At 69.1% G+C, this 57,671-nt stretch carries 48 protein-coding genes and 1 pseudogene (1 of these 49 running past the window's edge); 26 read left to right on the forward strand and 23 right to left on the reverse strand.

The features are described 5' to 3' along the window. Positions 1-230: 230 nt before the first annotated feature. Genes AB0B96_RS15830 through AB0B96_RS15840 form a run of 3 tightly spaced genes read right to left on the reverse strand, consistent with a single transcriptional unit; the run spans position 231 to position 1,996 of the window. Complete coding sequence (locus AB0B96_RS15830) at positions 231-1,316, reverse strand: Zn-dependent alcohol dehydrogenase (RefSeq protein ID WP_350950258.1); 1,086 nt, start codon at positions 1,314-1,316, stop codon at positions 231-233. Positions 1,317-1,327: 11 nt separating this feature from the next. Further along, positions 1,328-1,522, reverse strand: a complete 195-nt coding sequence (locus AB0B96_RS15835; protein WP_350950257.1) for a ferredoxin — start codon at positions 1,520-1,522, stop codon at positions 1,328-1,330. Between the two features lie 9 nt (positions 1,523-1,531). Further along, positions 1,532-1,996: a pyridoxamine 5'-phosphate oxidase family protein gene (locus tag AB0B96_RS15840; RefSeq protein ID WP_350950256.1), complete on the reverse strand. Its 465-nt coding sequence runs from the start codon at positions 1,994-1,996 to the stop codon at positions 1,532-1,534. A gap of 76 nt (positions 1,997-2,072) precedes the next feature. On the opposite strand from AB0B96_RS15840, the gene AB0B96_RS15845 reads away from it, so the two are divergent. Beyond that, on the forward strand, positions 2,073-2,720 hold the full coding sequence (locus AB0B96_RS15845; RefSeq protein ID WP_350950255.1) for a class I SAM-dependent methyltransferase: 648 nt from the start codon (positions 2,073-2,075) through the stop codon (positions 2,718-2,720). On the opposite strand, the gene AB0B96_RS15850 is transcribed toward AB0B96_RS15845, so the two are convergent. From AB0B96_RS15850 to AB0B96_RS15870, 5 genes are all read right to left on the reverse strand, one after another. Beyond that, positions 2,656-3,648: an enediyne biosynthesis protein UnbU gene (locus tag AB0B96_RS15850; RefSeq protein WP_362899214.1), complete on the reverse strand. Its 993-nt coding sequence runs from the start codon at positions 3,646-3,648 to the stop codon at positions 2,656-2,658. The genes AB0B96_RS15845 and AB0B96_RS15850 overlap by 65 nt on opposite strands. After that, entirely contained in the window at positions 3,645-5,660 is a 2,016-nt protein-coding gene (locus AB0B96_RS15855; RefSeq protein WP_362899216.1) for a CRTAC1 family protein, read from the reverse strand. Before AB0B96_RS15855 ends, AB0B96_RS15850 begins: the two co-directional genes overlap by 4 nt. 77 nt (positions 5,661-5,737) lie before the next feature. Further along, complete coding sequence (locus AB0B96_RS15860; RefSeq protein ID WP_362899659.1) at positions 5,738-6,778, reverse strand: prenyltransferase; 1,041 nt, start codon at positions 6,776-6,778, stop codon at positions 5,738-5,740. Between the two features lie 29 nt (positions 6,779-6,807). Then, complete coding sequence (locus AB0B96_RS15865) at positions 6,808-7,521, reverse strand: methyltransferase domain-containing protein (protein ID WP_350950251.1); 714 nt, start codon at positions 7,519-7,521, stop codon at positions 6,808-6,810. A gap of 66 nt (positions 7,522-7,587) precedes the next feature. Next, entirely contained in the window at positions 7,588-8,832 is a 1,245-nt protein-coding gene (locus tag AB0B96_RS15870) for a glycosyltransferase family 4 protein (RefSeq protein ID WP_362899219.1), read from the reverse strand. A gap of 296 nt (positions 8,833-9,128) precedes the next feature. On the opposite strand from AB0B96_RS15870, the gene AB0B96_RS15875 reads away from it, so the two are divergent. Both AB0B96_RS15875 and AB0B96_RS15880 read left to right on the forward strand, forming a co-directional pair. Beyond that, positions 9,129-10,157: a GDP-mannose 4,6-dehydratase gene (locus tag AB0B96_RS15875; RefSeq protein WP_350950249.1), complete on the forward strand. Its 1,029-nt coding sequence runs from the start codon at positions 9,129-9,131 to the stop codon at positions 10,155-10,157. A 191-nt stretch (positions 10,158-10,348) separates the two neighbouring features. Continuing rightward, positions 10,349-11,530: a macrolide family glycosyltransferase gene (locus tag AB0B96_RS15880; RefSeq protein WP_362899221.1), complete on the forward strand. Its 1,182-nt coding sequence runs from the start codon at positions 10,349-10,351 to the stop codon at positions 11,528-11,530. An 80-nt stretch (positions 11,531-11,610) separates the two neighbouring features. Here the strand turns inward: AB0B96_RS15880 and AB0B96_RS15885 are convergent, their stop codons facing one another. From AB0B96_RS15885 to AB0B96_RS15895, 3 genes are all read right to left on the reverse strand, one after another. Continuing rightward, a complete protein-coding gene (locus AB0B96_RS15885) occupies positions 11,611-12,051 on the reverse strand; it encodes a DNA-binding protein (protein ID WP_350950247.1) in 441 nt (146 codons plus the stop codon). A gap of 375 nt (positions 12,052-12,426) precedes the next feature. Beyond that, a complete protein-coding gene (locus tag AB0B96_RS15890) occupies positions 12,427-13,632 on the reverse strand; it encodes a cytochrome P450 (protein WP_362899224.1) in 1,206 nt (401 codons plus the stop codon). Positions 13,633-13,900: 268 nt separating this feature from the next. After that, positions 13,901-16,201: a glycoside hydrolase family 95 protein gene (locus AB0B96_RS15895; RefSeq protein WP_362899226.1), complete on the reverse strand. Its 2,301-nt coding sequence runs from the start codon at positions 16,199-16,201 to the stop codon at positions 13,901-13,903. A 159-nt stretch (positions 16,202-16,360) separates the two neighbouring features. Here AB0B96_RS15895 and AB0B96_RS15900 point away from each other — a divergent pair, with 159 nt between their 5' ends. The 5 genes from AB0B96_RS15900 (at position 16,361) to AB0B96_RS15920 (ending at position 20,656) form a co-directional block, all read left to right on the forward strand. Further along, positions 16,361-17,206 (forward strand): fumarylacetoacetate hydrolase family protein, encoded by an 846-nt coding sequence (locus AB0B96_RS15900; RefSeq protein WP_362899228.1) that lies wholly within the window; start codon positions 16,361-16,363, stop codon positions 17,204-17,206. A 27-nt stretch (positions 17,207-17,233) separates the two neighbouring features. Then, the gene (locus AB0B96_RS15905; protein ID WP_362899230.1) at positions 17,234-17,980 is read left to right on the forward strand and encodes an SDR family oxidoreductase; all 747 of its coding nucleotides are present in this window, start codon (positions 17,234-17,236) and stop codon (positions 17,978-17,980) included. Positions 17,981-18,022: 42 nt separating this feature from the next. Then, the gene (locus tag AB0B96_RS15910; RefSeq protein ID WP_362899232.1) at positions 18,023-18,958 is read left to right on the forward strand and encodes an aldo/keto reductase; all 936 of its coding nucleotides are present in this window, start codon (positions 18,023-18,025) and stop codon (positions 18,956-18,958) included. 118 nt (positions 18,959-19,076) lie between these two features. Then, positions 19,077-19,430 (forward strand): YciI family protein, encoded by a 354-nt coding sequence (locus AB0B96_RS15915; RefSeq protein ID WP_350950241.1) that lies wholly within the window; start codon positions 19,077-19,079, stop codon positions 19,428-19,430. 8 nt (positions 19,431-19,438) lie between these two features. Further along, positions 19,439-20,656, forward strand: a complete 1,218-nt coding sequence (locus AB0B96_RS15920; protein ID WP_362899235.1) for an RNA polymerase sigma factor — start codon at positions 19,439-19,441, stop codon at positions 20,654-20,656. Between the two features lie 133 nt (positions 20,657-20,789). Here AB0B96_RS15920 and AB0B96_RS15925 read toward each other — a convergent pair whose 3' ends face one another. The 4 genes from AB0B96_RS15925 to AB0B96_RS15940 form a co-directional block, all read right to left on the reverse strand. Then, positions 20,790-21,464 (reverse strand): FadR/GntR family transcriptional regulator, encoded by a 675-nt coding sequence (locus tag AB0B96_RS15925; RefSeq protein ID WP_350950239.1) that lies wholly within the window; start codon positions 21,462-21,464, stop codon positions 20,790-20,792. A gap of 37 nt (positions 21,465-21,501) precedes the next feature. Further along, positions 21,502-22,521: an MBL fold metallo-hydrolase gene (locus tag AB0B96_RS15930; RefSeq protein ID WP_362899237.1), complete on the reverse strand. Its 1,020-nt coding sequence runs from the start codon at positions 22,519-22,521 to the stop codon at positions 21,502-21,504. Positions 22,522-22,664: 143 nt separating this feature from the next. Further along, positions 22,665-23,822, reverse strand: a complete 1,158-nt coding sequence (locus AB0B96_RS15935; RefSeq protein ID WP_362899239.1) for a steroid 3-ketoacyl-CoA thiolase — start codon at positions 23,820-23,822, stop codon at positions 22,665-22,667. Positions 23,823-23,993: 171 nt separating this feature from the next. Further along, the gene (locus AB0B96_RS15940; protein WP_362508246.1) at positions 23,994-24,602 is read right to left on the reverse strand and encodes a TetR family transcriptional regulator; all 609 of its coding nucleotides are present in this window, start codon (positions 24,600-24,602) and stop codon (positions 23,994-23,996) included. A 298-nt stretch (positions 24,603-24,900) separates the two neighbouring features. Between AB0B96_RS15940 and AB0B96_RS15945 the strand changes: the two genes are divergently transcribed. From AB0B96_RS15945 to AB0B96_RS15980, 8 genes are all read left to right on the forward strand, one after another. Then, positions 24,901-25,995, forward strand: a complete 1,095-nt coding sequence (locus AB0B96_RS15945; RefSeq protein WP_362899242.1) for an acyl-CoA dehydrogenase family protein — start codon at positions 24,901-24,903, stop codon at positions 25,993-25,995. Further along, positions 25,995-27,149, forward strand: coding sequence for an acyl-CoA dehydrogenase family protein (locus AB0B96_RS15950; protein WP_362899244.1), 1,155 nt, complete (start codon positions 25,995-25,997; stop codon positions 27,147-27,149). The genes AB0B96_RS15945 and AB0B96_RS15950 overlap by 1 nt, the downstream gene beginning before the upstream one ends. 113 nt (positions 27,150-27,262) lie before the next feature. After that, on the forward strand, positions 27,263-28,573 hold the full coding sequence (locus AB0B96_RS15955) for a bifunctional MaoC family dehydratase N-terminal/OB-fold nucleic acid binding domain-containing protein (RefSeq protein ID WP_362899246.1): 1,311 nt from the start codon (positions 27,263-27,265) through the stop codon (positions 28,571-28,573). After that, on the forward strand, positions 28,573-28,983 hold the full coding sequence (locus AB0B96_RS15960) for a MaoC/PaaZ C-terminal domain-containing protein (protein WP_362899248.1): 411 nt from the start codon (positions 28,573-28,575) through the stop codon (positions 28,981-28,983). The genes AB0B96_RS15955 and AB0B96_RS15960 overlap by 1 nt, the downstream gene beginning before the upstream one ends. A 149-nt stretch (positions 28,984-29,132) precedes the next feature. Further along, positions 29,133-30,305 carry a lipid-transfer protein gene (locus AB0B96_RS15965; RefSeq protein WP_362899251.1) on the forward strand — a complete coding sequence of 391 codons (1,173 nt, stop codon included), beginning with the start codon at positions 29,133-29,135 and terminating at the stop codon, positions 30,303-30,305. A 121-nt stretch (positions 30,306-30,426) separates the two neighbouring features. Beyond that, positions 30,427-30,843, forward strand: a complete 417-nt coding sequence (locus AB0B96_RS15970) for a hypothetical protein (RefSeq protein WP_362899253.1) — start codon at positions 30,427-30,429, stop codon at positions 30,841-30,843. A gap of 2 nt (positions 30,844-30,845) precedes the next feature. After that, positions 30,846-31,082 (forward strand): helix-turn-helix transcriptional regulator, encoded by a 237-nt coding sequence (locus tag AB0B96_RS15975; RefSeq protein ID WP_350950230.1) that lies wholly within the window; start codon positions 30,846-30,848, stop codon positions 31,080-31,082. 13 nt (positions 31,083-31,095) lie between these two features. Beyond that, on the forward strand, positions 31,096-32,076 hold the full coding sequence (locus tag AB0B96_RS15980) for an NAD(P)-dependent alcohol dehydrogenase (RefSeq protein ID WP_362899255.1): 981 nt from the start codon (positions 31,096-31,098) through the stop codon (positions 32,074-32,076). 251 nt (positions 32,077-32,327) lie between these two features. Here the strand turns inward: AB0B96_RS15980 and AB0B96_RS15985 are convergent, their stop codons facing one another. Then, the gene (locus tag AB0B96_RS15985; protein WP_362899257.1) at positions 32,328-33,416 is read right to left on the reverse strand and encodes a glycoside hydrolase family 19 protein; all 1,089 of its coding nucleotides are present in this window, start codon (positions 33,414-33,416) and stop codon (positions 32,328-32,330) included. Positions 33,417-33,896: 480 nt separating this feature from the next. On the opposite strand from AB0B96_RS15985, the gene AB0B96_RS15990 reads away from it, so the two are divergent. Beyond that, a complete protein-coding gene (locus AB0B96_RS15990; RefSeq protein WP_362899259.1) occupies positions 33,897-34,880 on the forward strand; it encodes a helix-turn-helix domain-containing protein in 984 nt (327 codons plus the stop codon). A gap of 243 nt (positions 34,881-35,123) precedes the next feature. Here AB0B96_RS15990 and AB0B96_RS15995 read toward each other — a convergent pair whose 3' ends face one another. Together AB0B96_RS15995 and AB0B96_RS16000 are read right to left on the reverse strand one after the other, a co-directional pair. After that, positions 35,124-35,498, reverse strand: coding sequence for a GntR family transcriptional regulator (locus tag AB0B96_RS15995; RefSeq protein ID WP_362899261.1), 375 nt, complete (start codon positions 35,496-35,498; stop codon positions 35,124-35,126). After that, on the reverse strand, positions 35,495-36,328 hold the full coding sequence (locus AB0B96_RS16000) for a hypothetical protein (protein WP_362899263.1): 834 nt from the start codon (positions 36,326-36,328) through the stop codon (positions 35,495-35,497). Before AB0B96_RS16000 ends, AB0B96_RS15995 begins: the two co-directional genes overlap by 4 nt. Positions 36,329-36,578: 250 nt before the next feature. Between AB0B96_RS16000 and AB0B96_RS16005 the strand changes: the two genes are divergently transcribed. Further along, positions 36,579-38,084 carry an MFS transporter gene (locus AB0B96_RS16005; protein ID WP_362899265.1) on the forward strand — a complete coding sequence of 502 codons (1,506 nt, stop codon included), beginning with the start codon at positions 36,579-36,581 and terminating at the stop codon, positions 38,082-38,084. A gap of 96 nt (positions 38,085-38,180) precedes the next feature. Here the strand turns inward: AB0B96_RS16005 and AB0B96_RS16010 are convergent, their stop codons facing one another. Next, the gene (locus tag AB0B96_RS16010) at positions 38,181-40,625 is read right to left on the reverse strand and encodes a hypothetical protein (RefSeq protein ID WP_362899267.1); all 2,445 of its coding nucleotides are present in this window, start codon (positions 40,623-40,625) and stop codon (positions 38,181-38,183) included. Between the two features lie 300 nt (positions 40,626-40,925). On the opposite strand from AB0B96_RS16010, the gene AB0B96_RS16015 reads away from it, so the two are divergent. From AB0B96_RS16015 to AB0B96_RS16040, 6 genes are all read left to right on the forward strand, one after another. After that, a complete protein-coding gene (locus tag AB0B96_RS16015) occupies positions 40,926-42,173 on the forward strand; it encodes an ABC transporter ATP-binding protein (protein ID WP_362899269.1) in 1,248 nt (415 codons plus the stop codon). Further along, a complete protein-coding gene (locus AB0B96_RS16020; protein ID WP_350947515.1) occupies positions 42,166-42,828 on the forward strand; it encodes an ABC transporter permease in 663 nt (220 codons plus the stop codon). Before AB0B96_RS16015 ends, AB0B96_RS16020 begins: the two co-directional genes overlap by 8 nt. Before the next feature lie 145 nt (positions 42,829-42,973). Then, on the forward strand, positions 42,974-43,645 hold the full coding sequence (locus AB0B96_RS16025) for an ABC transporter permease (protein WP_350947516.1): 672 nt from the start codon (positions 42,974-42,976) through the stop codon (positions 43,643-43,645). A gap of 36 nt (positions 43,646-43,681) precedes the next feature. After that, a complete protein-coding gene (locus tag AB0B96_RS16030; protein ID WP_350947517.1) occupies positions 43,682-44,605 on the forward strand; it encodes an ABC transporter substrate-binding protein in 924 nt (307 codons plus the stop codon). Between the two features lie 369 nt (positions 44,606-44,974). After that, positions 44,975-45,505 (forward strand): hypothetical protein, encoded by a 531-nt coding sequence (locus tag AB0B96_RS16035; RefSeq protein WP_362899272.1) that lies wholly within the window; start codon positions 44,975-44,977, stop codon positions 45,503-45,505. A gap of 18 nt (positions 45,506-45,523) precedes the next feature. Continuing rightward, positions 45,524-46,549 (forward strand): peptidase, encoded by a 1,026-nt coding sequence (locus tag AB0B96_RS16040; protein WP_362899274.1) that lies wholly within the window; start codon positions 45,524-45,526, stop codon positions 46,547-46,549. Between the two features lie 27 nt (positions 46,550-46,576). On the opposite strand, the gene AB0B96_RS16045 is transcribed toward AB0B96_RS16040, so the two are convergent. Next, positions 46,577-47,203, reverse strand: a complete 627-nt coding sequence (locus AB0B96_RS16045) for a hypothetical protein (protein WP_362899276.1) — start codon at positions 47,201-47,203, stop codon at positions 46,577-46,579. Further along, the gene (locus AB0B96_RS16050; protein WP_362899278.1) at positions 47,160-47,594 is read right to left on the reverse strand and encodes a hypothetical protein; all 435 of its coding nucleotides are present in this window, start codon (positions 47,592-47,594) and stop codon (positions 47,160-47,162) included. Before AB0B96_RS16050 ends, AB0B96_RS16045 begins: the two co-directional genes overlap by 44 nt. Before the next feature lie 204 nt (positions 47,595-47,798). Between AB0B96_RS16050 and AB0B96_RS16055 the strand changes: the two genes are divergently transcribed. Both AB0B96_RS16055 and AB0B96_RS16060 read left to right on the forward strand, forming a co-directional pair. Further along, positions 47,799-49,142, forward strand: coding sequence for a helix-turn-helix transcriptional regulator (locus AB0B96_RS16055; RefSeq protein WP_362899280.1), 1,344 nt, complete (start codon positions 47,799-47,801; stop codon positions 49,140-49,142). A 156-nt stretch (positions 49,143-49,298) separates the two neighbouring features. Continuing rightward, positions 49,299-50,154, forward strand: a pseudogene (locus AB0B96_RS16060) (transposase family protein). Positions 50,155-50,161: 7 nt separating this feature from the next. Here the strand turns inward: AB0B96_RS16060 and AB0B96_RS16065 are convergent. Both AB0B96_RS16065 and AB0B96_RS16070 read right to left on the reverse strand, forming a co-directional pair. After that, on the reverse strand, positions 50,162-50,599 hold the full coding sequence (locus AB0B96_RS16065) for a hypothetical protein (RefSeq protein ID WP_362899282.1): 438 nt from the start codon (positions 50,597-50,599) through the stop codon (positions 50,162-50,164). Then, positions 50,596-57,671, reverse strand: the 3' portion of a protein-coding gene (locus AB0B96_RS16070) for a LamG-like jellyroll fold domain-containing protein (protein WP_362899284.1). 481 nt of this gene lie beyond the right edge of the window; 7,076 of the gene's 7,557 nt are visible here — the last part of the coding sequence; the start codon falls outside the window, past its right edge; it ends in the stop codon at positions 50,596-50,598. The genes AB0B96_RS16065 and AB0B96_RS16070 overlap by 4 nt, the downstream gene beginning before the upstream one ends.

Here is a 57,671-nt window from a genome sequence, read left to right on the forward strand (position 1 = left end):
ACCTCTGGTGTCGCTCCGGCTCCGTCGTTCGACGACGGGTTGAACGTCCAGCGCGTGCTGGCCGCGGTCGAACGCAGCGCCGACGACCAGAGCCGGATGACGGCGATCGAGGAGGTGTGACGAAGCCCACCACCCACCGGGTGCACACCCGGTGAGCGGGCCCCGTCACCCGCGTGGCGGGCGCGCGAACCGAGTTCGCACGCCCGCCACGCGGCCGACGACGACGGCTCTCAGTCCAGGACGACGATCTGGCGCAGGACCTCACCGCCTCTGAGCGCCGCCACGGCGTCGTTCAGGTCGGCCAGCTTGATACGGGAGCTGATCATGCTCTCCAGGTCGAGCTTGCCCGCCTTGTAGAGCCCGGCGAAGAACGGGAAGTCGCGCCGGACGTCCGAGCCGCCGTACAGCGAGCTGAGAATGTTCTTGCCCTCGAACAATAGGTTGAAGGCGCTCAGCGGGACGTTGTCGTCCATCGCGCCCGCGCCCACCACGATCGTGTCACCACCCCGGCGGGTCGCCTGCCACGCCGTCATGATGGCGGCGGACTTGCCGACGGCCTCGAAACCGTAGTCGAACCCGGCCCCGCCGGTGAGCGTGCCGACCGCGTCCATGAGCTGGTCGGGGGTGATGGCGTGGGTCGCGCCGACCTTCTTGGCGAGGGCGTGCTTGGACTCCAGGGGGTCGATCGCGAGGATCGTGGTGGCGCCGGAGATACGGGCGCCCTGGATCACCGACAGGCCGATACCGCCCGCGCCGACCACGGCGACGGTCGAGCCCGCCCTCACCTTGGCCGTGTTCAGCGCCGCGCCGACGCCGGTGGTGATCCCGCAGCCGATGAGGGCCGCGGCCTCGAACGGTACGTCGGAATCGACCTTGATCGCCCCCTGCCAGGGTACGACGATCTCCTCGGACCAGGTGCCGCACCCGGCCATGCCGAACGCCGGGGTGTCGCCGCCGTAGCGGAAACGGGCGTTGACGAAGCTGTCCATCACGTACGTCATGCACAGGAAAGGCTGGTTCACCAGGCAGTTCGCGCAGCTGCCGCAGGCCGGGGTCCAGTTGACGATGACGTGGTCGCCGGGTTGTACCGAGGTCACGTGGTCACCGACCTCGACGACCTCTCCCGCCCCCTCGTGGCCGGGGACGACCGGCAACGGCATGGGCAGCACGCCGCTGATCACCGACAGGTCCGAGTGGCAGACGCCGGTGGCCCTGATCTTGACACGGACATCCGTCGGGCCCATCGGCGCGAGGGTGAGATCGTCGCGGATGTCGAGCTTGTCGTCGCCGACGGCATGTAGAAGCGCACCACGCATGGGGGGTCCTCCTAGTTCTCCTCAAGGGAGAGTGCGGCTTTGGGGCAGGACCGGACCGCGTGCCGGACGCGGTCCAGCATCTCCGGCGGCGGCTCAGGCAGCAGCACGTGCAGCTGGTCGTCGTCGTCGAGCTCGAAGACCTCCGGGGCGAGTCCCGTGCAGATCGCATTGGCCTCGCAGACCAGATAGTCGACTTTGATTTTCATATGGGCCTCCTAACCGGGAATGGCGAGCTTACGGTGATCCCAGGAGATCACTCGACTCGGCTCGACCACGAAGGCGACCCTTTTACGGCCGGTGTGGGCCACGTACTCGGTGAGTGACTCCTCCGCGTCGGGCATCCCGGCCATCCGTCTGGTCACGTCCATGCCGATGCCGAGGACGCCGTCGAGGTCGTCGATCCTGCGCGCCACGCCGTAGACGAGGACACCGCGCAGGTCGGAGTATTCGTCTCCGGCCTCGATCAGGCAGCTCACCCGGGCGTCGCGCTGGATGTTGAGCGTCTTCTGCGCCTTGCCGTAGGTCCAGAACGAGATCCTGCCCTCGGTCAGCCCGTAGAACATGGTCACCATGTGCGGTGTTCCGTCGGGGTTGATCGTGCCGAGTTGCAGCTTCCGAGACTCGGCGATGAAGGCCGTCACCTCGTCGTCGGTCATCACGATGCGGGCGCGCTGGTTCACGGTGCAAAGTAGAACACGTTCCACAAGGTCGGGCAAGGGGAGTCGGAATGTTGTTCGGTCTCGGTAGTCTGCTGCGATGAGCATCGCCACCATGCCGGCCGACCTGCTGTACGTCGCCCAGCGCGCCAAGGGTTTCATGCCACCCGAGGAAGGAATCGCGCTGTTCGAGACCGCCGCCGAGTACGGCCCACGGGGCCCGATCTGCGAGATCGGCAGTTACTGCGGGAAGTCCGCCGTCTACCTCGGGGCGGGGGCGCGGCAGGCGGGGTCCGTCGTCTTCACCGTGGACCACCACCGGGGCTCCGAGGAGATCCAGCCGGGCTGGGCCCACCACGACCCCACGCTGATGGACCTCCGCTTCGGCAAGATGGACTCGCTGCCCACCTTCCGCACCACCATCGCCTCCGCGGGGCTGGAGGACGAGGTCGTCGCGATCGTCGGCAGCTCCGAGCGCGTCGCCGCGCTGTGGAACACACCGCTCGCGATGCTCTTCATCGACGGCGGCCACTCCGAGGATCCGGTGACCAAGGACTACGAGGGGTGGGCCCCGCACGTCATGCCGGGCGGCGCCCTGGTCTTTCACGACATCTACCCGGACCCGGCCCAGGGCGGGCAGGCTCCGTACCGCGTCCACCAGCGGGCCCTCGCCTCCGGCGCGTTCAAGGAGGTCCGGCAGGAGGGCTCGCTGCGGGTGCTCGAACGGGTCGGATCCGGCATCGGCTGACGGAAAGCGTCGCGTGGAGGTGTGCCGCGAGCGTGCGGCGGAGGTGGGGCGGAAGCGCCGCGTGCAGACCCCGGCCCGCGCCGACGATCACCAGGGCGAAGAACAGCCCGAAGACGACAGAAAGGTGGACCAGCAGCCCGTAGACCGTCGCCGTGGCGAGACCGAACACGACCTGCTCACGCGGCCTGGCGGGGGAGGTGCCCGGTTCGACGATCACGTATCCGGCGTAGAGGGCGAAGGCCGTCCCGGTCATCGGCAGCAGCGCGCTCACCGTCGACACCTCGGTCAGCGCGCCCCTGACGAGCGCCTGCAGGGCGAACCCGCCCGTCCAGCCCATGAGCAGCGGCAGCCTCCCCGCGAGCCTGGCGTTCATCACCGTGCCCCAGACGAGTACGGTGAGCGGCACGATCAGGTCGAACGGCCCCGAGACCCACGCGGTGAACTGGTACGCCGGAGCGAGGCCGACCCATGGGAACAGCAGCAGCACGGCGACGATCCCGAAGGCAGCCGGGTTCAGGAACGGGCTCCCCGCCGCGTCCTCGGCCCTTCGCCCCTGCTCCAAGGTCTCCGGTGCTTTCATGCGGAAGACGTACGTGCCGCCAACGCCGATGAGGACGGCGAGCGCGATCGGCATCAGGTGTCCGTTGCCGTACAGCAGCATCGCGCAGAGCAGGCCGCACACGTAGGACGGCAGGAGGAAGCCGGCGACCCGGGCGCGGGACACCCCGAGATAGCGGGGCCGGCGTCGCCGCGACCACGCCTCCACGGTCTCCAGCGCGAGTTCGGCGGTCACGCCGGTGAGCACGCCGACCACCGGTGCCAGGCAGGACTGTTCGAACCCGAGCACGGTGTGTCCGAGCACGGTGATCAGGGTGAGGGACCCCGCCAGCCGCCGGAACGCCGTCTCTCGCCTCCGGTCGGCGTTCATGGCCGCCGGATCTCCGAGGCACGGTCGCCGGCGAGCAGGATTTGATGCCAGCCGGGCTCCAGGGACACCGACGCGGTACGCGTGCCGCCGCAGGCGTTTCTCCAAGAGATCTCGACGGGGGCGGTGGGGGTCGGCAGGTCGTCGCCCAGGCCGAAGAGCAGTTCGGGTGCGGAGACGCCGTTGTGGCCGTTGGCGGGGTAGAGCTGCCTGCTCCGCGTGATCCCGCCGGGCAGGCGCACCGCGGCGACGGCACCGATGGCGGGCCGCGTCGGTCCGGGGTGGGCCGCTCCGGCCGCGCCGCAGGCACCGGCGGGGAGGCGGAGCCGCAGGCCCACGAACGGGGCCGTCGGCCCGTGGTTGCTGTAGAGCACCGACGCGGACCACTGGTTGGCGACCGCGAAGTCCAGCCGCCCGTCGTCGTCGACGTCGCCCACGGCGAAGGCCCGGCTGACCGCACCCCCGCCGTCCCCGCCGTCCCCGCCGTCCTCGCTGTCCCTGTCCCCGCCGGCGCCGGCGCCGGCGACCCCGGCTCGCCGCGCCACGTCCACGTAGCGGCCGTCCGGCCCCCTGGTGAAGAAGGTGTTGGTCTCGCGACCCGACAGGTCGTCGCCGACCTTCAGATCCGGCCACAGCGAGGGACGGGAGAGGAACAGGTCGTTGGCCGCCTCCGCCTCCCGCAGCCGCGCCCACCGGTCGGCCTCACCCCTGACGAACCCGGTCGCGTGCATGATCTCGTCGATGCCGTCGTTGTCGAAATCCGCGGCCTTGACGTCCCAGGACCAGCCGCTGCGGCTCAGCCCCAGTTCCTCGCCGAGGTCGTCGTACGGCGCGTGACCCTCGTGCAGCCCTCCTCGCCGTGACACGAAGGCGAAGTCGCCCTCGCGCGGCGCGGGGTCCCCGCTGAGGTTGCTCACCAGGATGTCCGGCCTGCCGTCGGCGTTGAGGTCGGTGAAGGCGACCCCCATCCCCCTGAACGAGTCGCGGCCGAGGACCCGCGAGGAGGGAGTCGCCAGATGCCGGGTGCCGCTCGCCTCGGTGAACCGGACCCTGCCGGGCGCCGACTCGTTGACCAGCAGGTGGTCGGGGCCGAAGTCGTTGGCCACGTACAGTTCGGGCCGTCCGTCGCTGTCCAGGTCCTGGGTGCCCAGCGCGAGGGTCCAGCCCCGGCCCTCACCCGCGACCTCGTCGAACACCCCCTTCTCCTCGGTGAACAGCGCGGGTCCCGTCGCCCGGTAGAGCCGGTCGCCGCCCCCGTTGGCCGCGGCGGACGGCGAGTCGGGCATCACGGCGTCGCCGCTGTCGCCGCTGTCGCCGCTGTCGTCACGGTCGTCGTGGTCGCCGCTGTCGCCGTGGTCGCCGCCCAGCACCCTGACCCCGTCGGGGAAGTAGTTGCCGAAGACGAGGTCGAGGCGGCCGTCCCCGTCGAAGTCTCCGGCCGTGGCGGCGCTGGTGTTCCAGATCTCCGGCTCGGCGGTGAGCGAACGGTGACGGAAGGCCGCACCGGACGGGGGCTCGCCGGGGACGCGCAGGAACAGGGAGGGGGAGCGGCCCCAGTAGTAGACGACCAGGTCCTCCCAGCCGTCCTGGTCGAGATCGGCGGGCAGGCACCCGGTCGGCGCCTCGTACCGTCTGCGCTCCGGGGGGACCAGTGTGAACGGCCGGTAGCGGCGCGGGGTCCCCGGCGCGGGCCTGACGGTCACCGTGTCGCGGCGGGGATCGACCAGGCACAGGTCGTCGGCGACGACCTCGCCGTCCACGTCGAACAGGGCCACCCCGGCGCCCAGCGACGACGCCGGGCTCCCGAGGCGCGCGTACCCCGGCGCGACCGGCCGCAGGAGACGGTCACCGGCCCGCGAGGGAGGGTTCAGCGGTCTCGCGTGGAAGGAGAAGGCGGCGGACGCCTCCACGGCCGAGGTGTCCGGCAGGGCGGTCAGCCTCCACCCGGCGGTCGCGGACACCAGGACGAGGAATCCCGCCGCGCATCTGCGAACCCCACCGCCCCTCCGAGTCACGGACCCGAACGTAGTGAGCCGCATTCAGCCCTTCAAGCACCGCGTTTCTGGTTCCGTGCAAAGAAACCGCCGGAGGTTCAGCTCCTGGAGCGGGCGTGGCTGCAGCCGCACGCGGCGGTGGGACGGTCGGTCACGTACCCGCCCGCGTCGCGGAAGATGCCCGAGGCGGGGGTGTGCCCGTCCAGCGCGTCGGCGGCGAGCACGACCGCGGCCGCGGTGTAGGCCGAGCGCTCGTGCGGAAAGTGCTTGCCGTTCACGAACTGCCAGCCGGTCCAGTACGAACCGTCCTCGTGCCGCAGGTGCTGCATGTCGGAGAAGAGCCGCAGCGCCCGTCCCCGGTCGCCCAGGGCGTCGAGGGCGAGCACCAGCTCGCACGTCTCCGCGCCGGTCACCCACGGCTGGTCGGAGACGCAGCGGATGCCGAGCCCCGCCTCCACGAACGTGTCCCACTCCTCGGCGAGCCGTGTCTCCGCGGCCTGGCCGCGCACCGCGCCGCCCAGGATCGGGTAGTACCAGTCCATCGAGAAGCGGCTCTTGTCGGCGAACGCCTCGGGGTGGGCGGCCAGCACGTGGCCGAGCTGGTCGGCGGCGAGCTCCCAGTCGGGCTGCGGGTCACCCAGGTGCTCGCCGAGCAGCACACCGCAGCGCAGAGCCTGGTGGATGGAGGCGCAACCGGTCAGCAGGGCGTACGCGGCGGGCCTGCCGTCGGCCGCGCGCTCCCAGACGATCTCACCCCGGGTGGTCTGCAGGCCGACCACGAAGTCCAGCGCCGTCCGGACGACCGGCCACATCCGCCGGGCGAAGTCCTCGTCCCCGGTCACCAGGAGTTCGTGCCAGACGCCGACCGCGACGTAGGCGGCGTGGTTGGACTCCCCGCCCTGCTCGACGGCCTCGCCGCCGACGAGTTTCATCGGCCAGGAACCGTCGGCCCGCTGGGTGCGGACGAGCCAGTCGTACCCGTGGCGTACCGGGCCGGTCAGCCCCGCCACGCTCATCGCCATCAGGCACTCGATGTGGTTCCAGGCGTCCACGTGTCCCTCGGGCCACGGGACGCCGCCGTCGGCCTCCTGCACCGCCGCGATGCTCCGGGCGGTGAGGACGACCTCTTCCCACTCCATGCAGCCGCTCACTGCCCCTCCTTCGGAGGTCACGCGGGCTTGCGGACGTAGAGCACCACGCTCTTGCCGATGAGCGGGTTGAGTACGGCCTCGGCGATCCTGGTGGCGGCGGGGCGCTTCATGATGTCCCAGACCAGCAGCTCGTGGTACGCCTTGGCGAGCGGGTGGTCGTCGTTGTCGACGCCGACCGCGCACTTGATCCACCAGTAGGGCGCGTGCAGGCCGTGGGCGTGGTGGTGCGGGCCGATGACGAAGCCCGTCGACTTGAGCTTCGCGCTCAGCTCGGCGAGCGTGTAGATGCGGACGTGCCCGCCGGGAGCGGTGTGGTACGCCTCGTCGAGTGCCCAGCAGATGCGTTCGGGCAGGAAGCTCGGCACGGTGACGGCCGCCTGGCCGCCCGGCTTGAGCACCCGGAAGATCTCGCGCATCGCGGCCATGTCGTCGGGGATGTGCTCCAGCACCTCCGCGGCGATCACCCGGTCGAAGCCGCCGTCCTCGAACGGCATGTCGAGCGCGTCGCCGGTCACGGTCTCCGCCGTCGCGCCCGGTGGCACCTCCCCGGCCTTGTCCATCGCGGAGAACATGCTCGCCACGCCCTCCAGCTCCCTGGCGTCCATGTCGAAGGCCACCACGTCGGCGCCGCGCCGCAGCACTTCGAAGGCGTGCCGTCCGCCGCCACAGCCCAGGTCCAGGACTCGGGTCCCCGGACCCACGGGCAACCGGTCGAAGTCGACAGTCAGCACTCGCCGCTCCTTGTGAGAGGTGGTCGTTTCAGGGTGTCGCTCACTTCGGTCGTCTCAGGGGGTCGTTCACTTCGCCCGGCGGGCCTGGATGGCCTCGTGGTAGGCCTCCACGGTCCGCTGGGCGACGACGTTCCAGGTGAAGCGCTCCATGACCCGGTCGTAGCCCTTCTTGCCGACCGCGGCACGCTCCTCGGGGGAGTCGTGCAGGCGGCGCAGCACCGCGGCGAGCTCCTCGGGGTCGCCGGGGGCCACCTGTACGGCGGCGTCGCCGACGACCTCGGGCAGCGCCCCGGTGCGGCTCGCGACGAGCGGGGTGCCGCAGGCCATGTGCTCGACGGCGGGCAGCGAGAAGCCCTCGTAGAGGGAGGGGACGACCGAGATCTCCGAGGTGGCGATGAGCTCGCCCAGTTCGGCGTCGGAGATGCCGTGCACGAACCTGACCCGGTCGTGCAGCGCCAGCTCGCCGACGAGCTTCTCGGTCGGGCCGCCGGGGGTGGGTTTGCTCACCACGGTCAGGTTGACGTCGCGTTCGGTGGCGAGCTTCGCCACGGCCCTCAGCAGCGTCGCGACGCCCTTCATCGGGGAGTCGGCGCTGGCGACCGCGACGATGGACCCGGGCCGCTTGGGAAGCTCCGGGCGCGGGTGGAAGTAGCGGGTGTCGACGCCCAGCGGGATGAGCCGCATGTTCTTCTGCGGCACGTTGAAGTCACGGTGGATGTCGGCGAGGGACGACTCGCTCACGGTGAGGATCGGGCTGAGCCGGGGCGCGACCTTGGCCTGCATCCGCACGAAGCCGTACCAGCGCCGCATCGGGAGCTTCTTGCGCAGTGTCGCGGCCTTGATCTCGATGCGCCGGTCCACGCTGATCGGGTGGTGGATGGTGCCGACCACGGGGAACAGCTTCTGGATGCCGAGCACGCCGTAGCCGAGGGTCTGGTTGTCCTGCACGACGTCGAAGTCGCCGACGCGCTTCTTCAGCTCGCGGTACGCCCGCATGCTGAAGGTGAGCGGCTCGGGGAACCCGGCGGTCCACATGGTGCCGACTTCGAGCAGGTCGATCCAGTCGCGGTACTCACTCAGCCCGGGGGTGCGAAAGGGGTCCTCGTCGCGGTACAGGTCAAGGCTGGGGATCTTGGTGAGGACGACGCCCTCGTCGAGCTCCGGGTAGGGCTGGCCGGAGAAGACCTCCACGCTGTGCCCGAGGGCGACCAGCTCGCGACTGAGATGGCGCAGGTAGACGCCCTGCCCACCGCAGGTCGGTTTGCTGCGGTACGACAGCAGTGCGACCCGCAGTGATTCAGCACCCGGCACGGCAACCCCCTTCTCAACCTGTCCGAAAAGGGGACAGGTACCGTGAAAGATGACCTTTGTCCTCGGACCCTACCATTCACGAGCCCTGTTGTACCTGATGTGGAATTGTCCCTAGATCGCGCTTCACTGCGTGCGAACTGGGAAGTTAGCCTTATCGAGCGTGATTCGGTGTAACGCGTTCTAGGTGAGTTGTGTCTCAGGGTGATGGTGCCTGCCGGATGCTCTGCGGGTACATTCGCCATCAAACGGCACAAGAACCGGCATAGGTTGCCGCCCCCGCAAGCGAGGAGGACGCGTTGGCCAGGCGCGCGCTGATCACCGGTATCACCGGGCAGGACGGTTCCTATCTGGCCGAGTGCCTGCTCGGTCAGGGCTACGAGGTCTCCGGTCTCGTCCGCGGGCAGGCCAACCCCCGAGTTCCACGTTTCCGCAAGCTCCTGCAGGACGTCCAGCTCGTCCGAGGCGACCTGCTCGACCAGGGTTCGCTGATCTCCGCCGTCGAGAAGGTCCAGCCCGACGAGGTCTACAACCTGGGCGCGATCTCGTTCGTCCCCATGTCGTGGGAGCAGGCCGAGCTCACCGCCGAGGTGACCGGCATGGGTGTGCTGCGCATGCTTGAGGCGATCCGGGTCTGCTCGGGCATCTCCTCCTCGCGTACGGCGGCGGGATCGGGTCAGATCCGCTTCTACCAGGCGTCCTCCTCGGAGATGTTCGGCCAGGTCCGCGAGACCCCGCAGACCGAGATCACCCCCTTCCACCCCCGCTCGCCGTACGGTGTGGCCAAGGCGTACGGGCACTTCCTGACGCAGAACTACCGCGAGTCGTACGGCATGTACGCGGTGTCGGGGATCCTGTTCAACCACGAGTCCCCGCGCAGGGGGGCCGAGTTCGTCACCAGGAAGGTGTCGCTCGGTGTGGCCAGGATCAAGCTCGGCCTCGCCTCCGAGCTGCGCCTGGGCAACATGGAGGCGCGCCGCGACTGGGGATTCGCCGGCGACTACGTCCGCGCGATGCACCTGATGCTCCAGGCGGACACGCCGGAGGACTACGTGATCGGCACCGGTCGCACCCAGACCGTCCGCGACCTCGTGGAGGCGGCCTTCACCGCCGCCGGGCTCGACTGGGAGCGGTACGTCGTCACCGACCAGACCCTGCACCGCCCGGCCGAGGTCGACCTGCTGTGCGCGGACCCGAAGAAGGCCCGCGTCCAGCTCGGCTGGGAGCCCACGGTCGGCTTCGAGGAGCTCGTGGCGATGATGGTCGAGTCGGACGTGAAGCTGCTCTCCGAGGGCGGCGACCCCGACCAGGACTCCTCCTGGCCCTGAGCCGGTCCGGGTATTCAGTAGACGAGTCGTAGCGTCTCGTCTTGACAGTGTGCGCGGCAGGGGGAATGCTGTGCCATAAGCGAGACGAGACGTCTCGTCACTCACGCGACTCCGTCGGACCCTCGCCAGAGGTCTCGACGGACCCCCGAGGGCATCCCGACAGAATTCCGAATTCCGACAGAGGAGAAACCATGCCCCGACGCGCGCACATCGCGATGGTCAGCATCCCCGCGCCGGGCCACGTGAACCCGAGCATCGAAGTGATCAGGGAGCTGGTGGCGCGAGGGCACCGGGTGACCTACGCCAACGACCCCTCCTACGCGGACGTGATCACCGGCGCCGGGGCCGAACTCGTCCCGTACACCTCGACCCTGCCCATGGGAGACAGCGCCAAGTGGCCGGAGGACACGGTCGCGCAGCTCGACGTCTTCCTCGGCGACGCGATCTCGATGCTGCCGCAGCTCCGCGCCGCGTACGAGAACGACCGGCCCGACCTGTTCCTCTACGACATCGGCGGCTACACCGCCCGGGTGCTCGCGGAGAACTGGGACATCCCCCTGATGCAGCTCTCGCCGACGTACGTGGCCTGGGAGGGCTACCGGGAGGAGATGGCGCCGATGGTCGAGGAGCTGAAGAAGGCTCCCGGCGGGGCCGAGCACTACCGGCGGTTCGACGAGTGGCTGCACGACAACGGCATCCGCGACACCGACTCCCACGACTTCGGAGGCCGTCCGCCACGGGCGCTCGCGCTCATCCCGAAGATCATGCAGCCCAACGCCGACCGGGTCGACCCCGCCAGGATCACCTTCACCGGGCCCTGCTTCGCCACCCGCACCCACCAGGAGCCCTGGGTCCGGCCCGAGGGTGCGGAGAAGGTGCTGCTCGTCTCCCTGGGGTCGGCCTTCACCAACCTGCCGGACTTCTACCGCTCCTGCCTGGCCGCCTTCGGGGACCTGCCCGGCTGGCACGTCGTCCTGCAGGTCGGGAGGTTCGTGGACCGGGCGGAACTCGGCGCGATCCCCGCCAACGTCGAGGTGCACTCCTGGGTCTCGCAGCTCTCGATCCTGGAGCGGGCCGACGCGTTCGTCACCCACGCGGGCATGGGCGGCAGCCAGGAGGGCCTGTACTGCGGCGTCCCGATGATCGCCGTCCCGCAGGCCGTCGACCAGTTCGGCAACGCCGACAGGCTCGTGGAACTCGGGGTCGGCCGCAGGATCGACACCGAGGACGCCACCCCGGAGGCGTTGCGCGCCGCCCTGCTCGACCTCACCTCCGACCCTGAGGTGGCGGCTCGGCTGGCGAAGCTCAGGGACGAGGTCCGGGGTGAGGGCGGCACTGTCCGCGCGGCCGACCTGATCGAGGAACTGCTTTGACCTCCTCCCCGGCCTGAAGGGCCGGGGATTCTCCCGTCGCGTCGCGGCTGAGCGGTGCGTGGGGGTTGACGCGTAGCCCCTCAGGCCGGCGGTGCGGCGGTGCGGCCCGCCAGGCGTTCGTGGCGTTGCTTGGCCGCCTGGGGGGTGGCGAGGCCGAGGCCGAACGCGATCTCCTGCCAGGTGAGGCCGCGGCCCCGCGCCATGAGGAGGAGCGCGGCCTCAAGCTCGTCCATCTCCGCGCGGGCCCTGGGCAGAAGGGTGAGGGCGGCGGTGATGTCGGCGTGATCCACCTCCGGCTCACCCTCCTCGGGGTGGGCGCTGCCGCTCAGCAGGAACGTCACGAGCCTGACGGCCTCGTGGGCTCCGAGCACCGTGGGGTGGACCTGCCGGAGGCGCTGGGACTCGTCGGTCGCGTGGCGCTCGGCGATGCGCGAGAGGGAGGCGTACTCGCGGTGCGTCCGGGTCAGGGCGGGGTCGGGAGCGGTGAAGGGGTCGGATGATCCGTCGTGATGAGCGGGCATGCGACCAGGATGATCCAAAGCACAATCTATTGTCAACAATCTAAGTTCAACAGAATGTTTAAATGATGGGTGTGGTGCCACCCCGGCGACCCGTCGACCGGGGCGGGGAGGCGTAGGGGGAGACACGGGAGACGCGGGAGACACGGACGAGGGCCGCGAGGTCCATCGAGGGCCATGGGAAAACACGGGAGGACGCGGGGGGACTCGATGGGACGCGGGGAGATTCGCCCGGTTTCTTTAGTGGCGCCACAGTGGCGCCACCGCGAGCCGGATGCTCCGACGGCACCACCGTGAGCCGCCGGGGTGAGCCGGATTCTCCGGTGCCTCCGACATGGGAGGGCGGCCCTCCCATGTCGTGTCCGGTGTCGCCCGACCTCAGCCGACGGTGACCGGCAGGTCCTTGATGCCGTTGATGAAGTTGGACCGCAGGCGGCGGGCCTCGCCCGCCTGCTCCAGGTTGGGCAGCCGCTCGGCCAGCACCTCGAACAGGACCCGCAGCTCCAGCTTGGCGAGGTGGTTGCCCAGGCAGAAGTGCGCGCCGCCGCCGCCGAAGCCGATGTGCGGGTTGGGGTCGCGGCCGATGTCGAAGACGCCGGGGTCGGCGAACACCTCCTCGTCCCGGTTGGCGGAGCTGTAGAAGATCACGACCTTGTCGTCCTCCTTCACCTCCTGCCCGCCGATCGTCGTGTCGGCGGTGGCCGTACGGCGGAAGAGGTTCACCGGGGCGACCCAGCGGACGATCTCGTCGGCGGCGGTGCGGGCGAGAGAGCGGTCGGCGACGAGGCGCCGCCACTGCTCGGGGTTCTCGAAGAAGGCGAGCATGCCGCCCGAGGCGGCGTTACGGGTGGTCTCGTTGCCCGCCACCACGAGCAGCAGCACGAACAGGTCGAACTCCTCCTCGGTGAGGGTCTCCCCGGCGGCGTCGGGCATGATCAGCTTGGTGACGATGTCCTCGCGGGGCTGGGCGCGCCGCTCGGCGGCGAGGGTGTTGGCGTAGGCGTAGACCTCCATCGCCGCGTTCGTGCCCTCTTCGGGATCGGCCGCGTAGTCGGGGTCCTCGGCCCCGATCATCTGGTTGGACCAGTTGAAGATCTTGTCGCGATCCTCGACGGGGGCGCCGAGCAGCTCGCAGATCACGTACAGCGGGAGCGGGGCGGCGATGTCCCTGACGAAGTCGACCGAGCCGCGCCCCTTCGCCTCGTCCACCAACTCGTGGCAGATGTCGCGGATGTGCCCCTCCAGGGCGTTCATCATGCGCGGGGTGAAGCCCCGGTTGACCAGGGAGCGCCGCCGGGTGTGCTCCGGCGGGTCCTGGTTGAGCATCATCAGCCGCTGGAGGGCCCTCTGGTCCTCGGGGATCTCGTTGAAGAGCGCGAGCTTCCTGCTCGACGAGAACAGGTCGGAGCGGCGGGATACCTGCACCACGTCGGCGTGCTTGGTGACCGCCCAGAAGCCCGGCCATCCCCGCTCGGCGTCGCCTGGGTGCGCGTAGACCGGCGCGTTCGCCCGCAGCCAGGCCAGCTGTTCGTAGGGTGCGCCGTTCTGCCAGTAGAAGTCCTGGTCGACCAGATCGATATCCAATGGTCCTCCTGCGAACCGGTCGGCGTTTTCGTGACACGGTTCATATCGGCGCGATTTTGGGGGTGCGGTCAGCGGCGTACCCTCACGCGTTCGCCGAAAATCCATCGCGAACGTGGCGATCGCGGGACTTTTTGCTGCTCCCGCCTTCCGCTCCGGGCACGCCGAGTTACCGAGTGCCTGAGCGGGCGCTCGGCGATTCTTCTTTCTGGAACGTGTTCTATTACGGTAAGGGGGTCTCGTCAAGTCGGAGCCCGCACGGCGGCCGCGATCAGGGGACGGCGAGCTTGACGATCGTGTAGGACCCGCCGGCTTCGGCGTCGATGGTGATGACGTCACCGTCGCGACGCGGGGTGACGATCCCGCCGCGCTCGTCCTCGACGTGGTGTCGGCCACCGACCATGGCGGCGCGGACCCTGAGGGGGCCCGACGTCCCGGCGTGCACGGTGACCCTGTCGGCGTCGCCGTCCCGCCACGAGACGTCCACGGTCACGTCGCCCCGGGCGCGCAGGCCGGTCACCGAACCGGTGGGCCAGGCGGACGGCAGCGCGGGCAGCACGTGGACCGTGCCGTGTCCGCTCTGCAGCAGCATCTCGGCCATGCCGGAGGTGGCGCCGAAGTTGCCGTCGATCTGGAACGGCGGGTGGGTGTCCCACAGGTTGTCCAGAGTGGAGCCGCCGAGCTGTTCGACGAGCATCCTGTGCGCGCGGTCACCGTCCAGCAGGCGGGCCCAAAAGTTGATCTTCCACGCCTTGCTCCAGCCGGTGCCGCCGTCGCCCCGCGCGGTGAGCGAGATCCTGGCCGCCTCGGCCTCCGGGGTGCCGGCGACGATCTGCCGTCCGGGGTGCAGCGCGAACAGGTGGGAGACGTGCCGGTGGGTGTCGCCCGGGTCGTCGAGGTCCTTCTTCCACTCCTGGAGCTGTCCCCGGCACCCGATGCGGATCCCCGGGTCGAGCGTGGCCAGCGCGGCCGTCACCTCGGCCTGGAAGGCCGTGTCGGTCCTCAGCGTCTTCGCCGCCTCCAGGGTGTCGGTCAGCAGTTGGAAGACGATCTGCTGGGACATCGAGGCGCCCGCCGTGAAGTCGCCGTGCTCGGGGGAGTAGCCAGGGGAGACCACCAGCCCACCGTCGCGCGGGTCGGTGTGGAGGGTGTCCAGCCAGAACTCGGCCGCGCCCTTCATCACCGGGTACGCGGTCTCGCGCAGATACTCGATGTCGCCGCTGAAACGGTAGCGGTCGTACATCCGCAGGGTGAGCCACGCCGCCGCCTCGGGGAACCAGAACGCGGTGGCCCAGTCGTGCACGCCGGTGAAGCCGAACGGGTTGGTCTCGTTGTGCACCACCCAGCCGCGCGCCCCGAACATCTCCCGCGCGGTCCTCTCACCGGGAGCGACCAGCGACCGGATGTAGCGGTCGTACGGCTCGGTCGTCTCGGCGAGGTTGGTCTGCTCGGCGAGCCAGTAGTTCATCTGCAGGTTGATGTTGACGTGGTAGTCGGCCGCCCAGGGAGGATCGATGGAATCGTTCCACACGCCCTGCAGGTTCGCCGGGAGCGACCCCTCCCTGGAGGAGGCGATCAGCAGGTAGCGGCCGTAGGCGAAGAACATCGTCTCCAGCGCCCGGTCGTCGGCCGAGGCGCCGCCGGTGTAGGCCGCGCGCAGCCTGTCGGTCGGGACGGCCGGGGTCCTCTGCCCGAGGTCGAGCCCGACCCGGTCGAACAGCCTGCGGTGGTCGGCCCGGTGCTCGGCCCTGAGCTCCTCGTACGACCTGCGGGAGGCCCCGTCGACCGCCTCGGTCACCGTGGCGTGCGGGTCCGCGGTCCGGTAGGCCGGGTAGACGTCGGAGTAGTCGGTGCCCGCAGACAGGACGAACACCGCGCTGTCCGCGCCCGTGACGGTGATCTCGTCGGTGCCGTCGGTGCGGGTGCCGCCCCGGGCGATCACCTGGACCTGCGCCTCGAACATCATGCCGTTGTCGGCGAGGACGCCCCTCACGGTGAGGCGGCCCTCGGAGACCGAGACCTGCCCGTCGTCGCGGGGAGAGGAGGTGCGCAGCGTGAAGGAGACCTCGCCGCCCCTGTCGGCGGAGAGCCTGCCGACGACGACGTTTCCCGGGTGGCTGGCGAAGTACTCGCGGGAGTGGGTCACCCCGTTCGCGGTGTAACCGACCCTGGCGACCGCCTCGCGCAGGTCCAGCTCCCTGCGGTAACCGGTGACGGCGCCCTCGGGGAACTCGGGGCCGTCGTGCATGTCCAGCCAGAGGTCCCCGAAAGCCTGGTAGGCACCGAATCCGCTCCTGGGTTGCCCGAGCCTCGCCGCCACCGCCTCGGGGGACATCGCGCCGTCGCGGTCGATCCGCGCCCTGATCTCGGCGATCGCGTCCGGCCTCGGGGAGGTCCAGTTGCCGAAGTCGTAGCCGTTCGCTCCGGGGCCGCCGGTCCACAGCGACTTCTCGTTGAACTGGATCCGCTCGCCGCCGACGCCGCCGAACACCGTGGCACCCAGCGCGCCGTTGCCGATCGGTAACGCCTGGGTTTCCCAGTCGGCGGCCGGTCTGTCGTACCAGAGCGTCAAGTCATCGGGTGTATCCGAGCGTGTCACGTTCAACCCTTCCGGCCGCGGTTCCCTCTCGATGGTGGAGGAGATGTTTCGATCGGTGAGGGTTGACACCGAGGTTTGGTGTCGTTAAACATCACGGAACAAGACATCCGATGTATCAGTGAAGGGTACGGCGTGAAGCTACTGCGAGTGGGACCCGTGGGCCAGGAGCGCCCGGCCGTCCTGGACGAGGCCGGTAACCTCCGTGCAATCTCGGAAACCGAGATCGACGGGGCTTTCTTCGCTTCGGGAGGCGTGGCTCGGGTCCGCGAGGCACTGGAGCGGGACGATCTTCCCGTGCTGGACGCCGAAGGACTGCGGATCGGCGCCCCGATCGCGCGGCCCGGGAAGATCGTGTGCATCGGCCTCAACTACATCGACCACGCGACGGAGACGAACGCCGCCACCCCGGCCGAGCCGATCGTCTTCATGAAGGCGCCCAACACGATCGTCGGGCCCGACGACGAGGTGCTCATCCCCAGGGACAGCGTGAAGACCGACTGGGAGGTCGAGCTGGCCGTCGTCATCGGCGAGACGGCCCGCTACGTCGAGACACACGAGGAGGCGCTGTCCAAGGTCGCGGGCTACACCATCTCCAACGACGTCTCCGAGCGCGAGTTCCAGCTGGAGCGCGGCGGCCAGTGGGACAAGGGCAAGTCCTGCGAGACCTTCAACCCGCTCGGTCCCTGGCTGGTCACCCCCGACGAGATCCCCGACCCGCAGGCCCTTGGCCTGCGCCTGTGGGTGGACGGGGAGCGGTTCCAGAACGGCGACACCAAGAACATGATCTTCACCGTGGCGGAGGTGATCCGCTACCTCAGCCGGTTCATGGTCCTCGAACCCGGTGACCTGATCAACACCGGCACCCCGGCGGGTGTCGCGCTCGGCCTGCCCGGCACGCCGTACCTGCGCGCGGGGCAGGTCGTGGAGCTGGAGATCGACGGACTCGGGCGCCAGCGGCAGACCATGGGACAGGCGTGAGCGACGAAACGGTACGGAGGTCTCTCAATGGGTGAGTTCGACGGCATGCGCGCCCTGGTCACCGGCGGCGGATCCGGCATCGGGCTGGCCACCGCCACCCTGCTGGCCGAACGCGGGGCGAGGGTGGCCTCCCTCGACATCAACGCCTCCGGTGGCCCGTTCGTCGAGGTGAGGGCCGACGTCACCGACGAGGAGGCGGTCCGTGCGGCCGTCGCCGAGGCCGTCGAGCGGCTCGGTGGCCTGGACATCCTGGTGAACAACGCCGGGATCGGCGCCGCAGGGACGATCGAGGACAACCCCTACGAGGAGTGGGCCAGGGTGATGGACGTTAACGTCCTGGGCATCGTCCGGGTCACCCGGGCGAGCCTGCCGCACCTGCGCCGCTCGGAGCACGCCGTGATCGTCAACACCTGCTCGATCGCGGCGACGGCGGGACTGCCCCAGCGGGCGCTCTACAGCGCGTCCAAGGGGGCGATCCAGTCGTTGACGCTGGCGATGGCGGCCGACCACGTGCGCGAGGGCATCCGGGTCAACTGCGTCAACCCGGGCACCGCCGACACCCCCTGGGTGCAGCGCCTGCTGGACGCGGCGCAGGACCCGGAGGCCGAGCGGGCGGCGCTGGAGGCCCGCCAGCCGATGGGCCGCCTGGTGAGCGCCCCGGAGGTCGCCGCCGCGATCGCCTACCTCGCGAGCCCGCTCGCCTCGGCCACCACCGGCACGATCCTGGCCGTGGACGGCGGGATGCAGGGGCTCAGGCTCCGGCCGAAGTCGTGACAGGGATTCCGGCGGGATCGCAGAAACGGAACGGAGCAGGCGGTGCGGGTTAGCAGGTACGGCTTCGGCGCGGCGCCGATCGGGAACCTGTTCTCGGCGGTCGGTGAGGACGTGGCGCGCGCGGCGGTGGACGCGGCCTACGAGGCGGGGGTCCGCCTGTTCGACACCGCGCCCCACTACGGGCTCGGCCTGTCGGAACGACGACTCGGCGCCGCCCTGGCGGAAAGGCCCCGCGACTCCTACACCCTGTCCACCAAGGTCGGACGTCTGCTCGTGCCCGCCGCCGGCGAAGGCCCCTTCGGCCGGGACGACCAGGGCTTCGACGTCCCCGCGGACATGCGCCGGGTGTGGGACTTCTCCCGCGACGGGATCCTGCGGTCGCTGGAGGAGAGCCTGGAGCGGCTCGGCCTCGACGCGGTCGACATCGCCCTGATCCACGACCCGGACGACCACTGGGAGCAGGCCGTCTCCGAGGCGTACCCGGTCCTCGCCGAACTGCGCGACCAGGGCGTCGTGAAGTCCGTCGGGGTCGGCATGAACCAGACGGGGATGCTCGCCGCGTTCGTCCGCGAGACCGGCGTCGACACGGTCATGCTCGCCGGGCGCTACACCCTCCTTGACCGGTCGGGGGAGGAGGAGTTGCTGCCCCTGTGCGCCGAGCGCGGCGTCTCGGTGCTCGCCGCCGGGGTCTTCAACAGCGGACTGCTCGCCACCCACGACCCGTCGGGCACCTACGACTACGCCCCCGCCTCCGGACCGCTCCTGGAGCGCGCCCGCCGCATCGCCGCCGTCTGCGAACGCCACGACGTCACCCTCCCCCAGGCGGCCCTCGCCTTCCCCCTGCGCCACCCGGCCGTCGCGAGCGTCGTGATCGGCGCCCGCTCCGCCGCCGAGGTCGTCCGCAACGCGGAACTGGCCGCCAGACCTGTCCCGGAAGCCCTCTGGACCGACCTCACCGCCGAGGGCCTCATCTCCTGAGCCGCCCGGTCTCCGTTGAATTTCGCGGGACCGTCGCGCCCGGTGTCGATTTCGTCGGACGCCGTTCGTGTGAAGGGTAGGAAGGCGGCGATGGTGCCGCACCGGCCCAGGAGGCGCGATGAAACAGTATCTGCTCAGCATCTATCAGCCCGACGGAGGCGTTCCCGCGCCCGAGGTGCTGGAACCGATCGTAAGAAACCTGGGCGCACTGGAAGAGGAGATGCGGGCCGCCGGCGTGTGGGTCTTCTCCGGTGGACTGCACCCCCCGGACACGGCGACCGTGATCCGCGTCAAGGACGGTGACACGCTCATGACCGACGGCCCGTACACCGAGGGCAAGGAACACCTCGGCGGGTTCACCGTCATCAGGGCGCCGGACCTCGACGAGGCGCTCGAATGGGGACGCAGGCTCGCCCTGGCGATCGGCCTTCTCCCCGTCGAGGTGCGGCCGTTCCAGGGTGAGGCGGGCTGACGTCCAGGATGGAGGGCGTTCCCGCCTCGGAGATCGACCGGGTGTTCCGCGCGGAGTACGGGCGCGCGGTCGCGGTCCTGGTCCGCCTCCTCGGTGACATCGACCTCGCCGAGGAGGCGGTCCAGGACGCCTTCACCGTGGCGGTACGGCTGTGGCCCTCCACCGGCCTGCCGCCGAACCCGGCGGGGTGGATCATCACGACCGCCCGCAACAGGGCGATCGACCGGTTCCGGCGGGAGGCGACCCGCCAGGACCGCCATGCCCAGGCGGCCCTGCTGTACGCCGGTGACGAGTCATGGGAGGAGGGCGCGGTGCGCGACGACCGGCTCCGCCTGATCTTCACCTGCTGTCATCCCGCGCTCTCGGCCAACGCCAGGGTCGCGCTGACGCTGAGGCTGCTGGGCGGGCTCACCACCGCCGAGATCGCCCGGTCCTTCCTGGTCCCCGAGGCGACCATGGCCCAGCGGATCGTCCGGGCGAAGAACAAGATCCGCGCCGCGGGGATCCCGTACCGGGTCCCGGCCGAGGCCGATCTCCCGGACCGGCTCAGGTCCGTCCTGGCCGTGATCTACCTCATCTTCAACGAGGGGCACACGGCGAGCTCGGGCGAGCGGCTGGTCCGCGACGAGCTCTGCGCGGAGGCCGTCCGGCTGGGAAGGCTTCTGGCCGAGCTCATGCCCGACGAACCCGAGGTCATGGGGCTGCTCGGGCTCATGCTGCTCGTCGAGTCCCGCCGGGCCGCCCGCACCACGCCGGACGGCGACCTGGTGCTGCTGGCGGACCAGGACCGGAGCCGATGGGATCGCGACCTGATCACCGAGGGCCAGGCCATCGTGCGCCGCTGCCTGCGGCGCGACCGGCCGGGCCCCTACCAGATCCAGGCCGCGATCAACGCCGTGCACAGCGACGCGCCGAACGCGGCCCTCACCGACTGGTGGCAGATCCTGGCGCTGTACGACCGGCTCCTGGCCCTCGTCCCCAACCCGGTCGTGGCACTCAACCGCGCCGTCGCGGTGGCCGAGGTCGACGGGCCGCAGGCGGCGCTCACCCTGGTCGAGGACCTCGACCTCGATGACTACCACCTGTTCCACGCCGTCCGCGCCGACCTGCTCAGGCGTCTGGGCCGCACCACCGAGGCGGCGCGGGCCTACGAGGCGGCGATCGCCCTCACCCACAACGAGGCCGAGCGCGATTTCCTGCGGCGCAACCGCGAGGCACTCGCCTGAGTCCGGCGCCTGTTCGTGCTCGTGCTTGTCCGGGTCGGGCGTTTGTCGTGCTTCGCCTGCTCTGCCGGTCCCGGTCGACCTGTACCGGTGCGGATGGGGACCACCGAAGCGCGCGAGACGGCCGCGGGGATCGTCAGGTGAGGGTCTTGCGGAGCCACTCCTCGACCCCGGCGATGTGGACCGTGGCCCAGGCCCGCGCCACCTCGGGCTGGCGGGCGGCGATGGCGTCGCAGATCGCGGCGTGCTGCTCCAGGGTTTTCTCCTGGGCGTTCTCCTGGGTGAGGCCCCGCCAGATCCTGGCCTTGGTGGTGGGGCCGGAGAGACTCTCGATGAGGGAGCACAGCACCGTGTTGCCGGAGCCCGCCGCGATGCGCTGGTGGAACTCCAGGTCGTTGGACACCATCTGCTCGACGCTCGGATTGGGAGGCAGCCCGTCGAGGATCTTGCGCAGCTCGGTGACGTCGGACTCGGACATGTGCTCCGCCGCCATCGCGGTCGCCGCGGGCTCCAGGATCCGCCGCACCTGGAAGAACTGCAGCACGGTGTCGTCCTGGTGGAAGTCGACCACGAACGACATCGCGTCGAGCAGGAGCCTGGGCTCCAGGCTGGTCACGTACGTGCCGTCGCCCTGACGCACGTCCAGCACCTTGATCAGGGCCAGGGCCCTGACGGCCTCGCGCAGGGAGTTGCGTGACAGGCCGAGCCGATCGGCGAGGTCGGACTCCTTGGGCAGTTTGCTGCCCGGGGCGAGATCGCCAGACAGGATCATTTCTTTGATCTTGTCGATAGCGGCGTCGGTGACCGCCACTCCGCACCGTCCTCAGGTCGCGCCAGACATCCGATGTCTATGAGTGTATGGCGAACCGCACCGGATCCACCCCCGTCACGCGGCGGACGATTCCGCGTACCTCCAGCGTGCGCAGGTGGGCCGCGGCCTCGCCGGCGGCCATCCCGCGCAGTACGGCGGGGAAGTCCTTCCAGGGGCGGTTCCAGGTCATGCGTTCGGCGATCTCCCAGATGGTCAGGGGCTCCTTCTCCTCGGCGAGCAGGGCGGCGAGCCGTCGGAGCTTCTCCTCGTGGTGGATGTGGATCTCCGTCGCCCGAGCCGCCGTGTCCTGAAATATCCATTCATGGGCTGGCAGGGCCTCGAGCTGTCCCATCCCTTTCACCTTCTCCAGCGACTCCAGGAAGTCGCTGAGCGGATCCACGTCCGCACGGTCGTACGGGTAGATCCCGATGTGCGGCGTGATCGCCGGCAGCACGTGGTCCCCGGTGAAGATCCGGTCGGCGTCCTCCAGGTGCAGGCAGATGTGGCCGGGAGTGTGACCGGGCGTCCAGATCGTCCGGAGCCTGCGCCCCGGCAGGTCGATCAGGTCGCCGTCGGTGAGAACGCGGTCGGGGAGCGCGGGCGGCCGCGGCCGGTTCCCCCTCACCTCCTCCACCTCGACGGCTCCCGCTCCCGCCCGGCGCAGCATGTCGGCCTGGAAGTCGCGCTGCGCGTCGCCCTCGAACCGCCGCATAAAGTCGATCAACGCGGCGTCGGCCTCGTGCATCGCGATCCACGCACCGGACTCCTCCCTCACCTGGCCGGCCAGCCCGGCGTGGTCGGGGTGGAAATGGGTCACGACCACCCCGCGCACGTCGCGGACGTCGATGCCGACCGCCCCCAGCCCGTCGCGCAGCGCCAGCCACGCCTCGGGGGCGTTCCAGCCCGCGTCGACCAGGACGGGGCCCGCCGGGGACTCGATCGCGTAGACCAGCGTGTAGCCGAGCGGGTTGCCGGGGATCGGGACGGGCACGCTCCACACCCCGCCCCCGGTGTCGAACGGACGCTGTTCGCTGTACGGCCTGCGGAGGGATTTCAACGCTGGTGCTCCTTGTACGACCTGCGGGGGGTCAACGGTGGTGCTCCTCACCGGCGCCACGCGGGGCGTCTCGGGTCGGCGGCGCCTCAGGTGCGCCTCGGGTGGCCGGCGCCACGCGAGACGCCTCAGGGTATCGGCGCCGCTCAGAGGCGCTCCAGGATGGTCGCGGTCGCGAGCGCCCCGCCCGCGCACATCGCCACCAGCGCGGTCGAGGAGTCGGACCGCTCAAGCTCGTGCAGGGCGGTGGTGATCAGTCGGGAACCGGTCGCTCCGACCGGATGGCCGAGCGCGATGGCGCCGCCGTTGACATTGACCCGTTCCATGTCTGGCTTGTGCACCGATGACCAGGATAAGACCACCGAGGCGAAAGCCTCGTTCACCTCGAACCTATCGATGTCGGCCGTGCTCATCCCGGTCGAGGACAGGACCTTGGCGGTCGCGTCCACCGGTCCGTCCAGGTGGTAGTACGGCTCGGAGCCGACGAGCGCCTGGGCGAGGACGCGGGCCCGGGGCCGCAGGCCGTGCCGGGCGGCGGCCTCCTCGCTCATCAGCAGCACCGCCGCCGCGCCGTCGGAGATCTGCGAGGAGGTGCCCGCCGTGTGCAGGCCGCCCTCGCCCATGACGGGCCTGAGCCCGGCGAGCCCTTCGACGGTGGTCTCGCGCAACCCCTGGTCCCTGTCGACGACACGGGTCTCGCCGGTGGGCGCACCTTCACGGTCGAGGACCGGCGCGGTCACCGCGACGACCTCCCGGTCGAAGCGGCCCTGGGCCCACGCCTCCGCGGCGAGGCGCTGGGACCTGGCGCCGAACCGGTCGAGCGACTCGCGGGTGAGCCCGCGCCGCCGCGCGATCCGCTCCGCGGCGGTGAACTGGTCGGGCAGGTCGAGGTCCCAGTCGTCGGGCCGGGGGTCGGCGGGCAGCACGTTGGAACCGAGCGGAGCCCGGCTCATCACCTCGACGCCGCAGGCCACGCCGACGTCGATCACCCCGGCCTGGATGAGCGCCGCGACCAGGTGCACCGCCTGCTGCGAGGAGCCGCACTGCGCGTCGATCGTGGTCACCCCCGTCTGGTAGGGCAGCCCGGCGTAGAGCCAGGAGTGCCGTCCGACGTGGCCGCCCTGCTCTCCCGCCTGCGTGACGCACCCGGCGAAAACCTGTTCCACGGCGGCGGGGTCGATGCCCGACCTGCCGATCAGACCGGTGAGCGCGGCGGCGAGGACCGCCTGCGGCTTCAGCCCGGCGAGCCATCCGTTGCGCCTGCCGATCGGGGTTCTCACTGCCTCGACGATCACCGCACCCATAACGATCTCCTCGCCATCCGGCCGGGAGCTCGCGCGCACCGGACGGCCGTCCCCGCCGATCCGCCCGCCCGCGCGTCACTCCAGAACGTCGCTCTAGTCGCCTTCGGTAGCGACTGTAACGGGTTCTAATTTCAGGTGGAAGGCGGGGTGGGGTTTCTCACGGAACGCCTCTCAGCCGGAGGCGGAGGGCTGGAAGTCGGCGAACAGGCGTCCGGCGGCGATCTCGATGCGGCGCTGGATCTGCTCGTACGTGCGCCGGCCCCTGAGCATCTCCATGAGTTCGTGCACCCAGACGCTGGACAGTGAGCCCGCGAGGGCGAACTGCTCCTCGGTGGCGGTCTCGGCGGTGAGGTCGGCTCCGGCGACGCGGAGCAGCAACCCCGCCATCCGGTCGCCGAACGGTATGTCGACATCGGCCATGATCAGCGAGCGGATGAGCGCGTCGGCGAGCTCCGGCTCGCGCATCAGGCCCCGAGTGGCGCGCATCAGCACGTCGACGGCCCGCCCTGAGGCCGTCGTGGCGCTGGGCGGGCGACGCTCGATGCTGGTCTCCAGCAGGTCGATCTCCTCGCCGACGACGGCGACGACGAGATCCATCTTGGAGGGGAAGTATCGGTAGAGCGTTCCGAGCGCTACCCCGGCGCGCTCGGCGACGGTCCGCATCTGCATCGCCTCGACGCCACCTCGTGAGGCGAGGGCGGCGGCCGCCTGGACGATGCGCTTGCGCCGCTGGTGCTGGCTCCTGGTGCGGACGCTCGTGGGTGCCGACTCACTCTGCATGCCGGGTGCCCCCTCGGTGACGGCCGGATCGGCGCCGCTCGGGGCGTGCCTGCCGGTCCGGCGCGGGGTGACCGGTGTGTCGGTGGTCACATGCGGGCTGGGCATGAGAACACGTTATCTGATTTAGGGATACTCCGATGGGTTACTCGCCGGTCACAAAGATGGCCCGCGCTTACATGGCATATGCGGTGCGGCGGTTATGCGGTGACTTGTTGCCATAGGCCGACTATGGACACAGAATAGAATCTGTTCTACTTTCCGGAAGGGTGACGCGGCCGACAGAGACCCTGGAGCGCCAGTGGACTTCAATCTCGACGAGACACAGACCGACCTGCGCGGACTCGCGGTCGACCTCCTCGGCAAGGAGGTGACCCCGGCCAGGCTCGAAGCCCATGAGAAGGGGGACGCGCCCTACGACGCCGCACTCTGGCGCTCCCTCGCCCAGGCGGGACTGCTCGGCGCCTGCCTGCCGGAGGAGGCCGGAGGCGCGGGGCTCGGGCCGGTGGAGATGGCGGTCGTCCTGCGGGAGATCGGCGCCCACGTGGCCCCGGTCCCCGCCGAGCAGAGCCTGGTCGCGGCGCAGGTGATCACCAGGTACGGCTCCGGGGAGCAGCGCCAGGCACTCGCCCCGCTGGTCGCCGGCGAGATCTCCCTGGCCGTCGCCCCCTCCGAGCCGGGGCGTGCCTTCGGCGACCTCGGTGCCCCGCCGCTCACGACCGCCCGCGAGGACGGCGCCGGATGGGTGCTGGACGGCGCCAAGGGCACGACGCCGTACGCCGCCCAGGCCGCGAGGATCCTCGTCCCCGCCGCCACCGCCACCGGGGTCGGCCTGTTCCTGGTCGATCCCGCCGAGGCGGACCTGCGGCCGGTGCCGACCTCCACCGGCGAGCCCGCCGCCACGCTAGTCCTGGAGGGCACCCCCGGTGAGCCCGTCGGGGCGCGGGACGGTGCGGCGTCCGCCGGCCTGCGAAGACTCGCGCTGGCCGGGAACATCGCCGTCACCTCCGGGGTGCTGGCCGGCGCGCTCGCGCTCACCACCGAGTACATCAGGACGCGCAAGCAGTTCGGCCGGGCGCTGGCCGAGTTCCAGGCGGTCACCGTGCAGATCGCCGACGTCTACATCGCGGGGCGGGCGCTGGACGTGGCCGTGTGGTCCGGGGCGTGGCGGCTCGCCGAGGGGGCGGACGAGGAGGCCGAGACGGACCTGGCCGTCGGCGCCCTCACCGTGACCGACCAGGCGCTGCGGGCGCTCTACACCTGCCAGCACCTGCACGGCGGCATCGGGGTGGACGTGACCTATCCGCTGCACCGCTACTTCGCCTGGGGCAAGCACCACGCCCACCTGCTGGGCGGGGTGGAGGCCCGGCTCGACACGATCGGAGCGCTCGTCTGATGCTGATCGACCTCACCCCCGACCAGAAGAGGCTCCGCGACGAACTGCGCGAGTACTTCCGGTCGTGCCTCAGCGCGGAGGAACGAGCGCGGATCTCCGCCGACCCGTTCGGCCACGCCTACATGGAGCACTGCCGCGCCCTCGGCCGCGACGGCAAGCTCGGACTCGGCTGGCCCAAGGAGTACGGCGGCGGCGGATACGGCCCGCTGGAGCAGCAGATCTTCGCGAACGAGATCGCCCGCGCCGAGGTGCCGTACCCGATCATCACCGTGCAGACCGTCGGTCCGACCCTGATGCAGTACGGGACGGCGGCGCAGAAGGAGTTCTTCCTGCCGCGCATCCTGGCGGGAGAGTGTCACTTCGCGATCGGCTACAGCGAGCCGGGGGCGGGCACCGACCTCGCCTCGCTGCGCACCGCCGCGGTCCGCGACGGCGACCACTACGTCGTGAACGGGCAGAAGATCTTCACCTCGGGCGGCCACTACTCCCACTACATCTGGCTCGCCGCCCGTACCGACCCGGACGCGAAGAAGCACCGTGGGATCACGATGATGATCGTCGACTGCGCCGATCCCGGCTACTCGTGGACCCCGATCGTCACGATGGACGGGAACCACCACACCAACTCCACCTACTACTCCGACGTGCGGGTGCCGGTGGACATGGTCGTGGGGGAGGAGAACAAGGGCTGGGACCTGATCGTCAACCAGCTCAACCACGAGCGGGTCACGCTCGGCCCCGCGGGCAACATCGCCCACACCTACGACCGGTTCCTCGCCTGGGCCCGCCGTACCGGCACGATCGAGGAACCCGCGGTACGCAGGGCGCTCGGCCAGGTCTACGCCTACTTCAGGACCAACGAGCTGCTGAACTGGCAGGTCGCGGCCAACATGGACCTCGGCTGGCTGGGCGCCCCCGACGCCTCGGCCACCAAGGTGTACGGCTCGGAGCGGCTGCAGGACGTCGGCAGGATCGTCGGCGAGGTCCTGGCGCGCTTCGGTGACCCGTCCGACCCGGAGACGGCGGACCTGATGAGACGCGTGGACCGCGGCGCGAAGGGCGCGCTCGTGCTCACCTTCGGCGGCGGCGTCAACGAGGTCCAGCGCGAGCTCATCGCGATGCTCGGCCTGAGCCTGCCGAGGCCGCCCCGATGACCGGGACACCGCCGGGGCCCCCGGCACCCGAGCCCGCCCCGACGCCCCAGCCCGTCCCGACGGCCGCGACGGCTCCGGCACTCCCGGCGCCCGAGCCTGCCCCAACAGGACCGGTGTCCGCGACAAGTTCGGTGTTCGCGACGGGTCCGGAGACCGGGGGGCAGTCCGCCACCCTGCACGAACGGCTCACCGCCCTGGCGGAGCGGCAGATCGCCGAGGGGGAGGTGCTCGGTGTCGCGGAGGCGGACCCGGTGAACCTCCCGATGATCCGGCACTGGACCGACGCCATCGGCGACACCAATCCGCTCTACACCGACCCCGAGGCCGCCGCGGCGGGAGTGCACGGGGGGATCGTGGCCCCACCGGCGATGATCCAGGTCTGGACGATGCCCGGCGTGGCCGGGAACAGGAGGAAGCGGGCGGGTACCCCGATCGACGCGGTTCTCGCGATGCTGGACGAGAACGGCTACACCGGGGTGGTCGCCACCAACTGCGAGCAGACCTACCACCGCTACGTGCGGCTCGGCGAGTTTCTGGTCCCGGCCACCCGGTTGACCGGCATCACCGGCCCGAAGCGGACGGCGCTCGGCAAGGGCTACTTCGTCACCTGGAACATCACCTGGTACGCCGACGGCGAGGCCGTGGCCGACATGCTGTTCCGGGTGCTGAAGTTCCGGCCCTGGCAACGTGCCGAAGGGCCGGACGAGAACACGCACACCACCGGCGAGAACGAAGCCGCACCGAGCGGGAACGGATCCGCGCCCACGGAGAACGGCACCTCCGAGGCCCCGCCCACTCGGATCCGACCCGCGAAGGACACGCCCGCGAACGTGCCCGCCGAGGACACGCTCGCGAGAGACGTGCTCACGAAGGACATGCCCGCGAACATGTCCGCCGAGGACGCGCTCGCGAGAGACGTGCCCGTGCAGGACGCGCCCAAGAACGTGCCCGCCGAGGAGGCGCTCGCGAGAGACGTGCTCACGAAGGACATGCCGGAGACACGGGAGGACGTGTCCCCCCGGCCGCCGTATCCGCTGAGACCCGCGGTCAACGCCGACACCGCCTTCTTCTGGGAGGGTGTCGCCGCCGGCGAGCTGCGGATCCAGAAGTGCGCCGACTGCGGCGAGCTCCGCCACCCGCCGGGGCCGGTCTGCCCCTCGTGCCGTTCGACCGCCCGCACGTTCGTGACGGCGAGCGGCGAGGGGGAGGTCTACAGCTACGTCGTCCACCACAACCCGCAGGTCCCGGGGCTTCGTACGCCTTTCGTGGTCGCCGTGGTGGAACTACCGGAAGGCGTGCGGATCGTGGGCAACGTGGTGGACTGCGCCGCTTCGCGGGTGGGTATCGGTATGCCGGTGCGCCTGACGTACCGCCGGATGGACGACGAGCTGATCCTGCCCATGTGGGTCCCCCAGGAGGCGTGATGCGGACACTTACCGACGACGAGGTGCGGGTCGGAGCTCCGCTTCCCGAGCTCGCGATCGACCTGAGCCCCACCGTGGTCGTGTCGACCGCACTCGCGACCATGGACTTCACCCCCGTTCACCACGACGTCGAGGTCGCGCGGGCGCAGGGATCGAAGGACATCTTCCTCAACATCCTGACCACGATGGGTCTCGTCGAGCGCTACGTCACCGACTGGGCGGGACCCGAGGCCATCATCCGCGGCATCAACGTCAAGCTCGGCGTCCCCGCGTACGCGGGCGACCGGCTGTCCTTCACCGGCAGCGTGGTCGCCTGCGAGGACGGCGAGTTCACCGTCGAGGTCCGGGGCGGGGTCAGCCTCGGCGCCCACGTCTCGGGCACCGTCAGGTTCGTCCTCCCCGCCCGCTGACCGCGCCCCGGCGGCTGCCGAGGGCGGAGACCGGGAGGCGAGAACAACCGAAACGATGGAAACGGCCGGGAGCGGCGTAAGCGGTCGGAACGGCGGAAAACGGCGAGAACGGCAGGGAACGGCGAAAACACAGAAAGGCCCTCACCACCGTGGTCTCCTTCTCAGGGAGTACGGCCGTCGCCGGGATCGGCGCGACCGAGTTCTCCAAGCGGTCAGGCAGGTCCGAGCTCCAGCTCGCCGCCGAGGCGGTGTTCGCGGCGCTCGACGACGCGGGCCTCGCGCCCTCGGACGTGGACGGCCTCGTCACCTACACCCAGGACGCCAACCAGGAGATCGCCGTGGCCCGCGAGGTGGGCATCGGCGACCTGTCGTTCTTCTCCCGCGTCCACTACGGCGGCGGCGCGGCGTGCGGGACCGTGCTGCACGCGGCGATGGCCGTCGCCACCGGGGTCGCCGAGACCGTGGTCTGCTACCGGGCGTTCAACGAGCGCTCGGGGAACAGGTACGGCCAGCCCGACGCCCGCGTCGCCGGTGAGCCTTCGTCGCAGGGCCTGGAGATGAGCTGGCACGTGCCGTACGGGCTGATGACCCCCGCGGCCTGGGTCGCGATGTTCGCCCGACGCTACATGCACACCTACGGCGCCACCTCAGAGGACTTCGGCCGGGTGGCGGTCGCGATGCGCAGGCACGCCTCCACCAATCCCGCCGCGTGGTTCCACGGCCGCCCGATCACCCTGGAGGAGCACCAGGCGTCCAAGTGGATCGTGGAGCCGCTGCACCTGCTCGACTGCTGTCAGGAGAGCGACGGCGCGGTGGCGCTGGTGGTCACCTCCGCCGAGCGGGCGAGGGACCTGCGCGAGGCACCCGCCGTGATCACCGCCGCCGCCCAGGGTTCCGGCGCCGACCAGATGATGATGACCAGCTACTACCGCGACGACATGACCGGCCTGCCGGAGATGGGGGTGGTCGGTCGTCAGCTCTGGAAGCAGTCGGGGCTCGGGCCCTCGGACGTGCAGACGGCGATCCTGTACGACCACTTCACCCCGTTCGTCCTCACCCAGCTGGAGGAGCTGGGCTTCTGCGGGCGCGGCGAGGCCCGCGACTACGTGGCCGGGGGCGGTATCGAGATCGACGGACACCTCCCGGTCAACCCACACGGCGGCCAGCTCGGTGAGGCGTACATCCATGGCATGAACGGGATCGCCGAGGCCGTCAGGCAGATCAGGGGCACCTCGGCCAACCAGGTCGCCGGGGTGCGGAACGTGCTGGTCACCGCGGGCACGGGGGTGCCGACGAGCGGGCTCGTCCTGTCGTCGGGGTGACCTGAGGCTCTGTGGAGAGGTCGGGGGTCCTCCGACCAACGGGAAGTTAATAATTCTTGACATCATGTCTGCTCTGTTTTACGTTTCATCATGTCTACTTTGTTTTACATGGGGAGCGGGCATGTCAACGGAAGAGAAACGCGTGTGGGTCTACGCCGTGGTCGCGATCGGCGTGCTCGCGGTCTACGCCACGATCATCCTCGGGAGGGTCCGGGAGGTCGGTGTCGCCGAGGTCGACTACGTGTGGCCGATGATCACGGCCATCGGCGCCGCGATGGTCGCGAACATGGTCGGCAACATGTTCGCCGGGACCGCCCCGCGCGGTGAGGTGGAGAAGGACGAGCGCGACGACGACATCCATCGGCACGGCATGCGGGCCGAGTTCTACGTCCTCGCCGTCGGCGTCGTGGGGGCCCTCGGCCTGACGATGGCGGAGTTCGAGCACTTCTGGATCGCCCACGCGCTCTACCTGGCGTTCGTCCTCTCGGCCCTCTCCTCGTCGGTCGTGAAGATCGTCGCGTACCGCCGGGGGTTCTGAGCATGGTCAAGCCCACCAAGATCACCAACGCGATCCGCTCCCTGCGGTTCGCCACCGGGGAGATGACGCAGGCGGAGCTGGCGGAACGCGTCGGCGTGACCCGTCAGACCGTGATCGCCATAGAACAGGGGCGCTACTCGCCCTCGCTGGAGATGGCCTTCAGGATCGCCCGTGTGTTCGGCGTCCCGCTCGACGAGGTCTTCCAGTATCCGGACACCGACTCGCCGAAGGGGACGTAAAACGATGAAGACCATGAAGACGATGAAGGCCATGGCCAGAGACGCCTACTGCTCGACCGACCTGCTGCGACTCGGCGACGTCGACCGGCCGGTCGCGGGGGAGGGCGAGGTGCTCGTACGCGTCCACGCGGCCGGCCTCGACCACGGCGTCTGGCACGTCACGACGGGCCTGCCCTACGTCGTCCGCGCCGCGGGCTTCGGGCTGCTCAGGCCGAAGAACCGCCTCCTCGGCATGGACGTCGCCGGCCGCGTCGAGGCGGTCGGCGAGGGCGTGACCCGGTTCGGGGTCGGTGACGAGGTGTTCGGCACCTGCGAGGGCGCCTTCGCCGAGTACGCGTGCGCCAGGCAGGACAGGCTGGTTCCCAAACCCGCGAACATCACCTTCGAGCAGGCCGCGGCGACCCCCGGCTCCGCCTACACGGCCCTGCAGGGGCTTCGCGGCGGAGGAGAGGTGAAGCCGGGGTCGAAGGTGCTGGTCATCGGCGCGGGCGGCGGCGTCGGGACGTTCGCGGTGCAGTTGGCCAAGGCGTTCGGCGCCGACGTCACCGGGGTGTGCGGCACGGCGAAGACGGAACTGGTCCGGTCGATCGGCGCGGACGAGGTCGTCGACTACACCCGTGAGGACTTCGCGGACGGGAGACGCCGCTACGACCTCATCCTCGACACGGGGGGCAACCGCTCGCTGTCCCACCTGCGCCGCGCACTCACCCCTCGGGGAACGCTCGTCATCGTCGGCGGCGAGAGGAAGGGGCGGTGGCTGCAGGGCACCGACCGCCAGCTCCGGGCGATGCTGCTCTCGCCGTTCGTGGGGCAGAAGCTGTGCGCGCTGATGCTGCAGGAGAGTGAGGAGGACCTCCGGTTCCTGGGGAAGGCCGTCGAGGAGGGCAAGGTCACGCCGGTCGTCGACCGGACGTACCCGCTGGGCGAGCTTCCCGAGGCCATCCGGTATCTCCGGGGCGGCCAGCCGAAAGGCAAGGTCGTCATCACCGTGTGAGGCGGGTCGGGGAGAGGACGAGAAGGGCGCGGCCGGTGGGCCGCGCCCTTCGTGTCACGCGCGTGGATCGTACGCGTGCAGCCACCGCCTCACGGGTTCGCACGCTCGGCGGGACGTTTCCCGGAAACCGCGCGCCCGGTCGGAGACAGGGCGCGCGGTGGCCGTCGGAGAACCGGTGTTCGGTTCGTTCGGGGCCGGGCCGTCGGGGAACCGGCTGTTCGGTTCGTTCGGCGGCTCGGGAGTCGGGGGATTCAGCAGCTCAGGTTGCCACCGGGGGTGGTGCCGAGGATCTGCACGAAGCGCTGGTAGGTGCTGATCCGGCTCTGCACCTGCGCCGGGTTTCTGCCGTTGCACTCCAGGCTGCCGTTGATGCTGCGGATCGTCTCGCCGAAGCCGCGGCCGTTGACCATCGCGTTGTGCGGCGTCATCGTGCCGGGACCGCTCTGAGTGTTCCAGTACCACAGGGCGGTCTTCCAGGCCACCGACGCGTCGTTCTGCACCAGGTACGGGTTGCCGAGCAGGTTGATGCCGAGCGCGTCGCCCGCCGCCTTGTAGTTGAAGTTCCAGCTCAGCTGGATCGGGCCGCGCCCGTAGTAGGCCGACTGTCCCGCGGGGCAGCCGTACGACCGGCTCGTGTCGCAGTAGTGCGAGTAGTTGGCGGTGTTCTGCTCGACGATGTGGACCAGGCCGCCGGTCTCGTGGCTGGCGTTGGCGAGGAAGGCGGCGGCCTCCTGCTTCCTGACGGTGTCACTGCCGGTCTTCGCGAAGCCCGGGTAGGCGCTCAGCGCCGCGGTGAGGCCGCTGTAGGTGTAGAACGAGTTCCGGTTCGGGAACATCTGGTTGAACTGGGCCTGGCTCACGACGAAGCCCGAGGTGGGCGGGTTCGTGGGAGGGGTGGTGGGCGTCGTGCCGCAGGTGTACGGCTCCCAGTACCAGGTGCTGATCACCGGGTCGTAGCCGGGGTTCTCGTTCTTGGCGCGGTAGAACTGGCCGTTGGTGTATTTGACGATGCTCCCGGCGGCGTACCAGGTGCCCGCGACCCAGTTCGGGTGGTTGCAGTTGCCCGAGGGGGGAGGCGTCGTGCCGCCACCGCCGCAGGCGCCCTGGTCGGCCCACACGTCGGCGCTGCCGGGGGTCTCGTTCTGGGTCCACCACTTCGCCGACCAGTTGCGGCCGTTGTGGGAGGCGGTCATGCCGCCGGTGTAGACCGCCGAGGACTTCCACGCGGCGACGCAGGCAGGGGCAGACGCCGAGGAGGCGGAGGCCGCGGGGAGGGCGACCGCCAGCACGCCCGTGACCGCCAGGGCGGCGAGGGCGGCCATGATTCGCTGTCTCAACACTTGATCACTCCTTCGTGCGGTGGGGGCCGCAGAGGTTCGAGGCGCCGCGCGACCGGGGCGCGAGCGGCTCACCCGAGAACCTTGCAGGCCCGGTCAGGGCGAGTAAGGAGGGGGTGCGCCGCATGATCGCTCCCGTGGGGGGAAACCGGGGGTGTGGGACGTCCGGACGGTCGGACTCCCGTGCGATGACGATCCGCGCCATCGAGGTTCGCGCAGCTCTTGGTTCGGGTCGAACGGTTGCCGGGGGCCTGCTAGGCCCCCGCCTTAAGTTTCTCTTAAGAAACTTTCCTAAGAGTTTCCGTGATACTAGTCCTGACAGGTCGCTGTCACAACCCGATGACACCTGATCGCCGCTGTCGCGGGAAGAATGCGCCCCGAATCCGATATGGCCCGCGTCCGGTTAATTCACATCAATGGTGTAAGTCCGGTTAGACAATAGATGTAACTTTTATAGGCGTTTCGGATGTCATCATGTGCGTCATGTTGGAATCCCTCGGGCTCGATCCAATGGAGGAGCGCGTCTACCGGTTCCTGGTGGCCACGGCGGAGGCGGACATTGCCGACCTCATAGGGAACCTGGGCATCGACGCCCAGACGGTCGAGACGATACTGATATCCATGCGGGTCAGAGGGCTGATCAGGACGATCGGTCCCGGCAGGCGGCGTTTCGCCGCGGTGGCCCCCGACATCGTGCTGGGCTCGCAACTCCTGCGCCACCAGCAGGCGATCGACTGGGCGCGGCGCGAGGTGGACCAGCTCTCCGAGGAGTACCGCGACAGCGTCCGCCGCCGCGACGCCGGTCGGCTGGTCGAGGTCCTGCCGAACCGCACCGCGCTCCAGGGGTGCCTCGACCACCTGCAGGAGACGGCCCGCCACGAGGTCCTCCACTTCTGCCGGGACCACGAGACCGTGCTGCCCTCGGAGGAGAACCACGCCGAGTTCGCCGCGCTGCGCCGCGGGGTCGAGTACCGGGTGATCTACGAGAAGCCCCTGCTGGCGGAGGAGGGGATGCCGGCCGACATCGCGTACGGGGTGAAGCTGGGCGAGCAGGCCAGGGTCATGTCCTGGCTGCCGGTGCGACTGACGATCGTCGACCACGAGACCGCCGTACTGCCGCTCGTCCAGGGGGACGGGATCTCCGAGCAGACGGCGGCACTGATCCGCGGCGGCCAGCTGCTGGAGGCGCTGATCGCCCTCTTCGAGTGCTACTGGGAACGGGCGACCCTGCTGCGGATCGCCGAGGACGGAGCGCTCACCGAGGGGACGACGCCCTGCCCGCTCGGTCCCGACGACCTCTACCTGGTCTCGCTGCTGGTCGGCGGCGCGTCGGACACGTCGATCGCCACCCAGCTGGGAGTCAGCCAGCGGACCGTGCAGCGGCGCATTTCGAACATCCTGGACGTCACCGGCGCGCAGACGCGCACCCAGCTGGCCTGGCGCGCCGCCACCGAACACTGGCTGTGAGCGCTCGGCCGCGCGGCCGTACCTCGATTCCGAGCGCTGGGCCGCGCCATCGCGTGTCGCCTGTGAGTGCTGGGCCGCGCCGCCGCACGCCGCCGGTGAACGCTCGGCCGGGCCGTCGAGCGCGGGTCGTGAGTGCTCGGGGTGCCACCGGAATACCGCACCCAGCGCATCTCCGGCCGGTTGGTTCGGACGCCGTCTGATCGGCCGCTTCGCCGGCGACGTGATCCCGAGGCCGGGTCGCCGTCATGACGCGGCCGGTGCCGCGCCGGATGTCAGAGCCGCCTGGACGATGCGGATCGCCTCGCCCGTGTCGATGCCGACGCTGGCGATCAGAGCCGCGTAGTCGGCGGCGGCCCGGCGGGCCCGCTCCCGGCCCTCCTCGCCGGCGGCCGACACGAACGAGCCCGCCCGCCCGCGCGTCTCGATCAGCCCCGCCTCCTCCAGCTCCCGGTAAGTCCGGCCGACCGTGTTGACGGCCAGGCCGAGGTCGGCCGCGAGGTGGCGGATGGTCGGCAGCCGGGCGCCCACGGCCAGCGTGCGGTCCTGGATCTGCCGGGCGAGCTGGGATCGTAGCTGCTCGAACGGCGGTACCGGCGAGGCCGCATCGATGACGATCATCGGACGCTCATGGCCCGCCTGCCCACCGCCGCGCTCGACGGCGTCCTGGCATGGAGCGCGATGCACGCGGCCAGGCCCAGGACCAGGTAGGCGGCCGAAGCGGCGTTCCACCAGCCGGGCGCGGTGCCGAACAGCAGCACTATGGGCAGTGACCACTGCACATTCGGCGTGGTGACGGCGCGGGCGTCCTCGACGCGCATGATGACGTCGGCGGTCAGCGACTCCTCGTCCTCCGCCACGACCGGGCGCCTGAGCAGGTGGCGCAGCTGCATGACGGTGATGGCAGTCACGCCGAGCAGGCCGATCAGCACGATGACGGCCAACTGCCGCACGGTTGAGTCGGGAACGGCCAGGGCGCTCCCGGCCAGCGCCATCGCACCGGCGAACGTGGTGACCGCGAAGACGGCGTACGGCCGGCCGAGCACGACCCGCCAGCCGGGCTGGATCAGATGGGCGGCCCTGCGGGACAGCGTCGCGCCCGCCCGCTGGTCGACGCGTCGCACCCACCAGTCGAGCAGCGCCTGTGCCAGCAGCAGCCCGGCCACCAACACGGTCAGGGCCAGCAGCGGCAGCGGGCGATGCGGCTGGAAGCCGCCGAAGGCGGAGGTGGCCAGCCGGTCGTAGGCCGCGGCGAGCGCGCTCGCGAGGATCAGCACGGCCAAGACGACGTTGGCGGCGAGGCCGGCGCGTCTGCGGACCGCCAGCCGGCCGGCCAGCAGCGGGGTCGGGCGGGCGTCGGCCAGGTCGTGCCGGGCCAGCCACTCGCCCGCCAGTCGCAGATCGGCCGCACGCACCGGCGGGCCGGCGTCCGGTAACGGTTCACGGGTCATAACGCCTCCTTTGTCGCAAGCTTTGTAGCAACATGGTGCGTCATACCTTGCGACAAAGTCAATGCCCCGTGGGCTCTCGGTCTCGCTCCCGCCGCCGAGCGCGGCATCGCGTCGCCCGAGGTGACCACGGTGGCGAGCCGAATCCGTCACCGACAAATTTTTTTGTATTGACTATGTGAATCGTCGGCCAGTACCGTCGGGGCATGTTCGCCGCCGTGCCAGAGCCGGTCCGCCCGACATGGAGATTCCTATGAGCCGCCCGTGGATCGGCCTCGCCGTCCTCGCCCTGCCGACCCTGCTGATCTCGCTCGACGTCAGCGTGCTCTACCTGGCCCTGCCACAGCTCGGCGCCGGTCTGCACGCCGACGCCACCCAACAGCTGTGGATCCTTGACATCTACTCGTTCATGATCGCCGGGTTCCTCGTCACCATGGGCGCCCTCGGCGACCGGATCGGCCGGCGCAGGCTGCTGCTGATCGGTGCCGCCGCGTTCGGGGTGGCCTCGATCGTGGCGGCCTACGCCACCAGCGCCGAGACACTGATCGCGGCGCGGGCGCTGCTCGGCATCGCCGGTGCCACGCTCATGCCCTCGACGATGGCGTTGATCCGCAACATGTTCCCCGACCCCAAGCAGATGGGCATGGCCATCGGTGTCTGGTTCAGCTGCTTCATGGGCGGGGCGACGCTCGGCCCGCTCGTCGGCGGCCTGCTGCTCCAGCACTTCTGGTGGGGCTCGGTCTTCCTGCTCGGCGTGCCGTTCATGGTGCTGCTGCTGATCGCGGGCCCGTTCCTGCTTCCCGAGTTCAAGGCGGAACGGCCCGAACACCCGATCGACCTCCTCAGCGTCGCCCTGTCACTCGCCGCGATCCTGCCCGCCATCTACGGCCTCAAGTCCCTCGCCCGCGACGGCTGGCAGCCCGCCGCGCTCGCGGCGATCGTCGCCGGTGTCGCGATCGGCGTGCTCTTCGTCCGCCGCCAGCGGATCCTGGCCGAGCCGCTGCTCGACCTGGGCCTGTTCGCCAACCGCACGTTCAGCACGGCCTTGGGGATCATGCTTCTGGGCGGGGTCGTGATGGCAGGGCTCTCCCTGCTCGCCTCGCTGTATCTGCAGAACGTCGCGGGCCTCTCGCCGCTCTCGACCGGCATGTGGCTCATCCCGCAGAACATCGCCATGGTCGTCGGCTCGATGGTCGCACCGGCCCTGGCCCGCAAGTTGCCGGCGGGCGTCGTCACCGCGCTGGGCCTCGCGCTCGCCGGCGTCGGGCTGCTCGTCGTCACGCAGGTCACCACCACCGGTTCCGGCCTGCTCGTCGTCGGGCTGGTGCTCGCCTCAGGCGGGATCTCGTTCCCGATGGCGCTCACCATGAACCTGATGCTCGCCGCCGCACCGCCGGAGAAGGCCGGCTCGGCCGCGTCGGTCTCGGAGACCAGCGCCGAGTTCGGCATCGCGATGGGCATCGCGACGCTCGGCAGCCTCGGGACCGTGGTCTACCGGTCCGTTCTCGCCGATGACCTGCCCGTCGGCACACCCGCCGAGGTCGTGGAGACCGCCACATCGAGCCTGGTCGGGGCGCTGTCGGTCGCCGGAGACGTACCCGGGCTGCTCGACGCGGCCCGGGGCGCGTTCACCAGCGGGCTCAACGCGGTCGGCGCGACCGGTGCCGTCATCTTCATCACGCTGGCGCTGGTCGCCGCGATCACCCTTCGAACCCCCGCCGCCACCGAGACGCCGGTGGCCGAGGAGCGACCTGTCTGAGTCGCCGTTCTCCGCTGACCGCCGCCCTCCTGGCTACGGAGGACGGCGGTCAACGCGTACACACGATCGGAGAAAGCCGGGAGAGCGGGGAGGACGTCAGGGAGTGGTCATCATCGGTACCGCGAAGAAGACGATCATCGCGATCGTCACCGCGATGACGAAGCCGATCACTTCCCAGGCCCAGTCGTGGTGGGCCGCGCTCTTCGTCGCCTTGTGACTGCGCGGTGCCCGGCCGTTCCTGCGTTCGAGGGTCGCGGCCCGGTCGGAAAGAGAGGGGGCCGCCTCGTCCGCGCCGGTCTCCACGCGTGTTGAGGGCGTCGGAGGTATCGCCGCGAACCCGTTCCCCGGCATGGTCGTCGCCGCGTCGTCCCGCGCGGTGTCGGCCCGTGCCGTCTCGTACGGCGTGAGGGCGTGGTTCGGGGGTGCGGAGGGCAGGGGGGCGTCGTCGGGCTGCTGGTTCTCGCGCATGACCCAGCGGGGCAGGCGCAGCTGGGCGCGACCGCTGGGGGTGCGGAGGTGGTCGGTCCGTGGGGTCCAGGCGGGCAGGGCGGTCGGAGCCTCAGGGGTCGGGGCGTCGAAGGACGCGGCGGTCGCGGCGGTCGTGGCGTCGGAAGGAGCGGGCTTGGCGGGATCGGCGTCCGCGAACCAGTCGACGGCGGAGGACCGGACGGGATCGGCGTTCCGCGTGGCCCAGGCGGGGAACGAGGGCTGAGCGCGCCCGGCCGGGGGCACGGAACTCTCGGCGCTCTCGGCGCTCTCGGCGCGCCTGGTCCAGTCGGGGAGCGAGAAGTGGGAGCGGTCGTCGTCACCGGCGAGCGCGTGCCGCCCGCCTCCTCGCGCAGGAGACACGGAAGAAGGAGTGGCCTCGCGCGCGGGAGAGGGATCGGCGCCTCGCGCGGGAGAAGTACCGGTTTGTCGTACGGACGATGGATCGGCTTCTCGCGCGTGCGCTGAAGCGGAGGACAGGCGCTCGCGGTCGGCGAGGGCGTCGAGCTGGTCGGTCTGCAGGGGCCAGCCGGGCAGGGGAGGCGTGTCGTCCAGCACGTCCCCGAGGTGGCCGCCCAGCACGTCGCCGGGACCGTCGTCCAGCACGTCGCCGGTTCCGTGCGGCGGGAAGCCGGTGAGCGGCGTGGCCTCCGGTCGCCGGGGAGACTCGACGAACGGAGCCCGCAGGGTCTCGGCGGAAGGAGTCCTGAGGGATTCCGCGGAGGGTACCGGAGACGCCTCGGTGCTTTCGGTGCTCTTGCCGCTCCTGCTGAACGGCGCGCGGGGGGTCCTCGGGGGAAAGAGCAGGGAGATCTCGGCGAACGAGAGCTGGGGTGTCTCGAGGTAGGGAGCCCCGAGCGGAGGGCGGGAGACCTCGGCGTGCGGAGCCGGGGCCGGGGGCGGGGTCTGGGATGCCTCGGGGTGCGGAGCCGGGGAGGTCTCGGCGAACGAGGACTGGGAGGTCTCGGCGTGCGGAGCCCGGGACGTTTCCTGGTGTGGAGCCTGAGGCGTCTCGGTGGGAGAGGTCTCGGTGCGGGGGGCGGCGGCGACGAGCCTGTCGGTGCGGGCGCGGGCCGCCCGTGCCTCGGGGCTGAGCGGGCGGAAGAGATCTCCCCGCGTGGGAGGCTCGTCCAGCACGTCCCCGGAAACCGGTGCCGGAGGCGCCGCCCGGCGCGGCCGGGGACGCTGGAGGCGGCGGCGAGGCCGCAGGGCCGCGGTGTCCAGGGCGGTGAGCACGGCATTACCGAGCCTGGGCATCGGCTCCGTGGTGGCCTCGTGCGTGGAGACGGCGTCGGGATCCCTCGGCGCGAAAGGATCGGGGAAGCGGTCCTCCGCCATGTGGTCCGGCACGGGGAAGTCCGAGGCGCCGATCGGGGGACCGGTCTGCGCGAGCGGCAGCGGCCACGCGGGCGTCGTCGGCCACAGCTGCCTGAACAGCGGCGACGTCGATCGTCCGGCGGAGGCGGCGGGTGGCGCCTTCGGCCCGAGCACGGCGGCGCGCAGTCTCGCCGGGGGAGTCGCCCAGGGGGCGAGGTTGAGGACGTCGCGGACCGGGGCGACGGCGAGGGCGCCGAACACCTCCGTCATGTGCTCGGGAACCTTGGCCGAGGCGAGGGCACGGCCCAGCGACTGGGCGAAGCGGCGGCAGGCGCTCACCGTCAGCTCGTCGGCGGTGTCGACGGCCACGTCGAGCACCCAGGACAGCTCGGAGGCGTCCATCTCGCACACGCCCGAGAGGTACAGCACCTCACGCTGGTGCGTACGCAGGTCGCTCAGGACGCGGTCGACGAGGGCGGCGGCCGGGTCGAGGCCGATGGCGGGGGGCGAGTAGACGATGTCGCGCAAGAAGATCTCGCGGCGGGCGAGCGCGTACAGCGCGGCGCGCGGCGGTTCCGTGTCCGAGACACCGGAGAGGACGGCCACCAGGACGTCGGAAGCCGAGTCCGCGTCGCCCAACTGGTCGTGGGAGTAGGCGAACAGCCCTGCTGCGTGGCGGTCGTAGAGCTCGGCGATCAGTTCGACGCGCGAGCGTTGACCGAGGAGCGGTTGGGTCATGGACCGGTTCCTCTGGTGTTTCGGCGAGCGTGGTGGAGGGGCGGGGCGGATGTGAGTCCTGGGACATACGGTGCCAGAGGGATGGACTCCGGCAATGTGGGTAATCATGTCAAGTCATGGGCACCTCCCGCACTACTCAATGCCCTTTTGTTGAGAAATACACTTGTGGATCTGCTTCGGAGCTGGTTGGGGAAAGCCTGGAAGACAGATCGGAGATGAGGGGCATAGGCTGACCTGTGCTGGATCATGGGGACGGTTGTGGCAGGGGAGCCGTAACCCTGCGAAAACAAGAGGTTGCGCATGATCACATTCAACGGTGTCACCAAGCGCTACGCCGACGGGACCGTCGCCGTGGACAACCTGAGCCTTGAGGTGCCGACCGGGGAGATAACCGTCTTCGTCGGCCCCTCGGGATGCGGTAAGACGACGTCCCTCCGCATGATCAACAGAATGATCGACGCCTCGGAGGGACAGATCCTCCTCGACGGCGTCGACGTCAAGACCATCGACCCGCCGACCCTGCGCAGGGGCATCGGCTACGTCATCCAGCAGGCCGGGCTCTTCCCACACCGCAAGATCGTCGACAACGTGGCGACGGTGCCCCTACTGCTCGGCTGGGACAAGAAGAAGGCGCGCGACCGCGCGATGGAACTCCTCGAACGGGTCGGACTCGACCCCAAGATGGCCGGCCGCTACCCCTTCCAGCTCTCCGGCGGGCAGCAGCAGCGCGTCGGCGTGGCCCGCGCGCTCGCCGCCGACCCGCCCGTACTGCTGATGGACGAGCCGTTCAGCGCGGTCGACCCGATCGTCCGTACGAGCCTTCAGGAGGAGCTCCTGCGGCTCCAGGCCGAGCTGAACAAGACCATCGTGTTCGTCACCCACGACATCGACGAGGCCGTCAAGCTCGGTGACCGGGTCGCCGTGCTCCGCGTCGGGGGCCACCTCGCCCAGCTCGACGACCCCGCGACGCTGCTGGCCAGGCCCGCCGACGACTTCGTCCGCGAGTTCCTGGGCCGCGACCGGGGCATCCGGCGGCTGTCGTTCGTCTCGGACGAGGGAGTACGGCTCCGCACCGACCTGCTCGTACCCGCCTCCACCGACACCGCCACGGCGCGTGCCACCGGAGAGCCGTGGCTCGCCGTGGTGGACGGGGAGAACCGGCCGCTGGGCTGGGCCGCCGTCAAGGACCTGCCCGAGTCGGGCACCCTCGCCGACGCCGAACTCGCGCCGTACGGGACCTTCGTCAGCGGACGCGACTCGCTGCGCGCCGCGCTGGACGCGACGCTGCTGACCCCGTCGGGCAGCGCCGTCGCGGTGGACGAGACGGGCAAGGCCGTGGGCGCCGCCACCCGCGAGGCGCTGGACGAGGCGCTGGCCACGGTGGCGAGCAGCATCGGCGGCCCGTCGCGAAGCGCGGCCGCTCCCGCGCCCGCCGCCGCTCCCGCCACCGACGCCGACGCCGCCGGGCGAGGCACCGACACTCCCGCGCGAGGCGCCGACGCCGCCGGGCGAGGCGCCGACGGGCTCGCGGGAGGCGTCGATGGGTGACGAGCCCCTGGTCCGCTGGGACTGGATCGGGCGTAACTGGCCCACGATCCAGGGCCTGCTCGAAGACCACATCGTGATGGCGCTGGTACCGATCCTCGTCGGACTGATCATCGCCCTCCCGCTCGGGCTGGCAGGGGTCCGCTGGCGCTGGCTCTACCAGCCGACCGTCGGCGTGATGAACGTGATCTACTCGCTGCCCTCGCTCGCGGTCTTCATCGTGCTCATCCCGATCACCGGCCTCGCCACCCGGATGACCGTGATGGTCCCGCTCACCTTCTACGCGATGGCGGTGCTGATCCCCGCGGTCGTCGACGGACTGCGCTCGGTCCCCGACCACGTGCGCCAGTCCGCGGTGGCGATGGGCTTCACCCCGCTGCGCAGGCTGCTCCAGGTCGAGCTGCCGATCGCGGTACCGGTCGTGCTCGCCGGGCTCAGGGTGGCCACGGTCGCGAGCGTCAGCCTGGTCAGCGTCGGCGCGCTGGTCGGCAGGGGCGGGCTCGGCTACCTGTTCATCGACGGCTGGCAGCGGCAGTTCTACACCCCGATCGTCGTCGGCATCGTGCTGGTCGTGGTGCTCGCGGGGATCGCCGACCTGCTGCTCATCCTGGCGCAGCGCCTGCTCACCCCGTGGTCGAGGGCGAGGGGGTCCGCGTGAAACGGTTGATCGTGTCTCGTACGGCCCGTGCGGCTCGGCCGATCGGGGCCCGCGCGGTCCTTGCGGCTCGACCGATCAGGTGGTGGATGTCGCCGACGTCGTTGATGACGCGGGTGTCGCAGGCGTCGCGGGTAAGGGGGGCCGCGTGAACTGGCTGCTCGACTTCTTCGGCGACCCGGCCAACTGGTCGGGACCCGACGGGATCCCCAACAGGCTGCTCGAACACCTGGAGTTCGCCGGTCTCTCGCTGCTCCTCGCCATGCTGATCGCGCTGCCGCTGGGGCTGCTGATCGGCCACACCGGCAGGGGCGCCCTGTTCGTCATCCTCACCGCCAATGCGGCCCGCGCCCTGCCGACGCTCGGCCTGCTCGTCCTCATCGTCCTGTTCCTGGGCGTCGGCACGAGCCTGCCGGTGCTCATCCCGCTGGTGGCGCTGGCCGTGCCGCCCATCCTGGTCAACACCTACGAGGGCATCCGAGGGGTCGATCCCGACCTGCGCGACGCCGCGTACGGCATGGGCCTGCGGGGCGGGCAGGTCCTGGGCCGGGTGCTGGTGCCGGTCGCGCTGCCGCTCATCCTGCTGGGTCTGCGCCTGGCGGCGATCCAGGTGGTGGCGACCGCGACGGTGGCCGCGTACGTAGGCTTGGGCGGTCTCGGCCGTTTCATCATCGACGGTCTCGCGACCAAGAATTTCCCGAGCACGATCGGCGGAGCGGTTCTCGTAGCACTGCTCGCGCTGATCGTTCAGCTCGGGTTCACCCTGGTACAGCGCGCAACGGTCTCCCCGGGGGTGAGCGAGCGCCAGGCCATCAGATAGTCTTCATTACCCCCCGTTTTGGAAGGGAATAGCACCATGAAGCGCCTGATCAGCACCGCGGCGATCCTCCTGTCCGCGGCGCTCACACTTACCGGATGCGGTGGCGGAGATCCGCTCACCAGCGCCTCCCCGGCCCCCGCCGAGTCCGGGTCCGCCGCCGCTCCCGCCGAAGGAGGGAAGGTCGTCATCGGGTCGGCCAACTTCCCGGAGAACGTCCTGCTCGGCGAGATCTACTCCCAGGCCCTGGCGGCGAAGGGCGTCGAGGTCGAGGAGAAGTTCAACATCGGCAGCCGCGAGGTCCTGTACGACCAGATCAAGAGCGGCGGCCTCACCATCCTGCCGGAGTACATCGGCTCCCTGCTCGCCTTCGTCGACAACACGACCACGGCGAAGTCGAAGGACGACGTCGTCGCCGGTCTCAAGGAGAAGCTCCCCGCCGAGCTTGAGGTCCTCACCCCCGCCGCGGCCGAGGACAACAACTCGCTGACCGTCACCAAGGAGACCGCCACCAAGGACGGCCTCACCACGATCGAGGACCTGGTCAAGGTCGCCAAGAACTACTCGGTGGGCGGCCCGCCGGAGTTCCAGACCCGCCAGGAGAAGAACTTCAAGGACACCTACGGCCTGGAGTTCAAGGAGTGGAAGAAGACCGGCGACGCCACCGCCGACGCCATCAAGGACGGCACCGTCCAGGTCGGCAACGTCTTCACCACCGACCCGAAGATCATCGTGAACGACCTGGTCTCCCTTGAGGACAACAAGAGCGCCTTCGCCGCGGAGAACATCGCCCCCCTGGTCAACAAGGCCGGCGTGAACGACACGGTGCGGACGACCCTCGACGCGGTCTCCGCCAAGCTGGACACCGCCGGTCTGGTCGCGCTGATGAAGCGCGTCGCGGTCGACAAGGACGACGCCGAGGCGGTCGCCAAGGACTGGCTCACCCAGAACGGCCTGCTCTAACGATCCACTCCTCCGAACCGGCCCCGGACGCCTCGTCCGGGGCCGGTTCGCTGTTTCGAAGGTGGCGATGTCGCGCGGTATCCCTGTGGAACACCCGCGAGAACGCGGGGCGGAGAATCGATCGGCCCCGTGGTCATGGAGGCGCGCTCACCCCATGAACGGATACCCGGATTCCGCGCCTTTCGGCATTTCATCGTCAGGGAACGGTATTGCGGTGAATATGCGCGTCGCGCCTCTTCGTCCTACGGAGACTACGGAGAGTTATCGTCTGCTGCGAGGCGTGGCGACATGCCTGTGGGCTTGACCTCTTGAGGCAGGCGTCCGAGCCGCGCGTCACCTTTCACATCCGTTTGAGCATTGGATCAAAAGATGCGTAAACCGCTTTTGGCGATCGCTACCGCGGTCGCCGGTCTCGGCATGGTCGCGGCGACCTCCCTGCCCGCCCTGGCCGTGGACACCGACGTCACGTTCTCGATCACGGGCGCCGGTCTGACGATCAGCGCGCCGACGACGGCGAACCTCGGCTCGGTGGCCTCCGGCACGACCAGCGTCTCAGGGGAGATCGGCCCGGTCACGGTGACCGACGACCGTGCCACCCTGAACGGTTCCTGGAGCGCGACCGCCATCTCCACCGACTTCACCACCGGTGGGGGGACAGGCCCCGAGACCATCGGAGACATCAATGTGACCTATTCCCCCGGACCGGCCACCTCCACGACGGGCGAGGGAACCTTCACGCCCGGTCCCGGTGGCATCATCAACGTGCCGCGCGTCGCGTTCACCGGTACCGACCTCATCGGCAACAACACCGCCACCTGGAATCCCACGGTCACCGTGGCGATCCCGTCCGCGGCCGTCGGAGGAACATACTCCGGCACCGTCACCCACTCGGTCGGCTGAGCGGAGCCGGCGGCAATCGTGCGTCTGCCTACTCTCGTTGCGGGGCTGCTGGTGGCCGGGATTCTCATCCCGGCCGTCGGCACGCTCGACACGCCCGCGCAGGCGGCCCGATCATCGACGAGCGGCATCGGGATCCGCCTGCTCGAAGCGCCGGTCGCGGCCCGAGCCGACAAGCGGGCATGGGCCTACATCGTCGACCACCTCGCGCCGGGTACCGTCATCCACCGGCGGGTCGAGGTGTTCAACACGACCCGTTCGCCCAAGCAGCTCTCGATCTACCCGGCCGCGGCACAGATCAGCGACCGGAAATTCCAGTTCGCCGCCGATCACACCGCCAACGAGCTGTCCACCTGGATCACCATGGACCGGCATAAGGTGATCTTGCCCCCAGAGGGCCGCGCGCCGGTCACCGTGACCATCGCCGTGCCCGATGACGCCGCCCCCGGAGAGCGCTACGCCATGATCTGGGCCGAGACGGCCAAGGCCGCGCCGCCCACCGGAGGCGTCACCCAGATCAACCGCGTCGGTATCCGGCTCTACCTGGACGTCGGCCGCGGCAACCCACCGGCATCGGACTTCACCATCGACTCGCTGACGGCCCAGCGCTCACCGGACGGTCAGCAGGCCGTCCTGGCGCAGGTGCACAACACCGGAGGCCGCGCCCTCGACCTGAGCGGCGACCTGAAACTGACCAGCAGCTCCGGAAGCCAGCACCACAGCGCGGGTCCGTACAAGGTCCAAACGGGCACGACGCTCGCTCCCGGTGACACAGGAACCGTCACCGCCACCCTCACCGAGCAGGTGCCCGATGGCCCGTGGCGTGCCCGTATGCGCCTGGAGAGCGGGCTGACGAAACGCGCCGCCGAAGCGACCATCCGGTTTCCCGCCGCAGGCGCGGCGCGAGCGGTCAAGGCGGAGATGGACACGGACTCCTACCTCATGGTGGCACTCGCCGTCGGTGTCCTCCTCGCCGTACTCGCGGCGATCATGTTCCTGCTGATCCAGCGGAAACGCCGTTCACGCAGGGAGCCGAGCAACGCTTGACACGCCCTTCGGCAGGTGTACCCCTTGTCAAGGACTATCCGATCCGGGTGGCGGTCCCGGCCGAGCGGAGTTCGAACCAGACGACGGTTCCGGTGGAGTCGCGGTGGAATCCCCAGCGGGTGGCGAGGTCGTTGACGAGCATGAGTCCTCGGCCTCCGGGCCGGGATTTCTCGTACAGGGGATCTGTGAGGTGCCGGGGTCCTGGACGGTGATGAGCACGCCGTGGGGGAGGAAGGCCACCGTGACGACGAACTCCGGTGTTCGCTCGACCGTCCCCGCGTCGTACTCGTGCGGCCCTGCGTCGTGTGGTCCGTCGTACGGTCCGGTGTCGGTGGCTTCGGTGTCGGTCGGTCGGGCGTCGAGCGGTCTGCTGGAGTGTTCGACGGCGTTGGTGGCGAGTTCGCTGGTGAGGAGGATGGCGTCGTCGCGGAGTGGGTGGTCGTCGCCGAGGAGTTCAGCGACGAAGGCGCGGGCGGGTTTGACCTGGTCGGGGGTGGCGGCGAACCGTTGAGAGATGACGGGCGTGTGGCCGAGGGACTCCGACCAGCCGGGGATCCGTCCCAGGTGCGGTGACCGTACGGCATCGGTGGTCGTCGTGGTGCGGAGGCGGTCAACGAGTAGGCCGACGAGTACGGACAGGAATTGCGCTGCCATCTTGCCCACCTCCCTTGCCCTCGTCCCTGTTGAACCGGGTATTTCCAGTGACTCTGATGTCCTGGCTGCTCCCCCTGCTGGGGTCTTCGGCCTGCGGCGCGTGAGTGTCTGCGTCGAGGATGAGGGGTGCCGACTGCTCGGGGACGAGGTGGAGGCGGAAGTCCTCGATGTGCTGTATCTGTGCGGCCAGTTCGGTGGGGGTGTCGGCTTCGAGCAGGCCGACGCGCTGTCGGCACCAGGTGGGAGGCAGTGCCCACCAGCGTCTGGTGGCCTTGCCGTACCAGAGGCACCAGTCGGTGAACCGCAGTGCCAGCGCGCGCGGCACCCGGCCGTACTCATCGCAGGCGGTTCCCTCCTCCCAGGCAGGCTCGATGGCTTGGCGGGGATTCATGGTGATCACTGGCGGGGAGTCGCCCGGCATATCTGCTCCAGGTGAGATCGAGTAACTCTGTGTAATTCCCTTCCAAGAGAACCGCAGGTGAGTGACCATGGAAGGAGCCTCGCAGGGGCCCGTATCGAGGGGCCGCCCTGGAGCCGAGTCAGTCGCTGGGGGCCGCTTCCTGGCCTACAGATGGTGCGCGAAAGGAGCCAGGGCGTGGAAGGTCTGACGATCGAGGAACTGATCAAGCAGTCTCGGCAGGCCAAGGGCCTCACTCAGGCGAGTCTCGCCGACCGGCTTGCCCGGGTGTCCGGGCAGGCCACGATCACTCGCAACGAGGTCTCCCGCTGGGAGCGCGGCAAGCGGCTGCCCCTGGCCTGGTTGCCGTGGTTGAGCATCGTGCTCGATCTGCCCCTGGCGATGCTCGACCAGGCGGTTGTCCTGTCCCGCGCCAAGCGACTGGGCATCACCCCGCCGAGCGTCAACGATGATCGCCTGACGCTGTTCAGCGACGGGTGGACGCGAGAAAGCAACGAGGCGATGGCCGCCGGGCTGGCCGCCGAGAGCGAGACCCTGTCGGAGGAGTCCGCGCTTCGCGTCGCCCACGAATGGCTGATCGTGGAGGCACCCCAGCTCCACGAGATCCGCTCGGGGCGTCGCGTCGGTCATTCACTGATCGACAAGATCGAGACCAGAGTCGATCATCTACGCCACCTCGATGACTACGTGGGGGGTACGGATCTGCATGCGCTCGTCTCCCAGGAGTTGGAGGCGACGGTCACGGTCGTCAGGGAGGCCGCCTACCGCGAGGATGTGGGCCGCCGCCTGCTGAAAGCGGTGGGAGAGCTCTGCCATCTCGCGGGATGGGTGACTTCTGACGCCGGACTCTACGATCGCGCGCGTACCTACTACGTCCAAGGCATCCAGGCCGCGCACGTCGCCGGAGACGAGCCGACGGCGGCCAATCTGCTGTCCTCGCTGAGCTACCAGATGGCCAACGTGGGAGACCCCAGGCAAGCGGCCACAGTGGCTCGTACGGCGGCCAAGGGCGCGGAGCGATCAAGCACCCCGCTCACCCGCGCTCTGCTGCTGGAACGAGTGGCCTGGGCACACGCCAAAGTGGGAGATTCAGCGATCACCGAACGGGCGCTCGGCGAGGTCGACCGGGTGTTCGAGCAGCATGGGGACGGCGACGAGGACCCCAAGTGGGTCTACTGGCTGGACCGAGGCGAGGTCGACGTGATGGCCGGTCGATGCTTCACCGAACTCGGCCGCCCACTCAAGGCCGAACCGCTGCTCACCCAGGGCCTCGACACCTACGACGCCACGCGCGCCCGAGAGTTTTCGCTCTACCTGAGCTGGCTCGCCGACGCCTACGCCCAGGCCCGCGAAATTGAACGGGCCACGGAGGCGGCTGCGAAGTCGCTGAACCTCGCGGTCAAGGTCAACTCAGCCCGCGTCATCGACCGCATAGAGGCCATCCGCTCCCGCCTCCGCCCCTTCGCGGACACCGCCGCAGTCCGAAGGTTTGAGGACCTTTATCAGTCGATATTGAGGTAATCTCACCAAGATCAATAAGGGTGGTTGTGATTCGATGCCTTCAAAGCGGCGCCCGCTGACATGAACCAGGATAGATCGCGATGCCCCTGAAATGGGCGTGGAGTTTTCGGTAGAAGAGGTCTCACCACAAGCCTTCTTCAGTCCAGAAAGCCCCACGTGATCATCTATCGAGCCGCGCTCGACGTCCCCCGGGAGTTGGTTTGCCACCTCTCGCCCCTGCTGTCGGCCGAACGTCGCCGATTGGGCACCCGCTCGGGTTCTCGGGCACTGACCTGTTTTGAGCAGGCGGTAATGGGATTGCGCTGGTTTCGCGACCGCACCGACCGGGGCGCCCTTGGCCGCGACCACGGCGTCTCCCGGGCGACCGCCTACCGCTACATCGACGAGGTCATCAATGTCCTGGCCGACCAAGCTCCCGCCCTGCGCCACGCCCTGCGTCGCGCCGCCGATGAGGGCCTCACCCAACCCACCTGATCCTGGACGGCACGATCATCGTCACTGATCGCTGCGCCGAAAAGACCATCATTGTCAAAGGCGAGCCCATCGACCTGTGGTACTCCGGAAAGGCCCGCCACCACGGCGGCAACATTCAGGCCCTGTCCGCGCCCAGCGGCCTGCCACTGTGGGTCTCCGACATCGAACTTGGATCGGTGCACGATCTGACCGCCGCCCGCACACACGTCCTGGGCGCGCTGTACAAGGCCGCCGACGGCCTTCCCACCCTGGCCGACTCCGGCTACGACGGCATCGGCATCGGCGTGTCAACCACCTCTCCGACGGCCGATCCCTCGACCTCGACACCCGTAACGTCCTCCTGCACGCTCTGCGCTGCCTGGGAGAACGCGGCTTCGCCCTACTCACCCAACGCTGGCGTACCCTCCAGCGCATCACCGCCAGTCCCAGCCGAATCGGCGACATCGTCCACGCACTTCGAACACGGCTACTTGAAATAAAAGTCGCCGAGATCACCTCAACGCGCCAACCTATAAACGTCTATCATGTTCCGAATTAGAAAATATTTATTTCATGCGCGCGATTGCTGATATTAATTTTTCAGAAAACCCTAACCTGTCACTTACTTCGACGGTCCATTCCATGCTATCGAAAGCACGAATTAGAATGCATTGGCCGAGGCTGTCGTTTAAGGATTCTGTGTCTGTTGGTGGAACTTCCAAGGGTGAGTTTGGGGCGTACGCTACGGCCAGAAAGTCGTACGTTTGTTCAATATTTTTGCCCATTTCCTTGAGTTCTGCCCAGGAAACCGTTAGGCCATTCGGCTCATTTCTTATAGACTCCTCAAATTCATCCATTGTCATTCCGTGAGGAGGAGAACCTATGCCGTAAAATTCGATAATTATCCACCTCCATTCATTGTCTGGGATTGCTTCTAGTAAATTAGACAGGCTAACGAGCGAGCCGTTTTCTTTGTGCATTGGAATCGTTATCTTCCTGATCATGGGTACTCCAGTGGCACAGGTCCACCTCTTTGTCTGGTTCCGCCGGTGGGATTTGGGTCGTAGTTGTGCTGGTGAGGATTCGTGTGGGTTTCAGGGCGTCCGTGGTCTGTGAAGTCGATATCGCGTACCGGTTTTCCGTTTGCGTCAAATTCCCGAGCCTGAGGGTAAGGGTCTCTTCTTGATTTTCGCCATCCTAGTTGAGTGTGAGCGGCATCAGGAACCGTCGGCATAGGTTCACCATTATTTTTCTTTAGTAAAGGTCTCTGTGGGAACCACTGTCCGTCAGGAACTCGCCCCGTGGTCGATCCCTTTCCCCCTCGTCCTCCGCCGAGGGCCATTGCGGCGTCTAGGCCGTCGCCTTTTCCTCGCTTGTAGGAGTCGCTGGTAGGGTCGTACCCCGAGGCGCCCGCGCGAGCTTTAAGTCCGTTGTCGTACATGTCGCATGCGCCGAAGGGTAGTTCGTGCCCCAAGCCGCATAGGGCGAGGACGTCTCCCATGGACAGTCTGCTGATATCGCCGAAGCTGTCGCCTATGCCGGCTGCATAATCCCACCAGTTAGTGATCGGTGGAGGCTCCTCGAAGAGGGGCGGCAATACCGGCGGCGGGGGGTTGGTGGAGATTGGCGGAGTGTAGTCGGCTGGGCCGGAGTCTGCCGGTTTGTCCCAGTTCGATATGCCGCCGCCGCCGTTTTGGTTGCCGACGGTGTTGATGACATTGCTATCGTATTTACCTTCTTCTACGAAGGATTCGATTGTTTCATATACCCTCTTGGGGGGAGGTGGATTCTTAGGGCCTTTTTCGCCATTCTTCTTCTCTGGCTCCTTTTCGGTCTTAGGTGCGGGTTCGGTTTTCGGGGGAGGCGGCTGGTTGTTTTTCTTATTGTTGTTTGGGGGGTTGTTGTTATTTTTGTTAGGAGAAGGTTTTACGGGCTCAGATTGAGGGTGGGGGGTAACGCTGATACTTGTCTTCGACCCCTTGTTGTTGTTTTTGGGGCATCCGCTGGAGTCGGGGAACATGGGCGGAGCCATCAGCATCCCCGGCACCTGACCCGCCTTTGCCCGGGTGTCGGAGTAGCACGGGGCGTGACCGCTGGGGTCGATGTGAGTCAGCGGGCCGGCGTTGGCATAGGTGTAGCGGTTGGCCTGAACGGAAGGCTGAGGGCTCAGCGTCCAGTCGTCGCGGGAGGTGAAGGCGCCGGTGCCGGGCTGGTACCAGCGGGCGCGCATGTTGACCTTGCCGGTGTCCGGGTCGGTGTACTCGCCCTGGTAGCCGAGGCCGCGCGGGGTGCCTGAGCGGTGGATGGGCTTGCCGAAGGGGTCATAGGCGACCGAGTCGACCAGCGCGGTGCCGGAGAAGGTGCCCACCACGTCGCCGTGCAGATCCGTCATTGTGGCAAGCGCCGGATCAGTGCCTTCTTGCAGGCTGAGCAGCCCTCCGAAGGGGTCGCGACCGTACTTGGCCATGGTGATGTTGGCGCCGTCGGCAACGGTGGCGATGTCGTTCTCCAGGCCGGAGTAGACGAAACGCCGTTGATCGGCGCCTTTGGTGCGTGAGGTCATCCGGCCCAGGGCGTCGTAGCCGTAGTCGGCCTCTCCATCGGAGACGAGTCGGTCGAAGGCGTCGAAGGTCAGGTTGCGGGTGGTTCCGGCCTTGGTCTCGGTGGCAGTGGTGCCGCGAGGGGTGTACGTGTAGTCGGTCCCGGCGCCAGAGATCAGCCGGTTGCGCTGGTCGTAGACGAAGGTGTCGCTTCCGGCGCCGGTGCGGTTGCCGGACTCGTCCCAGGTGTAGGAAGTGGTGGCGCCACCAGGCGCGGTCCAGGAGGTCAGCCGCCCGGCATGGTCGTAGCCATAGGTGTTGACTCCCGCCCCGGCGGTGCCGGTGGTGGTTTTGCTGGTGAGGTTGTCGTCCTTGTCCCATCCATAGGTGATCTTCGCCAGTTCGGTGCTGGAGCTGTTCTTCACCGAGTGTGAGGTGAGCCGGTTGACGGTGTCGTAGCCGTAGGTCTGGGTGCTCACCGGAGAGGTAGAGGTCTTGGTGGTGAGCCGGTCGGCGTTGTCGTAGCCGTAGGTCCAGGTGCGGCCGGTGACCGGGTCGCTCGCGGTCTTGAGCCGGTCGGCGGCGTCCCAGGTGTAGTTCGCCGTCCCGGTCGGGTCGACGCGCTGGGTGGGGTTGCCCGAGGCGTCGTAGGCGTAGGTGGCGACCTGGTTGGCGGCTTTGGACACCTTGGTCAGCAGGCTACGGTCGTTGTACTCCAAGGTGTAGTCGCCGACCGCGGTCACTCGGTCCGCGCTGTCATAGGTGAGGTTACGCTCCGGGGTGGCCACCGAGGCGCCACTGCCGGTCTGCTTGGTGAGCCGGTCGAGATGGTCGAAGGTGCGGTCGATGCGCACCCCGCCGGGCTGCAGGGTCGCGGTGACGTTCCCGGCGGCGTCGTAAAGGCTGGTCCAGGTCCGATCAGCCGCGTTCGGGTAGGCGGTGGTGGCCGGTTCGATGACCGACTCGACCAGGCCAAGGGTGTTGTAGCTGGTCCAGGTGGCGTTGCCACGGCCATCGGTGATGCGGGTGTGCGCGCTGGTGGCGTCGTAGCCGAACGTCGAGGTGATCGAAGTTCCTGTAGCGACTGGTTCGATCAGTGAGGTCATCCGGCTCGCGGCGTCAAAGGTGCGGCGGGTGATGCGCCCCTCACCGGAGGTGGTGCTGGTCGGGTTACCAGCCAGGTCGTAGCCGAACCCGAAGGTACGCACCACCGTGTCGGTCGTTCCGATCCTGGTGAGATCCTTGGCGGCGATCTGGCGGCCGGCCAGGTCGTATTCGGCCTCGGTGGAATTGTTCAGCGGGTCGGTGACCTTGGTGGTGCGGCCCAGGATGTCGTAGCTGAAGGTGGAGGCGTGTGTCAGCGGGTCGCTGATCGAGATGGGTTGCCCGGCGGCGTTGACCACGTAGTTGGTGGTCTTGTTGCCCGGAGCGACGGCTTTGGTGAGGTTCCCGGCACTGTCGTAGGTCAGCGTGGTGGTGTGCGCTGCCGTGGTGGGCTTGCGTTCGATCCGTGTGGCGGTGATCTGACGGCCCAGATCGTCATAAGTCGCCTCACTGCGGGCCCCGGTGGGATCGACCGTGGCCAACTCCTCGCCCAGCATGTCGTACTCCGACGTCCAGGCACCGCCAGGGCCGGATGGGCCGGGATCGGTCACCCTGACCGCGCGGCCCAGCGCGTCGTAGGTGGCGGTGGTGACGTAGCCGCGCTCGTTGGTGACGCTGGTCAGCTGACCGGCCGCGTCGTACCCGTAGCTGATCTTCGGGATCAGTGTGGCCCCGCCCGGCGGGGTGTAGGGGGCCGATGTGGTCGAGGTCAAGCGGCCTGCCTTGTCGAAGGCGGCGGTGCTGGTGCGTCCCTCGCCGTCCACCGCGTGGGTGGTCAGGCCGACGCTGTTGTAGCCGTAGCGCACCGTGGGTCGCCCGGCGGTCGCCGTTCCATTCTTCTCGATCGTTACCTGCGGAGCCTTGGTCTCCACCAGTTGCCCGGCCAGGTCGTAGCGCAGCGTGGTGGTGAAATCCGCCGCGTCGGCGCCGGAGGCGTTACCGCGCGGGTCGGTTGTCGCGGTGAGCAGGCCACGGTCGTCGTAAGTGCGGGTAGTGACCAGGTTCTCAGCGCCGTTCTCCACGGTTCGCTGGGTCATCAGGCCCAGCGCGTTGTAGGTGTAGGTGGTGGATTCGGTGCGGGTACTGACTGCCCCTGTGAAGGTCTCCTTGGAGATGTTGCCGACCGCGTCGTAGGTGTAGGCGGTTTTCCGCTTGAGCGTGGCGGGGTCGAACGTGGTGGAGGTCAGGCGGCCCGCCGCGTCGTACGCGTAGTCGGTGGTGGCCTTGTTGCCTCCGGTGACCTGCTTGGTGAGGTTGCCGGCCGCGTCGTAGGTGTTGGCCTCCAACACCACATCGGTCGTAGTCGTCAACCCGTTGAGCCGCACATCATCGCCGATGACCTCCGACAGACGGTTGTCGGTGAAGTAGGTGTAGAGGGTTTTACGGCCCATCGCGTCGACTCGCCCGCCCAGACGTCCCCCGTTGTCGTAGGAACGCGCCTCAAGTACCACGTCCTGGGCCGGTTTCGGGGCCAGTGGACTGCCAGTCCAGTTTTTGATCGTTGTCGAAGCCAACTCGCCACGCTTGGTGTAGCCGTAGGCGAAGACCGTGCCCAACTGATTGGTCGCCGACACCTGCGCCCCTGTGCTGTCCCACGTCAAACGAGCCATCCCACCCTCGGGGTCGGTGATCGTCTCTACCCGCCCTTTGGGGTCGTAGGTGTAGGTGGTCGTCCGCGTCGCATCACCGCCGGTCAGATCGGCCACCGTCTCGGTGAGCGTGTCACCGTCGGGGTTGTAGGTGTAAGTGGCCTTGGCGGTGTGGGTGACGTTGGTGACCTCGTTTTTCACTCCGGGAGCGGTTTGCGTGAGCAGCCGTCCGGTCCCGTCGTAGGTGAACGTCGTGGTCACCCCAGTCGGATGGGCCGCCGACACCTCGGTATGCGAGATCACTCGGCCTATCCCGTCATGGCCGAACTTCGAGACCAGCCCCGATGGGCTGATCTGTTCGGCTAGGTCCCCGGTGGCGCTGTAACGATAGGTCGTCTCGTTGTTCCTGGCGTCCTTCACCGACTTCATCAGCCCCGCAGGGGCGCTGCCACCGCCGACGGCGGGTTCGGTGCCGTCGGTGTAGGTGTAGGTCGTCGAGCGGCCGGTGGGGAAGTCGGAAGTGGCCGGGGTGGTCTGCTTGGCCACTTCACCTTGGGGGGTGTACTCGGTGGTGGTGGCGTAGGTGTTGTCGGTGGCGTTCGCTGAGCGGGCATCTCTGTGTGTTACGGGACGGTCATTGCGCGGGTCGAACTCATTGGCGCTGTTGCGGTAGAACGCCTGGCGGGTGGTCTGGCAGTTGCCCGCTGCCTTGCAGGTCTTGGTGGCGGTGACGTTGCCGCGCGCGTCGTTGACCTGCTCGATGACAACATCGTTCGGGTCGGTGACCTTCGTAGGGAATCCACCGGTGTCGTACTCGTACTCGGTGATCTTTTGGAGTTGGTCGGTGCGGCTGACGAGGCGGTAGCCGCGCCAGGCATCGTGGGCGTAGGCAAGGGTGTTGTTGTTGGGGTCGGTCACCGTGATCGTTGACAGACCGGTTTCGTAGTCGTAGACGGGCTGGCCGATCTTCCAGGTGCCACCGTGCTGGTCGGTGTGGGTGCTGATCCGCTCGGTGCCCGCGTCGTAGGTGTTGGTCGCCCACACTCGCTCGGAGGGCAGGGTGATCTTCGCGAGCTTGTGCGGCGCTACCGCCCGTGCGGCGTAGTGCAGCGCCACCTCGGTAGCGGTGAGCGGCTTGCCGTAGATCGCGACCTCGTCGATCAGGCCGCGGAAGGGAAACTCCTGCGTACCGGTTCCGGTTGGCAGGCCGGGAGCCGATCCGCGGAAGACGATTCCGTTGCCGACATTGGCGTAGGGGCGCCAGGTGTTCACCTGGCCGGTCATGGTGCCGATCTGCACGCCATTGAGGTAGAGGGCCTGATCGGCTCCGGCGACCGTGAGCGCCACATGGTGCCACTGATTGTTGTTGACCACGGCGGTCGATCCCATCGGGGAGGCCACCGCTTCGAACGAACCGCGCAGCTTGCCGTCGGTGCCGATATACAGCATCGGGTCGTCCAGCAGGTAGGCGTTGGTCGTTGAGGCCGCCATCAGCACACCGGAGCCGGTGGTCTTGAACCACATCTCCACCGACATGTTGTCACCCAGATTCGACAAGGCGTGTTCCGGCAAGTTCACCAGGGCATTGGTCAACTCCACTGCCGTGTCAGGGGTACCCGCCAGTGCGCCGGGCTTGCCGTAGGAGATGTTGGAAGGCGCGCCGCCGCTGATCTGCTCATAGGAGGCGTCCCCTGCTCCTGCTCCCAGGTCGACCGCCATCGAGGAGGATGTATCCCCCAGTCGCCAGTAGCCGTAGGGCTCGGCGTCTTGGACGACGCTGCGGTATTGCGAGCCGCTGTCGTAGGTGTAGCGGGTGCAGTTGGGGGCGGCAATCGGCGCGCACACCGCCGTCAGCTTGTCGCCCTCGTAGTGGTAGGTCCACGTCACCGGTGAGCCGTTCACCGGGTCACCGGACACGCTCGCCACGTGTGCGCCCGCCCAGGTGAACGTCAGCGACCGGCCACCGGTCGCGGTCACCTTCTCCAGCTTGCCGTCCGCGGCGTAGAGAAGGTCCTGTGCCCGGCCGTGGGCGTCGGTCACCTTCGTCAACCGGCCTTGAGTGTCGAACAGGTACACGGTGGAGGACTTGTCCATGAGTTTCCACCCGCCCCCACTGACGTCCGCCAAGGTGGCGTGCATGCCCGGCGGCGGCTGGAAACTCCCGTCGCCGTTGGCGGCGAACCGCACCAGGCGCCCGTCCGGATAGGTCACCAGCGCGGTGACGAGGTCACCGCGTACTTCGCGCACCAGTTTCATGTCCCAGCGCGTTGACCAGCCCGCACCGAAGATTCCGTCGATGCGGGTATCCATGCTGTTGTAGGAGCGCGTGACCGACAGCGGTGGGCCGGGTGTGGCCACCGACAGATCGGTGGCCGAGGTGGTGTAGTTCCCCGGCACCTGGTGAAACTCCTGGCCGTTGACCCCGCGTGTGGCCAACTGCGAGCCGATCACCGGCTGACGCACCCCGGTGGTGAAGGAGATCGCGGAAGAGGTTGTCTCCATGTTGCTTTCGGTGTCGGTGGCGGTCACGGTCCACCAGTACTGCTTGCTCCAAGTCAGCTTTCCCGCCGGGACCTTCCAGGACTTGTAGTTATCCCAGCCGGCAGCCAACACCCCCGAAGAGCTGCACCCCGCCCCGGACATCGCCTCGTTGTCACACACATCGAACTGGAAATCGATCGGGATGTTGAAGTAGTCGTTGCTACCGCCCCACGCCTGCAGTATGGGCGTCCGAGATTCCACCAGCGCGCCATCGGCGGGCAAGACAGGAACCACCGACGGGGAACGATGAAACGAGCACGCTCCCCGACTGATCCATGCCCGGTCTCGGTCCGGTGGCGAGC

It is taken from the genome of Streptosporangium sp. NPDC049046 (assembly GCF_040649155.1).
In the GTDB taxonomy this organism is placed as follows: domain Bacteria; phylum Actinomycetota; class Actinomycetes; order Streptosporangiales; family Streptosporangiaceae; genus Streptosporangium.

Excerpts from the sequence above, each read along its gene's own strand:
- AB0B96_RS16020 (WP_350947515.1), top strand. The coding sequence starts at position 42,166 with ATGGGTGACGAGCCCCTGGTCCGCTGGGACTGGATCGGGCGTAACTGG.
- AB0B96_RS16005 (WP_362899265.1), top strand. The coding sequence starts at position 36,579 with ATGAGCCGCCCGTGGATCGGCCTCGCCGTCCTCGCCCTGCCGACCCTG.
- AB0B96_RS15980 (WP_362899255.1), top strand. The coding sequence starts at position 31,096 with ATGAAGACGATGAAGGCCATGGCCAGAGACGCCTACTGCTCGACCGAC.
- AB0B96_RS16050 (WP_362899278.1), bottom strand. The coding sequence starts at position 47,594 with ATGAATCCCCGCCAAGCCATCGAGCCTGCCTGGGAGGAGGGAACCGCC.
- AB0B96_RS15950 (WP_362899244.1), top strand. The coding sequence starts at position 25,995 with ATGCTGATCGACCTCACCCCCGACCAGAAGAGGCTCCGCGACGAACTG.
- AB0B96_RS15935 (WP_362899239.1), bottom strand. The coding sequence starts at position 23,822 with ATGGGTGCGGTGATCGTCGAGGCAGTGAGAACCCCGATCGGCAGGCGC.
- AB0B96_RS16030 (WP_350947517.1), top strand. The coding sequence starts at position 43,682 with ATGAAGCGCCTGATCAGCACCGCGGCGATCCTCCTGTCCGCGGCGCTC.
- AB0B96_RS15970 (WP_362899253.1), top strand. The coding sequence starts at position 30,427 with ATGTCAACGGAAGAGAAACGCGTGTGGGTCTACGCCGTGGTCGCGATC.
- AB0B96_RS15845 (WP_350950255.1), top strand. The coding sequence starts at position 2,073 with ATGAGCATCGCCACCATGCCGGCCGACCTGCTGTACGTCGCCCAGCGC.
- AB0B96_RS15920 (WP_362899235.1), top strand. The coding sequence starts at position 19,439 with ATGGAGGGCGTTCCCGCCTCGGAGATCGACCGGGTGTTCCGCGCGGAG.
- AB0B96_RS15880 (WP_362899221.1), top strand. The coding sequence starts at position 10,349 with ATGCCCCGACGCGCGCACATCGCGATGGTCAGCATCCCCGCGCCGGGC.
- AB0B96_RS15960 (WP_362899248.1), top strand. The coding sequence starts at position 28,573 with ATGCGGACACTTACCGACGACGAGGTGCGGGTCGGAGCTCCGCTTCCC.
- AB0B96_RS15940 (WP_362508246.1), bottom strand. The coding sequence starts at position 24,602 with ATGCAGAGTGAGTCGGCACCCACGAGCGTCCGCACCAGGAGCCAGCAC.
- AB0B96_RS16015 (WP_362899269.1), top strand. The coding sequence starts at position 40,926 with ATGATCACATTCAACGGTGTCACCAAGCGCTACGCCGACGGGACCGTC.
- AB0B96_RS16045 (WP_362899276.1), bottom strand. The coding sequence starts at position 47,203 with ATGGCAGCGCAATTCCTGTCCGTACTCGTCGGCCTACTCGTTGACCGC.
- AB0B96_RS15975 (WP_350950230.1), top strand. The coding sequence starts at position 30,846 with ATGGTCAAGCCCACCAAGATCACCAACGCGATCCGCTCCCTGCGGTTC.
- AB0B96_RS16065 (WP_362899282.1), bottom strand. The coding sequence starts at position 50,599 with ATGATCAGGAAGATAACGATTCCAATGCACAAAGAAAACGGCTCGCTC.
- AB0B96_RS15905 (WP_362899230.1), top strand. The coding sequence starts at position 17,234 with ATGGGTGAGTTCGACGGCATGCGCGCCCTGGTCACCGGCGGCGGATCC.
- AB0B96_RS16010 (WP_362899267.1), bottom strand. The coding sequence starts at position 40,625 with ATGACCCAACCGCTCCTCGGTCAACGCTCGCGCGTCGAACTGATCGCC.
- AB0B96_RS15885 (WP_350950247.1), bottom strand. The coding sequence starts at position 12,051 with ATGCCCGCTCATCACGACGGATCATCCGACCCCTTCACCGCTCCCGAC.
- AB0B96_RS16035 (WP_362899272.1), top strand. The coding sequence starts at position 44,975 with ATGCGTAAACCGCTTTTGGCGATCGCTACCGCGGTCGCCGGTCTCGGC.
- AB0B96_RS15830 (WP_350950258.1), bottom strand. The coding sequence starts at position 1,316 with ATGCGTGGTGCGCTTCTACATGCCGTCGGCGACGACAAGCTCGACATC.
- AB0B96_RS15835 (WP_350950257.1), bottom strand. The coding sequence starts at position 1,522 with ATGAAAATCAAAGTCGACTATCTGGTCTGCGAGGCCAATGCGATCTGC.
- AB0B96_RS15995 (WP_362899261.1), bottom strand. The coding sequence starts at position 35,498 with ATGATCGTCATCGATGCGGCCTCGCCGGTACCGCCGTTCGAGCAGCTA.
- AB0B96_RS15915 (WP_350950241.1), top strand. The coding sequence starts at position 19,077 with ATGAAACAGTATCTGCTCAGCATCTATCAGCCCGACGGAGGCGTTCCC.
- AB0B96_RS15990 (WP_362899259.1), top strand. The coding sequence starts at position 33,897 with ATGTTGGAATCCCTCGGGCTCGATCCAATGGAGGAGCGCGTCTACCGG.
- AB0B96_RS15850 (WP_362899214.1), bottom strand. The coding sequence starts at position 3,648 with ATGAACGCCGACCGGAGGCGAGAGACGGCGTTCCGGCGGCTGGCGGGG.
- AB0B96_RS15860 (WP_362899659.1), bottom strand. The coding sequence starts at position 6,778 with ATGGAGTGGGAAGAGGTCGTCCTCACCGCCCGGAGCATCGCGGCGGTG.
- AB0B96_RS16000 (WP_362899263.1), bottom strand. The coding sequence starts at position 36,328 with ATGACCCGTGAACCGTTACCGGACGCCGGCCCGCCGGTGCGTGCGGCC.